The sequence below is a fragment of the Streptomyces sp. NPDC001002 genome (assembly GCF_053599215.1).
Window position 1 is genome coordinate 1 of record NZ_JBSFLV010000083.1, and the last position, 42,676, is coordinate 42,676.

32 protein-coding genes and 1 pseudogene are annotated in these 42,676 nt (G+C 69.3%); 12 read left to right on the plus strand and 21 right to left on the minus strand.

Features of this window, described 5'->3' with window-relative positions; genetic code table 11:
* From ACWDR3_RS30920 to ACWDR3_RS30935, 4 genes and pseudogenes are all read right to left on the minus strand, one after another.
* Positions 1-1,169: pseudogene (locus tag ACWDR3_RS30920) on the minus strand (hypothetical protein); the annotation flags it as partial.
* A gap of 155 nt (positions 1,170-1,324) precedes the next feature.
* Positions 1,325-1,735: a DUF6113 family protein gene (locus ACWDR3_RS30925; protein ID WP_450355870.1), complete on the minus strand. Its 411-nt coding sequence runs from the start codon at positions 1,733-1,735 to the stop codon at positions 1,325-1,327.
* Positions 1,732-2,646 carry an N-acetyl-1-D-myo-inositol-2-amino-2-deoxy-alpha-D-glucopyranoside deacetylase gene (gene mshB / locus ACWDR3_RS30930; RefSeq protein ID WP_450355871.1) on the minus strand — a complete coding sequence of 305 codons (915 nt, stop codon included), beginning with the start codon at positions 2,644-2,646 and terminating at the stop codon, positions 1,732-1,734. Before mshB ends, ACWDR3_RS30925 begins: the two co-directional genes overlap by 4 nt.
* Before the next feature lie 46 nt (positions 2,647-2,692).
* Entirely contained in the window at positions 2,693-2,887 is a 195-nt protein-coding gene (locus tag ACWDR3_RS30935) for a hypothetical protein (protein ID WP_123997939.1), read from the minus strand.
* Positions 2,888-3,083: 196 nt separating this feature from the next.
* Here ACWDR3_RS30935 and ACWDR3_RS30940 point away from each other — a divergent pair, with 196 nt between their 5' ends.
* The gene (locus ACWDR3_RS30940; protein ID WP_450355872.1) at positions 3,084-5,198 is read left to right on the plus strand and encodes a prolyl oligopeptidase family serine peptidase; all 2,115 of its coding nucleotides are present in this window, start codon (positions 3,084-3,086) and stop codon (positions 5,196-5,198) included.
* Between the two features lie 128 nt (positions 5,199-5,326).
* Here the strand turns inward: ACWDR3_RS30940 and ACWDR3_RS30945 are convergent, their stop codons facing one another.
* The 5 genes from ACWDR3_RS30945 to ACWDR3_RS30965 are packed head-to-tail and all read right to left on the minus strand — an operon-like array spanning position 5,327 to position 10,923.
* Positions 5,327-6,412 (minus strand): ABC transporter ATP-binding protein, encoded by a 1,086-nt coding sequence (locus ACWDR3_RS30945; RefSeq protein ID WP_450355873.1) that lies wholly within the window; start codon positions 6,410-6,412, stop codon positions 5,327-5,329.
* Entirely contained in the window at positions 6,405-7,379 is a 975-nt protein-coding gene (locus ACWDR3_RS30950; RefSeq protein ID WP_450355874.1) for an ABC transporter ATP-binding protein, read from the minus strand. Before ACWDR3_RS30950 ends, ACWDR3_RS30945 begins: the two co-directional genes overlap by 8 nt.
* 9 nt (positions 7,380-7,388) lie before the next feature.
* Positions 7,389-8,366, minus strand: coding sequence for an ABC transporter permease (locus ACWDR3_RS30955; protein WP_450355875.1), 978 nt, complete (start codon positions 8,364-8,366; stop codon positions 7,389-7,391).
* The gene (locus ACWDR3_RS30960; protein WP_450355876.1) at positions 8,359-9,282 is read right to left on the minus strand and encodes an ABC transporter permease; all 924 of its coding nucleotides are present in this window, start codon (positions 9,280-9,282) and stop codon (positions 8,359-8,361) included. Before ACWDR3_RS30960 ends, ACWDR3_RS30955 begins: the two co-directional genes overlap by 8 nt.
* 6 nt (positions 9,283-9,288) lie before the next feature.
* The gene (locus tag ACWDR3_RS30965; protein WP_450355877.1) at positions 9,289-10,923 is read right to left on the minus strand and encodes a peptide ABC transporter substrate-binding protein; all 1,635 of its coding nucleotides are present in this window, start codon (positions 10,921-10,923) and stop codon (positions 9,289-9,291) included.
* Between the two features lie 395 nt (positions 10,924-11,318).
* On the opposite strand from ACWDR3_RS30965, the gene ACWDR3_RS30970 reads away from it, so the two are divergent.
* From ACWDR3_RS30970 to ACWDR3_RS30990, 5 genes are all read left to right on the plus strand, one after another.
* Positions 11,319-12,344, plus strand: a complete 1,026-nt coding sequence (locus ACWDR3_RS30970; protein WP_450355878.1) for an ABC transporter permease — start codon at positions 11,319-11,321, stop codon at positions 12,342-12,344.
* Positions 12,345-12,438: 94 nt separating this feature from the next.
* On the plus strand, positions 12,439-14,169 hold the full coding sequence (locus tag ACWDR3_RS30975) for an ABC transporter substrate-binding protein (protein ID WP_450355879.1): 1,731 nt from the start codon (positions 12,439-12,441) through the stop codon (positions 14,167-14,169).
* A gap of 102 nt (positions 14,170-14,271) precedes the next feature.
* A complete protein-coding gene (locus ACWDR3_RS30980; RefSeq protein ID WP_450355880.1) occupies positions 14,272-15,252 on the plus strand; it encodes an ABC transporter permease in 981 nt (326 codons plus the stop codon).
* A gap of 49 nt (positions 15,253-15,301) precedes the next feature.
* Entirely contained in the window at positions 15,302-16,342 is a 1,041-nt protein-coding gene (locus ACWDR3_RS30985) for an ABC transporter ATP-binding protein (RefSeq protein ID WP_450355881.1), read from the plus strand.
* A gap of 25 nt (positions 16,343-16,367) precedes the next feature.
* On the plus strand, positions 16,368-17,417 hold the full coding sequence (locus ACWDR3_RS30990; protein WP_450355882.1) for an ABC transporter ATP-binding protein: 1,050 nt from the start codon (positions 16,368-16,370) through the stop codon (positions 17,415-17,417).
* Positions 17,418-17,593: 176 nt separating this feature from the next.
* On the opposite strand, the gene ACWDR3_RS30995 is transcribed toward ACWDR3_RS30990, so the two are convergent.
* The 3 genes from ACWDR3_RS30995 to ACWDR3_RS31005 form a co-directional block, all read right to left on the minus strand.
* Entirely contained in the window at positions 17,594-18,205 is a 612-nt protein-coding gene (locus ACWDR3_RS30995) for a TetR/AcrR family transcriptional regulator (protein WP_450355883.1), read from the minus strand.
* Positions 18,198-19,031, minus strand: a complete 834-nt coding sequence (locus ACWDR3_RS31000; protein ID WP_450355884.1) for an alpha/beta fold hydrolase — start codon at positions 19,029-19,031, stop codon at positions 18,198-18,200. Before ACWDR3_RS31000 ends, ACWDR3_RS30995 begins: the two co-directional genes overlap by 8 nt.
* Positions 19,032-19,583: 552 nt before the next feature.
* Complete coding sequence (locus ACWDR3_RS31005) at positions 19,584-20,987, minus strand: MFS transporter (protein WP_450355885.1); 1,404 nt, start codon at positions 20,985-20,987, stop codon at positions 19,584-19,586.
* Positions 20,988-21,125: 138 nt separating this feature from the next.
* On the opposite strand from ACWDR3_RS31005, the gene ACWDR3_RS31010 reads away from it, so the two are divergent.
* Positions 21,126-21,869 carry a class I SAM-dependent methyltransferase gene (locus ACWDR3_RS31010; protein WP_450355886.1) on the plus strand — a complete coding sequence of 248 codons (744 nt, stop codon included), beginning with the start codon at positions 21,126-21,128 and terminating at the stop codon, positions 21,867-21,869.
* Here ACWDR3_RS31010 and ACWDR3_RS31015 read toward each other — a convergent pair.
* The 7 genes from ACWDR3_RS31015 to ACWDR3_RS31045 form a co-directional block, all read right to left on the minus strand.
* Complete coding sequence (locus ACWDR3_RS31015; RefSeq protein WP_450355887.1) at positions 21,863-22,990, minus strand: ABC transporter ATP-binding protein; 1,128 nt, start codon at positions 22,988-22,990, stop codon at positions 21,863-21,865. The two genes, ACWDR3_RS31010 and ACWDR3_RS31015, sit on opposite strands and share 7 nt — an antisense overlap.
* 11 nt (positions 22,991-23,001) lie before the next feature.
* Entirely contained in the window at positions 23,002-24,063 is a 1,062-nt protein-coding gene (locus ACWDR3_RS31020) for an ABC transporter ATP-binding protein (RefSeq protein ID WP_450355888.1), read from the minus strand.
* A 22-nt stretch (positions 24,064-24,085) separates the two neighbouring features.
* Positions 24,086-25,066, minus strand: a complete 981-nt coding sequence (locus ACWDR3_RS31025) for an ABC transporter permease (RefSeq protein ID WP_450355889.1) — start codon at positions 25,064-25,066, stop codon at positions 24,086-24,088.
* A gap of 90 nt (positions 25,067-25,156) precedes the next feature.
* Positions 25,157-26,965 (minus strand): ABC transporter substrate-binding protein, encoded by a 1,809-nt coding sequence (locus tag ACWDR3_RS31030; RefSeq protein WP_450355890.1) that lies wholly within the window; start codon positions 26,963-26,965, stop codon positions 25,157-25,159.
* A gap of 87 nt (positions 26,966-27,052) precedes the next feature.
* Positions 27,053-28,087: an ABC transporter permease gene (locus ACWDR3_RS31035; RefSeq protein WP_450355891.1), complete on the minus strand. Its 1,035-nt coding sequence runs from the start codon at positions 28,085-28,087 to the stop codon at positions 27,053-27,055.
* A gap of 655 nt (positions 28,088-28,742) precedes the next feature.
* Positions 28,743-30,650: a translational GTPase TypA gene (typA, locus tag ACWDR3_RS31040; RefSeq protein ID WP_450355892.1), complete on the minus strand. Its 1,908-nt coding sequence runs from the start codon at positions 30,648-30,650 to the stop codon at positions 28,743-28,745.
* A 272-nt stretch (positions 30,651-30,922) separates the two neighbouring features.
* Positions 30,923-33,124, minus strand: coding sequence for an ABC transporter family substrate-binding protein (locus ACWDR3_RS31045; RefSeq protein ID WP_450355893.1), 2,202 nt, complete (start codon positions 33,122-33,124; stop codon positions 30,923-30,925).
* Positions 33,125-33,565: 441 nt separating this feature from the next.
* Here ACWDR3_RS31045 and ACWDR3_RS31050 point away from each other — a divergent pair, with 441 nt between their 5' ends.
* The 4 genes from ACWDR3_RS31050 to ACWDR3_RS31065 are packed head-to-tail and all read left to right on the plus strand — an operon-like array spanning position 33,566 to position 37,413.
* Complete coding sequence (locus tag ACWDR3_RS31050) at positions 33,566-33,856, plus strand: hypothetical protein (RefSeq protein ID WP_123997959.1); 291 nt, start codon at positions 33,566-33,568, stop codon at positions 33,854-33,856.
* 19 nt (positions 33,857-33,875) lie between these two features.
* Positions 33,876-34,697 (plus strand): hypothetical protein, encoded by an 822-nt coding sequence (locus ACWDR3_RS31055; RefSeq protein ID WP_450355894.1) that lies wholly within the window; start codon positions 33,876-33,878, stop codon positions 34,695-34,697.
* Entirely contained in the window at positions 34,697-36,640 is a 1,944-nt protein-coding gene (locus ACWDR3_RS31060; protein WP_450355895.1) for a fumarate reductase/succinate dehydrogenase flavoprotein subunit, read from the plus strand. Before ACWDR3_RS31055 ends, ACWDR3_RS31060 begins: the two co-directional genes overlap by 1 nt.
* Positions 36,637-37,413 carry a succinate dehydrogenase/fumarate reductase iron-sulfur subunit gene (locus tag ACWDR3_RS31065; protein ID WP_123997962.1) on the plus strand — a complete coding sequence of 259 codons (777 nt, stop codon included), beginning with the start codon at positions 36,637-36,639 and terminating at the stop codon, positions 37,411-37,413. The genes ACWDR3_RS31060 and ACWDR3_RS31065 overlap by 4 nt, the downstream gene beginning before the upstream one ends.
* Before the next feature lie 20 nt (positions 37,414-37,433).
* On the opposite strand, the gene ACWDR3_RS31070 is transcribed toward ACWDR3_RS31065, so the two are convergent.
* The gene (locus ACWDR3_RS31070; RefSeq protein ID WP_450355896.1) at positions 37,434-38,594 is read right to left on the minus strand and encodes a hypothetical protein; all 1,161 of its coding nucleotides are present in this window, start codon (positions 38,592-38,594) and stop codon (positions 37,434-37,436) included.
* A 12-nt stretch (positions 38,595-38,606) separates the two neighbouring features.
* Here ACWDR3_RS31070 and ACWDR3_RS31075 point away from each other — a divergent pair, with 12 nt between their 5' ends.
* Entirely contained in the window at positions 38,607-40,211 is a 1,605-nt protein-coding gene (locus tag ACWDR3_RS31075) for a hypothetical protein (protein WP_450355897.1), read from the plus strand.
* Between the two features lie 33 nt (positions 40,212-40,244).
* On the opposite strand, the gene ACWDR3_RS31080 is transcribed toward ACWDR3_RS31075, so the two are convergent.
* The coding region (locus ACWDR3_RS31080; RefSeq protein WP_450355898.1) for a SpoIIE family protein phosphatase at positions 40,245-42,676 on the minus strand (2,432 nt) is incomplete at its 5' end.

Here is a 42,676-nt window from a genome sequence, read left to right on the forward strand (position 1 = left end):
ACCGCCAGGAAGAGAGCGGTGTGCCGCTCGTCCCCGTCGCCGGTGTCGAGGGCGTGGTGCAGGGTCTCGTACGCGTGTGCGCCGGGGCCGACGCCGGGGGCGCCCATGCCGCCGGGGCCACCCGGGCCGCCCATGCCGCCGGGCGCCGAGAAGTCGTGCGGGTTGCCGGGGGCGCCAGGACCGCCGTAGCCACCCTGGCCGTTGGGTCCACCGGGGCCGCCGCCCATCGGCGGGGCCATCGGCCCGTCGCCGGTGACCGGACCGCCGGTCGGTCCCGCGGGGCCGTGCGGGCCGCCGCCCTGGCCGCCGGGGCCGCCCGGTCCGTTGAAGCCGCTCGCGCCGCCGGGGCCGCCGTAGCCGCCCTGGGTGCCCGGGCCGCCCTGCTGGTCGCCCTCGGAGAAGTACGGCAGCTCGGCACGGCGCGGTTCGCCGCCGCCGGGACGCGAGCCGGGGCCCAGCGGTCCCGCGGCCAGCGCCTCGGTGACGTCGAAGGAACCGGTGCCGCCGCCGTGTCCGGGGGCCACCGGGCCGCCGGTCGCGCCGGTGAGCCCCGAACCGTTGGTCCCGCCCGGCCGGGCACCGCCCGCGCCACCGGGACGGGAGCCGCCCGGCACGCTCATGGAGCCGACGACACCGCCGGGGCGGCCCGCGCCGGGACGCGCACCGGGGGTCGGGGTGCCCGCGGGGGGCGTGGCGGGGGCGGCCGAACCGCCGGGGATTCCGGCGCCATTGGTGGCACCGCCGCCCGAATCGGGCTTGCCCGACGAGGACTTGCGGGGCGCGAACCAGTCGCTCGTCTTCTCCCCGCCGGGGCCGCCCGGTCCACCGGGTCCGCCCTGTCCGGTGGGCGGCTCGCCGGAGCCCATGGACGGCAGGGCGGGCGGTGCCGGAGCCTCGGCCTCCGCAGCACTGCCGTCGGGGGCGTCCGCGTCGGCGACGGGGGTCCGTACGACGACCGGCGGAATGGGCCGCGACCCGGGGATGTTGATCCGGATCCGGGTCGTCAGCGTGGTCTCGGTCTTGCGTTCCTCCGGCTGCGCGGCCGAACGACCCGCGTCCGTACCGGCGTCGGGAACCGCGGGGGTCCCGTACGGCGGCGTACCCGACGGGTAGGCGGCCCCGCCGCGCCCGTTGGGCCCGGAGGACGGAGTGTCAGTTTCACGACTCAAGGCAGGTTCTCCCGGTTGGCTCCGCCGCCCGACACAACCTCAGCGGGCGGCTCGGCGGCGCGCACCACCATACTGGCCACGTCTGGCGCGTATCCCGCGACCGCCGAGTAAACCCACACGGCACTTGCACGCGCCCTTAACGGCGAAGTGGTACGTCACTTGCCAAGTCGGACGTCACGGGCGCCTGGTTGCCGCCCTTGTCCAAGGGTGGCGCAGATCACAGCGACGGCCATCCCTCCGAGGAGGAAGAGATAAGAGCCACCTCCTGCGGCGAACAGGAAGTCGCCCTCGGGTCTGCTGGCGGTCAGCAGGATGACGGAGATCATCCAGCCGGCGGCGGGCGCGATCGCCCCTCCTCGGCCACCGATCGCCCAGCCGCCGCCGAGACAGAGCCCGGCCTCGCCGACGAGCGCGAGCAGCAGCCCGCCCGGGAACCAGCCGGACTGCACCAGCGCCCCGGCGCCCCCGACGACCGCACCGAGGACGAAGAGCCCCAAGTAGAGGAGCGCCCGCCCGAGCGAGGGCCGCTGCAAGGGCTGCGCCAGCATGGAACCCCGGTCGCTCATGACGTCTCCTCGGTGCCGATGCCGGCGAACAGATCGGTCTCGCGCCCGCCGGAAGCACCTTCCGCGTCTGAAGCACCTTCCGGGCCGGAATCCCGCTGAGCTTCTCCGGCGCCCTCCACGAGTTGGTAGTACTCGGTGGTGAAGAGCGGCTGCGCCAGCTCGTTGGAGAGCGCGAAGTACGGTTCCGCGACGGCGATCTGGGTCGCGTGCGCGCGCATCGCGGCGGCCTTCGCGGTCGCGTACGCCGTGCCGTCGATCTCCGTGGTGACGAGGTCGTCGGCCACCACGCCCGGCACGTCGTCGACGGCGGCGGACTTGGCGAAGGGCAGGCCGAGCAGGGCGCCGGAGAGGCGGGCGAACGCGGCCTCGGCGACCGGGCGCGGCACGCGGTTCCAGTAGATCTTGGGGATCCGCCACCCGGCGTCGGCGGCCAGCTCGGCGGCGCGCATGGCGACGCGGTGGGCCTGGATGTGGTCGGGGTGGCCGTACCCGCCGTGCTCGTCGTAGGTGACGAGGACCTGGGGGCGTACCTCCAGGATCACCTGGGCGAGGTGGCCTGCGGCTTCGTCGAGGTCGGCCTGCCAGAAGGCGGCGGGGTCGTCGTTGTCGGCGAGGCCCATCATTCCGGAGTCCCGGTAGCGTCCGGGGCCGCCGAGTTGACGGAAGTCCTCGACGCCGAGCGCGCGCAGGGCCGCCGCCAGCTCGCCCCGGCGGTACTCGCCCAGGGCGGTGCCGGTCAGGTGTCGCAGCTGCGGCGGGATGACCTCGCCGAGCTCGCCGAGGGTGCAGGTGACCAGGGTCACGTGGGCACCCTCGGCCGCGTACCGGGCCATGGTCGCGCCGTTGTTGATCGACTCGTCGTCCGGGTGCGCGTGCACCAGGAGCAGACGCCGAGCGGGCAGTTCCGTCATGGAGCCACCCTACGAGGCGCCACCGACAAGCCCGGCGCGGCCCGGGTCAGAACTTGAGGCTGCCGATCATCCCCGCGATGTTCGTCGTCAGCTCACTGATGGTGGGAGCGACGGTCGAGGAGGCGAGGTAGAAGCCGAGTAGGACGCACACCACGGCGTGCCCGCCCTTCAGACCTGACTTCTTGACCAACAGGAAGACGACGATCGCCAGCAGCACCACCGCCGAAATCGAAAGTGCCACGGCGGCTCACCTCCAAAGATCCCAAGTACGCGGGGTCGGACCAGTCGGACCAAGGGGCAGATGAATCCAGCAGATAAATCCATACGTCAGCCAGCGGATTCATACCCACCATGCGTCAGTGATCATAACTATCCACACGCGCGCATCGATCGGCGCACGGCCGCACAAGGGGGCGCATGGCCAATATGGTCGGAGCATGACGACGACGTCCGACTCTTTCCCCCGCCGACACGCCCGCACCCAGCGCTTCACGCTCGGTGCGCCACGCGCGTTCTCGGTGGCGCCCGACGGTTCGCGGGTCGTGTTCCTGCGCTCCACCTCCGGTACGGACAGGGCGAATTCACTCTGGGTGCTGGATCCGGACGACGGCGGGGAGCGCGTGGCGGCGGACCCGCGCGCCCTGCTGGACGGGGCCGCCGAGGACCTCTCCCCGCAGGAGCGCGCCCGTCGCGAACGTGCCCGCGAGGGCGGCGCCGGCATCGTCGGCTACGCCACCGACGCGACCGTCGAGCTGGCCTCTTTCGCCTTGTCGGGGCGGCTGTTCACGGCCGAGCTGCGGGCCGGCACGGCACGTGAACTCCCCGTCCCCGGACCGGTGATCGACCCGCGCCCGGCCCCCGACGGACGGCATGTCGCCTACGTCGCCCAGGGCGCCCTGCGGATCGTCGGCGCCGAGGGCGAGGGTGAACGGGCCCTCGCCGAGCCGGAGTCGGCGAACATCACCTATGGACTGGCCGAGTTCATCGCGGCCGAGGAGATGCAGCGTCAGCGCGGCTTCTGGTGGTCGCCCGAGTCCGACCGGCTGCTGGTCGCGCGCGTGGACGAGACGCCCGTGCAGCGCTGGTGGATCTCCGACCCGGCGCATCCCGAACGTGATCCACAGCACGTCCCGTATCCGGCGGCGGGCACCGACAACGCGGAGGTGCGGCTGTTCGTGATCGGCCTGACCGGGGCCCGCACGGAGGTCGTCTGGGACCGGGCGCGCTATCCGTATCTGGCGCATGTGCACTGGTCAGAGGCGGGTGCGCCACTGCTCCTGGTACAGGCGCGCGACCAGCGCAGTCAGCTGTACCTGGCGGTGGATCCGGACACGGGAGCGACCCGTCTGGTGCACGCGGACGAAGATCCAATTTGGCTTGATCTTTTCCCCGGAGTGCCCTGCTGGAGCCCCTCGGGACGGCTCGTGCGGATCGCCGACGAGGGTGGCGCGCGGGTGCTCGCGGTCGGTGAACGGCCCCTGACCGGACCGCAGTTGCACGTGCGCGCGGTGCTGGCGGTCGGGGACGACGACGTGCTGGTCTCGGCGTCGGCGGGCGCGGAGGCGGAGGCGTCCGAGATCGGCGAGGTGCACGTCTATCGCGTCAGCGAACTCGGTGTGGAGCGGTTGTCGCAGGAACCCGGCGTGCACACGGCGGTGCGCGCCGGGGGCGTGACCGTGCTGGTGTCCGCCTCGCTCGACCACCCGGGCGCCCAGGTGCGGCTGCTGCGGGACGCCAAGCAGATCGGGACTGTGACCTCGTACGCCGAAGATCCTGGTTTGTCCCCGCGTGTGACGCTTGTCGAGGGGGGCGCACGGCGAATCCCGTGCGCCGTGCTCTTGCCGCGTGACTACGCCGGTGACACCTCCCTGCCGGTCCTGCTCGACCCCTACGGTGGTCCGCACGGTCAGCGGGTGGTCGCCGCGCGCAATCCGTATCTGACCTCGCAGTGGTTCGCCGACCAGGGGTTCGCGGTGGTCGTGGCGGACGGGCGGGGCACGCCGGGCCGCTCCCCCGCCTGGGAGAAGGCGGTGCGGGACGACCTCGCGGCGGTCGTCCTGCAGGACCAGGTCGACGCGCTCCAGGCGCTCGCCGCCGACTTCCCGCTCGACCTCGACCGGGTCGCGATCCGCGGCTGGTCCTTCGGCGGCTATCTGGCGGCGCTCGCGGCACTGCGCCGTCCGGACGTCTTCCACGCGGCGGTGGTGGGCGCCCCGGTCACCGATCTGCGGCTGTACGACACCCACTACCAGGAGCGGTACCTCGGCCACCCCGGCGAACAGCCGGACGTCTACCGCCGCAACTCGGTCCTCGACGACGAGGGATTGGTCGACGCGACCGAGCCGCACCGCCCGATGATGATCATCCACGGCCTGGTGGACGACAACGTCGTGGTCGCCCACTCGCTGCGCCTGTCCTCCGCGCTGCTGGCCGCCGGCCGCCCGCACGAGGTACTGCCGCTGTCCGGGGTGACCCACATGACCCCGCAGGAAGAGGTCGCCGAGAACCTGCTCCTGCTTCAGCTGGACTTCCTCAAACGATCATTGAAATAACCGCACAAATGCCCGCGAATCGCGTTTACACGCAGGCAACTTGGCGGAAGCGGTTCCGATATACGGACGGGCCAGGCTGAACAGCGTACGGCCGTGCGGGTGCCGTAAACGGGCCGGGATGCGCCATGTCATCCCGGCCCGTTGCCGTTCTCACCGGGTGTGTCCTCCACCGGTACGACCTGCCCCGGCGCGGAGCGCCTCATCGATACAGCCTCCGCGAAGTGGCACGCCGAGTCGTGCGCCGCGGGACCGGTCGCGAGCCGGAACTCCGCGGGCACCGCGAGCAGCGGCACCTCCAACTCGCAGCGTTCCTGGGCCTTCCAGCACCGGGTGCGGAAGCGGCAGCCCGAGGGGACGTTGGTCGGCGACGGCACGTCACCCACCAAAATGATCCGCTCCCGGTGCTCACGGGCCTCCGGGTCGGGCACGGGGACGGCGGACAGCAGCGCCTGGGTGTAGGGGTGCGTGGGATGGTCGTAGATCTCGGCGTCCTTGCCGATCTCCACGATCCGGCCGAGGTACATCACGCCGACCCGGTCCGAGATGTGCCGGACGATCGACAGGTCGTGGGCGATGAAGAGGTACGACAGCTCGAACTCGGTCTGCAGCCGGTCGAGCAGGTTGATCACCTGGGCCTGCACGGAGACGTCGAGGGCGGAGACCGGTTCGTCGGCCACGATGATCTCGGGGCGCAGCGCCAACCCCCGGGCGATGCCGATGCGTTGGCGCTGGCCGCCGGAGAACTGGTGCGGGTAGCGGTTGATGTACTCGGGGTTGAGGCCCACCACGTCCAGCAGGTCCTGGACCTTCTTGCGCCGGTCGCCCTTGGGGGCCACCTCGGGGTGGATCTCGTAGGGCTCCCCGATGATGTCGCCCACCGTCATACGGGGGTTGAGGGAGGTGTACGGGTCCTGGAAGACCATCTGGATGTTGCGTCGTACGGTCCTGAGGGCGCGGCCGGACAGGGTGGTGATGTCCTCGCCCTTGTACTTGATCGAACCGGCCGTCGGCTTCTCCAGGTTGACCAGCATCTTGGCGACCGTCGACTTGCCGCAGCCGGACTCGCCGACGATGCCGAGGGTCTCGCCCTTGCCGAGCGCGAAGTCGACGCCGTCGACGGCCTTGACGGCACCGATCTGCTTCTTGAACACGATGCCCTGGGTCAACGGATAGTGCTTGACCAGGCCGCTGACTTCCAGGATCGACTCAGCCATTGAGGCACTCCCTCCAGAAGTGACAGGCGCTCACTCGCTGTTCGTCCACCTCGTGCAGGGGCGGTACGTCCGTGCGGCACACGTCCTGGGCCATCGGGCAGCGGGGGTTGAAGGCGCAGCCGGGCGGGATGTTCATGAGGTTGGGCGGCAGTCCCTTGATGGCGTAGAGCTCCTGGCCCTTCTGGTCGAGCCGCGGGATCGACTCCAACAGGCCCTTGGTGTACGGGTGTGCGGGCGCCTTGTAGATGTCGTGCACCGGCGCCTGCTCGACGATCCGGCCCGCGTACATCACCGCGATCCGGTCGGCGACGTCGGCGACCACGCCGAGGTCGTGGGTGATGAGGATGAGCCCCATCCGCAGTTCGCGCTGCAACTCGGCCAGCAGGTCCATGACTTGGGCCTGGACGGTGACGTCCAGCGCGGTCGTCGGTTCGTCGGCGATGATGAGCGCCGGCTCCAGGGCGAGCGCCATGGCGATCATGATGCGCTGGCGCATACCGCCGGAGAACTGGTGGGGGTAGTCGCGGACGCGCTCCTTGGCGGCCGGGATGCGCACGCGGTCCATCAGCTCGATCGCCTTGGCGCGCGCGTCCTTCCTCGACATCCCGCGGTGCACGGTGAACATCTCGCCGAGCTGGTCGCCCACGGAGAGCACGGGGTTGAGGGAGGAGAGCGCGTCCTGGAAGATCATCGCCATCTCGGCGCCGCGGACCTTCCTGCGCTCCTCCTCCTTCAGCTTCAGCAGGTCCTTGCCCTGGAAGAGGATCTCGCCGCCGGTAATCTTCCCGGGCGGCATGTCGAGGATCCCCATCACGGCCTGCGCGGTGACGGACTTGCCGGACCCGGACTCCCCCAGCACGGCAAGGGTCTCCCCCGCGTCCACCCCGTAGTTGACCCCGTTGACGGCCTTGGCGACCCCGTCCCGAGTCCTGAACTCCACATGCAGATCCCGCACTTCGAGCAGCATGACGCCGCCTCACCTCAACTTCGGATCGAGGGCGTCGCGGACCGCGTCGCCGAGCATGATGAAGGCGAGCACCGTGATCGCCAGGGCGCCGGAGGGCCACAGGAGGGCGTGCGGGGCGTTGCGGACGTAGGTGGAGGCGGCGGAGATGTCGATGCCCCAGGAGACGGTGGGCGGTTTGAGGCCGACGCCCAGGTAGGACAGGGTCGCCTCCAGGGAGATGTACGTGCCCAGCGCGATGGTCGCCACGACGATCACCGGGGCGATCGCGTTGGGGGCGATGTGCCGCAGCAGGATCCGGGAGTTGGAGGCGCCCAGCGCGCGGGCGGCCTGCACGTAGTCGTTCTGTTTGGCGGTGATGACCGAGCCCCGGGCGATCCGGGAGATCTGCGGCCAGCCCAGCAGCACCATGAAGCCGATCACCGGCCAGACCGTGTTGCTGGTGACGACCGAGAGCAGGACCAGGCCGCCCAGGACCACCGGGATCGCGAAGAAGATGTCCGTGATGCGGGACAGGACCGAGTCCCACGCTCCGCTGAAGAAGCCTGCCAGGCCGCCGAGGACCGAGCCGAGGACGGCTACCCCGAGCGTGGCGAGGACGCCGACCGTGACGGACGTACGGGCGCCGTAGACCGTGCGCGTGTAGACGTCGCAGCCCTGGCCGTCGTAGCCGAAGGGGTGGCCCGGCTGGGAGCCCTCCTGGGCCTTGGAGAGGTTGCACTTGAGGGGGTTGCCCGACGCGATCAGGGAGGGCCAGAGGGAGATGACGACGAGGAAGAGGATGACCAGCGCCGAGATGATGAAGACGGGGTTGCGGCGCAGGTCGCGCCAGGCGTCGGACCACAGGGAGCGGGGCTTGTCCTGCGGGCCGCCGCTGTCGGGACCCGGGGTCCTGTCCAGCGTCTCCGCCTCGCTCGTCGCGAGGTCCATCGGACCGCCCATGCCGGTGCCGGCGATCGCGAGTTCGGGATCGTGCGGCTGCTCAGGCATAGCGGATCCTCGGGTCGAGTACGGCGTAGAGGAGGTCGACGAGCAGGTTGGCCACCAGGAAGACGAGGACGAGGACGGTCACGAAGCCGACGACGGTCTGCGTGTTCTGGCGCAGGATGCCCTGGTAGAGCTGGAAGCCGACGCCGTGGATGTTGAAGATCCGCTCGGTGACGATGGCTCCGCCCATCAGGGCGCCGATGTCGGTGCCGATGAACGTGACGACCGGGATGAGTGAGTTGCGCAGGAGGTGGCGGATGATCACCCGGCGCCTGGGCAGGCCCTTGGCCACCGCCGTACGGACGTAGTCCGAGCGCCGGTTCTCCGCGATGGACGTGCGGGTCAGCCTGGTCACGTAGGCCAGGGAGACGGAGGCCAGCACAAGCCCCGGCACGATCAGTTCGCCGAAGGTCGCCTCCGTGGAGACGGACGGTTTGATCCATCCCCACTCGACGCCGAGCAGCAGCTGGAGCAGCAGGCCGGTGACGAAGGTGGGGACGGAGATCACGACGAGGGTCAGGAGAAGGACCGTGGTGTCGACCGGCCGGCCCCGCTTGAGGCCGGTGACGACCCCGAGCGAGATGCCGATGACGATCTCGAAGAGGATCGCCACGATCGTCAGCCGGATGGTGACCGGGAACGCCGTCGACATCAGGTCGGTGACCTTCTGGCCGTTGAACGCCGTACCGAAGTCACCGGTGAAGACGTTCCCCATGTAGGTCAGGTACTGCTGCCAGACCGGCTTGTCGAGGCCGAACTCCTTCTTGAGCTGGGCCGCCGTCGCCGGGTCGCACTGCTTGTCGCCGCACAGGCCCGCGATGGGGTCGCCCATCACGTTCACCATCAGGAAGATCAGCAGCGTGGCCCCGATGAACACCGGGATCATCTGGAGCAGCCGCCTCACGACGTAGCGCCCCACGGCGGGTCAGCTGACCTTGATCTCGTTGTAGACGGGGACGCTGAACGGGTTGAGCGCGACGTTGGAGAGCCGGTCCGACCAGCCCGCGCTGCCGTTCTGGTACCAGAGCGGGATCGCCGCCATGTTGTCCCGGACCACCTTCTCGGCGTCCTGGAACAGCGAGATCGCCTTGCCGGTGTCCGTCTCGGTGTTGGCCTGGTTGACGAGCTTGTCGAAGTCCTTGTTGGACCACTTGCCGTCGTTGGAGGAGGCGTTGGTGTAGTAGAGCGGCTGGAGGAAGTTCTGGATCAGCGGGTAGTCCATCTGCCAGCCGGCCCTAAACGGCCCCGACATCTTCTTCTGGGTGATCTGGCTGCGGAAGTCGGCGAAGGTGCCGACCGGGTTGCCCACGCACGCCTTGTCGTTGCCGAGCGCGTTGTTGATGGAGTTGCACACGGCGTCCACCCACTCCTTGTGCGAGCCCGTGTCCGCGTTGTAGCTGATCTTGACCTGGCCGTTGGGCAGTCCGCCGCCCTCCTGGATCAGCTTCTTGGCCTCGGTCGGGTCGTAGTCGCAGCCGTCCCCGCACAGCCCGTCCTGGAAGCCGCCCTCCTTGCCGAGGACCGGTGAGGTCCAGTCGGTGGCCGGGGTGCGGGTCTTCTGGAAGATCGTGTCGGTGATCTGCTTGCGGTTGATCGCCATGGACAGGCCCTTGCGGACCTTGTCCGAGTCGCTCTTGTTCCAGTCCTTGTCGTAGAACGGGAACGCGAGGGTCTGGATGATGCCGGCGGGGGTGTTCAGATAGCGGTCGCCGAGGTCGTTCTTGACGTTCTTGAGCTGGGCGGCCGGCACGTCGTCGACCAGGTCGAGGTTGCCGGCCATCAGGTCGGTGTAGGCGGTGTTGTTGTCGGTGTAGACCTTGAGGTCGACGCCGCCGTTCTCCGCCTTGTCCGTGCCCGGGTAGTCGGCCCAGGTCCGCAGCGACATCTGCGATCCCTTGGTGTACGACTTCACCGTGTAAGGACCGTTGCCGATCGGCTTCTTCACCCAGGCCGCGTGGTCGTCGTAGAACGCCTTGGGCAGCGGCGCGAAGGCCGGGTAGCCGAGGGTGTCCGGGAACGTCGAGAACTTCTGCGTCAGCTGGACGGTGAAGGTCCGGGCGCCGGTGACCTTGAGGCCGCTGAGGGTGTCCGCGGTCTGCTTGGAGCCGTCGTCGGGGTGGGTCTTGTCGTAGCCCACGATGTACTGGAAGAAGTACGCGTTCTTCTGGTTGTTCTTCAGGCTCGCGCCGTAGTTCCAGGCGTCGACGAAGGACTTGGCGGTGACCGCCTCGCCGTTGCTGAAGGTCCAGCCGTCCTTGACCGTGACCGTGAAGTTCTGCGAGTCCGTGGTGTCGATCTTGTCGGCGAGCATGTCCTCGGCGGCGCCCGTCTTCGGGTTGTACCGCTTCAGCCCGCGGAAGATCATGTCGAGCACCTTGCCGCCCTGCACCTCATTGGTGTTGGCCGGCTCCAGCGGGTTCTGCGGGTCTCCCCACGAGGAGCTGAGCACCGCGCTGCCGTCACCGCCGCCGCTGTCACTGCCCCCGCCCCCGCAGCCCGTCACGGCGAGTGCGACCGCCGCCGCGCCTGCGGCCCATTTGGCGTGCGTGGCTCCACGCATGGAGTGCCTCCTCAAGACTGCCAATCCGTTACCGGCCAATATCGGCAGAAAAAGGACGCACCGCACACCGGTCGAGACCGTTCGGGGGACGCGCCATCCGGATGGCCGCCCCGGCGACAGATGTTCACCCGTGTACACATTTCGATACACGCACGTCCGCATATCGAACTCGTTGCCCGTTTGGCGTAGTTAGTCGGAAATCAGGCACGGATCCATCACGGAGTGCTACGCGCGTAGTATCGACTTGGCCAAGCGGGCGCAAATAATGCAAAGAGAAACCCAACTCGACCGAGAATTTATTGACCTTGCATGAATTGCGTTGAAAAAGTCCGGCGTAGCCCGTAGGGGAGCGCCCTGCGGAGTCTCATCAGACCCTCCCTTGGGCCAGGAGCACCATGACCCCCCCAACTCCATCCACGGCCCCGCTCGAGGTGACCGACGAGAGCGTCGAGAAGTCGATCACTTCTCCCGACTCGAAGGCCAACGAGAGCAGGTCCCCGGGACAGCTCGCGTGGCGCCGCTTCAAACGGGACCGTACGGGTGTCATATCCGCGATCATCGTGATCTTCTTCTTCGCGATCGCGCTGGCCGCCCCCCTGATCTCCAAGCTGTACGGGAAGAACCCGTACACGACGTACGCCAGCCAGGACCCGAGCCTGCTCGACGCCTTCTCGTACCCGGCGGGCGCCAACGGCGGCATGAGCTCGCAGTTCTGGTTCGGCATCGAGCCGCAGCTGGGCCGCGACGTCTTCACCTTCCTGATCTACGGCATCCGGACCTCGCTGGGCATCGCCCTGGCGGCCACCCTGATCACGACCGCACTCGGCGTCGTCATCGGCGTGACCGCGGGCTACCTGGGCGGCCGGACGGACTACATCGTCGGCCGGATCGTCGACATCGTGCTGTCGATCCCCTCGACGCTGTTCATCATCGCGTTCATGCCGGTGGTGTTCGGCCTGTTCGTCGCCGCCGACGACAACATCCCGACCTGGCTGCGGGCCACCGCGCTCATCATCATGCTCTCGTTCTTCGGCTGGGCGTCCATCGCCCGGCTGCTGCGCGGCCAGGTACTCGGCCTGCGCGAGCGGGAGTTCGTCGAGGCCGCCAAGGTGACCGGGGCGTCGCCCGCGCGCATCGTCTTCAAGGAACTGCTGCCGAACCTGTGGACCCCGATCCTCATCCAGTCCACGCTCATGCTCCCGGCCTACGTGACCGCTGAGGCGGGCTTCGCCTTTCTGGGTGTCGGCATGATCGACCCGACCCCTGACTGGGGCGTCATGATCCAGCGGGGCGCCCAGTTCTACACCCAGGACTTCACCTTCATGCTCTTCCCGGGCCTCTCCATGGTGATCTTCGTCCTGGCGTTCAACCTGCTCGGCGACTCGGCGCGCGACGCGCTCGACCCGAAGTCCAAGCGCTGACCCAACTCTCATCCCCGGTCCGGTCAATGTCGTCCGGCTGGTCCCGTCCCACCCATAAGGCAGGGTTGCTGTGTCTTTTTCCCGTAGAAACTTCATGATCGCCACCGGTGTGGTGGCCGCGTCGAGCTCGGTGCTGACCGCCTGTGGCGGCGGCAGCTCGTCCTCGGGCAACAAGGTCCCCTCGGTCAGCAAGGCCAAGGCCACCAAGATCACGGTCGGTACGAAGGCCGACTCCACCGGCCCGGCCCCCGAGGTCGCGGGCGCGGTCAAGGGCGGGACCATCTACGGGCTCGACCAGTTCGACATGGACCACCTGGACCCGGCGCAGATCTACGTCTCCACCGAGGGCGCCATCACGGTCCCGATCATGCGCGGCCTCACCGGCTACAAGCTGGACTCCAAGGGTGGCGTCACCCTGGTCGGCGACGCGGCCACCGACACCGGCACCATGAAGGACGGCGGCAAGACCTGGTCCTTCACGCTGAAGGACGGCATCAAGTGGGAGGACGGCTCCGACCTCTCCATGGACGACGTCCGCCACACCTTCGAGCGCCTCTTCGCCTCCTTCATCACCGAGGGCCCGCGCTACGTCCAGCAGTTCCTCGAGGGCGGCGACAAGTACACCGGTCCTTACGAGGGCAAGAGCCTCGACTCCATCGAGATCGACGGCAAGACCGTCACCTTCCGCCTCAACGAGGCCCGCGGTGACTTCAACTTCACGCTCGCCATGCGTGGTTACTCCATGGTGAAGAAGTCGAAGGACACCAAGGAGAAGTACGACAAGCAGCCGTTCTCCTGCGGTCCGTACCGGATCGAGGCGCGCAGCATAGGCAAGTCCCTGACGTACGCGCGCAACACGCACTGGGACCCGGCGACGGACCCGATCCGCAACGCCTACCCGGACAAGTTCGTCTTCCAGTTCGGCTTCGAGACGCTGACGTCGACCGACCGCTACATCGCGGACAAGGGCAACGACCAGTACACGATGTCGATCTTCAACGAGGTCGCCGCCGAGCGGACCGCCCAGGTCCTCACCAACGCGAAGCTCAAGGCCCAGGTCCTCACCGCGGTCGACGCGGTGACCTACTACTGGCCGATCAACACCACCCGGATCACGGACGTCAAGGTCCGCCAGGCCATCAACTACGCCTGGCCGCTGCAGCAGCTCCAGACCATCCGCGGCGGTGCCTCCACCAGCGAGATCGCGACCACGATCTTCAGCCCGGTGACGCCCGGCTACACGGACTTCGACCTGTACGGCAAGACCAAGAAGCCCGGTGGCGACCCGGCCAAGGCCAAGGCCCTGCTGAAGGAGGCCGGCAAGCTCGGCCAGAAGCTGGTCATCGCGTACCAGACGTCGGACAACGCGGTGAAGCAGGCCGTCGCGATCAAGAACGCCCTGGAGGCCGCCGGCTTCACGGTGGTCAACAAGCAGATCGACAAGTCGACCTTCTACACTCAGATCGGCAAGATCGACAACGAGTACGACCTGTTCGCGGCGGGCTGGAGCCCGGACTGGCCGGGCGGCTACTCGGTCTTCTACCCCTGCTGGGACGGCGAGAACATCGGCGACGGCCGCAGCAACTACGCCCAGCTGAAGAACGCGAGCGTCGACAAGGCGATCGCCGCCGCGTCCGTGATCACCGACGCGGACGCCGCCAACAAGGCCTGGGGCGCGATCGACAAGCAGATCATGGAGCTCGCGGCCTGCGTCCCGGACTACCACTCGATCCGCAACTGGATGCACGGCACCAAGGTCGGCAACGTCGTCTACGACGCCGCCAACACCTGCATCGCCCTCACGAAGCTCTACGCGAAGGCGTAGGCGCCTCCGGCACCAGGGGGCGGTCCCGCACCGGGCCGCCCCCACCGGCTCCACACCCCTCACGCCCCGGCAACGGCGCCTCGCCCGGAAAGTCCTGACCCCATGTTCCGCTTCCTTGTCCGCCGTACGATCGGCGCGCTGGTCATTCTCCTGATCATCAGCGCCATCACCTTCTGGCTCTTCTACGCCGTCCCGCGTGACCCGGCCATGATGTCCTGCGGCAAGAACTGCACGCCGGCCTCGCTGGCGCAGATCCGGCACAACCTGGGCATCGACCATCCGATCCCGGTCCAGTACTGGTACTGGCTGAAGGGGATCTTCGTCGGGCGGGACTACAGCGGCTTCGGACAGTGCAACGCGCCGTGCCTCGGCTACTCCTTCGCCAACAACGAGCCCGTCTTCGGCACGATCATGGACCGGCTGCCGCTGACCCTCTCGCTCGCCTTCGGCTCGGCCGCCATCTTCCTGGTCTTCGGCGTCGGCACGGGCATGATCGCCGCGCTCAAGCAGGGCAAGTTCCTGGACAAGTTCGCCACCTCGGCCTCGCTGCTCGGCTCCTCGCTGCAGATCTACTTCGTCGGCTACCTCGCGCTGTACTTCCTGGTCTTCAAGGCCGGCATCCTCGACCAGCCCTCGTACACGCCGCTGACCGACAACCCCATCTCGTGGTTCTCCGGTCTGCTGCTGCCGTGGATCGTGCTGTCGATCATCTTCACCGCCAACTACACCCGCATGGCCCGCTCCCAGCTCGTCGAGCAGCTCAGCGAGGACTACGTCCGCACCGCCCGCGCCAAGGGTCTCTCGCGTGCGAACGTCTTCCTGCGCTTCGCCTGGCGCGGCGCCATGGGCCCGATCGTCACGGTGTTCGGCATCGACCTCGGCACGCTCATCGGCGGCGCGATCATCACCGAGCAGGTCTTCAGCCTCCAGGGCATCGGCCGGCTCGCGGTGACCTCCGTCAACCAGAGCGACCTGCCGATGCTGCTCGGCGTCACCGTGCTGGCCGCCGCCGCGATCGTGTTCTTCAACATCATCGTCGACGCCGCCTACGCCTTCATCGACCCGCGGATCCGGCTCGCCTGACCCTCCGCCCGTACCCCCTACCCCCCGCATCGCCCCCAGGAGCCTCTCCGTGACGAGCACCGATCAGCAGCCCTTCCTCTCCGTCAGGGATCTGAAGGTCCACTTCTCCACCGAGGACGGCATCGTCAAGGCCGTCGACGGGCTCTCCTTCGACCTCGCCAAGGGCAAGACCCTCGGCATCGTCGGCGAGTCGGGCTCCGGCAAGTCCGTCACCAACCTGACGATCCTGGGCCTCCACGACCGCGACCGCACCGCGATCGAGGGCGAGATCCTGCTCGACGGCAAGGAGCTCCTCACCGCGAGCGAGCGGGAGCTGGAGCGGCTGCGCGGCAACAAGATGTCCATGATCTTCCAGGACGCGCTCGCCTCGCTGTCGCCGTACCACACGGTCGGCAGACAGATCGCCGAGACGTACCGCAAACACACCGGCGCCTCCAAGAAGGAGGCCCGGGAGCGGGCGATCGAGATGCTGAAGCGGGTCGGGATCCCCCAGCCCGAGATCCGGGTCGACGACTACCCTCACCTGTTCTCCGGCGGTATGCGCCAGCGCGCGATGATCGCCATGGCCCTGGTCTGCGACCCGGAACTGCTGATCGCCGACGAGCCGACCACGGCCCTCGACGTGACGGTCCAGGCCCAGATCATGGACCTGCTCAAGGACCTCCAGCAGGAGTTCGGCACCGCCATCGTGTTCATCACCCACGACCTCGGCGTCATCGCCGACATCGCGGACGACGTGCTGGTGATGTACGGCGGCCGGTGTGTGGAGCGCGGCACGAAGAAGGAGGTGCTGAGGGACCCGCAGCACCCCTACACGCTCGGTCTGCTCAGCTCCATGCCGAGCCTCGAAGGACCGGTCGACGTACCGCTGATGCCGATCCCGGGCTCGCCGCCCTCGCTGCTCAATCCGCCGTCCGGCTGCCGCTTCCACCCGCGCTGCACCTTCGCCGAGCAGGTCCCGGGCGGACGGTGCGCCGGCGAGCGGCCCGTGCTGGAGGTGGTCGACGGCCGGGGCTCCGCCTGCCACCTCACCACCGCGCAGCGCCAGGAACTCTTCGCCGATCTCACCGCCGTAGCCCAGCACAACTGACGTACTAGAAACGGGACTTCCCATCATGAGCGACACAACCCCTCTCCTGGACGTCAGCGGGCTGACCAAACACTTCCCGATCAAGGGCGGTTTCCCGATCCGGCGTACGGTCGGTGCCGTGCAGGCCGTCGACGGCCTCGACTTCCAGGTCGCCGAGGGCGAGAGCCTGGGCCTGGTCGGCGAGTCGGGCTGCGGCAAGTCGACGACCGGCCGGCTGATCACCCGGCTCCTTGAGCCGACCGGCGGCAAGGTCACCTACCGCGGCCAGGACATCACCCACGCGGGCCGCAAGCAGCTGGCGCCGATCCGCTCCGAGATCCAGATGATCTTCCAGGACCCGTACGCGTCCCTGAACCCGCGCCAGACGGTCGGCAAGATCGTGTCCGGCCCGATGGAGATCAACGACATCAACCCGGCGGGCGGCCGGGAGGCCCGCGTCCGTGAGCTGTTGGAGATCGTGGGTCTCAACCCCGAGCACTACAACCGCTTCCCGCACGAGTTCTCCGGCGGTCAGCGTCAACGCATCGGTGTGGCAAGGGCGTTGGCCCTGGAGCCGAAGCTGATCGTGGCGGACGAGCCGGTCTCGGCCCTGGACGTCTCGATCCAGGCGCAGGTGGTGAACCTGCTCCAGAAGGTCCAGCAGGAACTGGGCATCGCGTTCGTGTTCATCGCCCACGACCTGGCGATCGTCCGGCACTTCTCCCAGCGGGTCGCGGTCATGTACCTCGGCAAGATCGTGGAGATAGCCGACCGCGACGACCTCTACGGCAACCCGCGCCACCCGTACACGCGGGCGCTGCTGTCCGCCGTACCGGAGGCGACGGTGGACGACGACGGCCCGGCCCGCGAGCGCATCCGTCTCGTGGGCGACGTCCCCTCCCCCATCTCCCCGCCCTCCGGCTGCCGGTTCCGCACCCGGTGCTGGAAGGCGACGGACAAGTGCGCGAGCGAGGCCCCGCCGCTGGTCCAGGTCGAGGGCAACAAGCCCGGCCACCTCACCGCCTGCCACTACCCGGAGACCCAGGCCCTCGTCCCGGCCCCGCGTCTCTCCAAGAACCCCGAGGCGGCGGCCTGACAACACCCCAAACCCGTCAGCCGCCACCCTTCGTGGAACGGACTTTCCAGGCCCATTGACCCGAGCCCACGAACGTCCGCTCCCCGGGGAGAAGAAGGCCCGCGTCTCACGTCCGCGTGAGACACGGGCCTTCGCTCTGTACGGGGGTTGTTGCCGGCGGGCGCTGTCACCGTGGTCTACCGGTGTTGTTCGGCGGGGTCCGCGACGGCGGCGGGGTCTGTGCTCGCGGCGGCGCGGAGGCCGCGGTCGACGAGGTCGATGAGGTACTCGAAGCTCTCGTCTACGTCGGCGGACCACTGGAAACCGCCGGATGCCTGCAGGTGGGCGAAGCCGTGGAAGACGCTGCGCACCGACCGCAGCGCGTGGGTCATCTGCTGCGGGGCGATGTCGTATCCCCGCAGTACGGCTTCGAAGGGTCCGATCCCTCGTCTGGAGGCGAGCATGATCGGGTCGTCGGGACCGGTCGGCGTGAGGGCGAGGGTGGCCGCGTACCGGCCGGGGTGGGTGAGCATGAAGTCGCGGAGCGCGCCGGCCGCGGCGGCCAGGGCGTCGCGACCGGCGCGGCCCTGGATGGCCGCGCCGATCACGTCGGCGGCCTCGTCGAAGGCGAGGGCCGCGATGCGCCGGTGCAGGTCGTCCTGGCCGGCGATGTGCTTGTAGAGCGACGGGGCGCGCACCCCCACCCGCTCGGCCAGCCGGTTCATGGTCAGCTCGGTGAAGCCGATCTCGTCCGCGAGTTCGGCGGCGGCGACGGTGATCGTGGCCGCGTCCAGGCCTGCCCTAGGCATCGACACCTGCCAGGAAGGTCAGGACCGCGGCGAGGGTCTGCTGGGGGAATTGGACGTGCGGGTAGTGGCCGGCCCCCTCGATCATCTCCAGCCGGCCCAGACCGGTCGGCAGGTCGGCGACGATCGCCTCCCCCTCGGCCTGCGGCGAGGCCCAGTCGGGGTCGAGGGTGCCCTGCAGGACGAGCACCGGGCAGGTGACGTTGGCCAGTTGCTCACCGGCGTCGGCGGGGGAGATCTTGCCCATCGCCTGCAGGACCTTCATCCGGCCGGGCTCCTCCAGCATCGCGGTGATCTGCGCCATGCGCGTGTCCCAGTCCGCGGGCTTGGTGCCGGGGTAGGCGACGTCGAGGTACTTGGCCCACTGCCGGGTGCTGCCGAGGAGGGCGGTGCCCATGAGGTGGGTCGCGCCGCGGCGGTAGGCGGCCACCCGCAGGTCACCGAGCCGGATCTGCTGCTTGCGGGTGAAGGGCGCGAGCTCGACCAGTGCGGTGACGAGTTCCGGGGCCTTGGCCGCGGCGATGGTGACCGCGCCGCCGGCGATGGAGTGGCCGACGAGTATCGCGGGTTCGCCGAGGTGCTTCAGCAGGGCGATCAGGTCACCCGCGAGGTCCGTACGGCTGTAGGACGCCCACCCGACACTGGACTCGCCGTGGCCGCGCAGGTCCACCGCGACGACTCGGTACCCGGCGTCCACCAGGGCGGGGGTGAGGAACCGATAGGCCTCACGGCTGTCACCCATCCCATGGGCAACCACCACCAGCGGCCCGGCCGCGCCACTCACCTCGTACGCGATCGTCCCACCGTCGACGCTCAGGAACTCGGTCACGACTGCCTCCATTGACTCTGCCACTGGATTGGCTAACTGCATTAGCTAAAAGCTATCATCATTAGCTAAGAAGTCAATGCCGGGTCGCGCTGCGAGTTTGGCGGTGCGGTTAGGTGCGGTTAGGTGCGGTTCGGTTCGGTGCCGTGGGGCGTCGCACACCGGACCAGTGAGCTGTGCCGCACACGGAGTCCGTCGGCTGCGCCCCCAACAGGCGCGAGGAAAATCCGCAGGCAAGGCCTCGCTGGAAGACACCCCGCCGGAACGTGCCTTGCCGGGCCGCGCCTCCCGGACTGGCCTTGGCTATGGAGGCTCGGTCGCGTTGCGTCCCCTCCGCACTGCCCGCGTGCTTGCGGCGCGAGCCTTCGCCCGGCGCACAGCCCTTCGACTCCGAAGCCCACTCCGCGAGCGGCGCCCAGCCGAGTGCCTCACCCTGAGGACCTTGCCTGCGGACGCCTTACGTCTGGTCGAGCTGCATCTCACCCACACACCCCGCACGCCCTCACCCCGAGCACGCCCGCGTCCCCCCTGCCCGCAGCGGCCTCCGCCTCCGCTCTACGGGCGGCCGCTCGACTCCGAAGCCTGCTCGCCGGGTGGTGTCTCGCCAGTGGACGTCTCGCCGGGTCGGGCCTCGGCGGGGCGGGGCTCGCCGGGGCGGGTCTCGGCGGGGCGGGTCTCGGCGGGGCGGGTCTCGGCGGGGGACGCCTGCTCCGGAAGGGCCCCGGCCGTGTCTGTCTCGTCCCCGTTGCCCAGCCCTCGTACCTGTGGTGACAGCAGTGCCCCCGTCGTCGCTGCGACGATCAGTGCCGCGCAGCCCGCCAGGGCTCTGTCCGTGCCTACCCGCGCCGCGATGGGGCCCGCGATCAGGAGGCCCAGCGGGGCGAAGGTCAGGGAGCCGAACCAGTCGTAGGAGCTGACTCGGGAGAGGGCCCGTTCGGGGATCCGGCGTTGGATCGTGGTGGTCCACAGGACGCCGAAGACGTCGCTCGCGATGCCGGCGCCGAACATCGCCGTGGCGATCAGCCAGACCGGGGCCCGGAGGCTGAGCAGGGTGATGGGTACGGCGCCCGAGAACGTGCAGAGCACCGCCACCAGGACAGGGCGGCTCACCCGTACCCGCGCTGCCAGGCCGGCCCCCGCGATCGTGCCCAAGGCCTGTGCGGCCACGATGACCGACCACGCCCGTGCGCCGCCGAGATGCTCTTCGGCCGTCAACGGGCCCAGCACCCCGACGTTGGCGTTGAGCGCGGCGACGACTACCGCGTACTGGGCCACGACCACCCACAGCCACTGCCGGGAGGCGAACTCGTGCCAGCCCTCCCGGAGATCGGCCCAGCCGGATGCCTTCGCGCGGGCGGGTGCCGTCACCCGAAGCCGGGACGTCAGCGCCGCGCTGACCACGAACGACCCCGCGTTCAGCGCCAGCGCCCAGCCCGCGCCGACCAGAGCCACCGTCACCCCGGACAGCGCCAGGCCCAGCAGCATCGAGCCGTTGATGCCCATCCGCAGCAGGCCGTTGGCCCGCTGGAGGCGGCTCGCGGGGACCAGCAACGGCAGGACACCGTCCAGCGCGGGCGCGAACAGGGCCGTGGCCGTGCCGGCCGCCACCGCGAACAGGCACATGGCCGGCAGGGGCGCGTGCCCGGTCAGCACCATGGCCGCAAGGCCCGCGTACGCCCCGGCACCCAGCACATCCGCCGACGCCATCAGCCGCGACCGCGACACCCGGTCCGCGATGACCCCACCGACCAGGACGAACACCAGCTGCGGCACCGCCTGACAGGCCAGCACCAGCGACAACGTGCCCGCACCCGCACCCGGCAGGGAGAGCACCGCGAACGCCAGTGCCACCCGCGCGAAGCCGTTGCCCAGCACGGAGATCACCCGCGCCCCGGCCAGCACCACGAACTGCCGATCACGCCACAGCGGCGCCCCGCCGGAAGAGTCTGTCACCGTCACGATCAGGCACCCTACGACTCCGACCTGAGTCCGGCGCGCGCCTCGCCGAGAGGTGTCGCGCCAACTCCGTTCCCGTTCCCGCGAGTTGAATCCGCGATCTTGTCATGTCCCACCCTGCCGGTGTGCCACACTTCCCCGGTGGTCGACCGCGCCTTCGCCGATCCATCGCTCGCCGCGCTCTATGACGTCCTCAATCCCTGGGGCCCGGGCGACGACTTCTATCTGAAACTGGTGATGTCCGCGTCCTCCGTGCTCGACGTCGGCTGCGGCACCGGACGCCTGCTGGCACGGGCGAGATCGGACGGGCACCGGGGCCGGCTCACGGGCCTCGATCCGGCGGCAGCCATGCTGGTACGCGCCCGCGCCGCCGAACGGGACGTCGAGTGGGTGCTCGGGGACCTGCGCAGCCGGGCGTGGGACGGGGAGTTCGACCTCGTGGTGATGACCGGGCACGCGTTCCAGGAGATCGTCACCGACGAGGAGATCCGCGCGGCACTGCGGTCGGTACGCGCGGCCCTAGGGGCAGGTGGACGGTTCGTGTTCGAGACCCGCAACCCCTCGGCGCGCGCCTGGGAGCGATGGACCCCACAGCGCCGGTACGAGATCAGCGACGCGGACGGCACCGCCGTACAGGTGTGGCACGAGGTCGAACTGCCCGTCCGCGGCGACCGGGTGACCTTCACCGAGACCTACGAAGGTGCCCGGTGGGAGGGACCCCAGGTCTGCCGGTCCACCCTGCGCTTCCTCACCCCTGACGGCCTCGCCCGCTTCCTCGCGGAGGCGGGCCTCACCGTAGTCGAGCAGTACGGCGACTGGGGGCGAGGACAACTCGCCCCCGCCAGCCCCGAGATCGTCACCGTGGCACAGGCCGCCGCCTACTGACCCTCGGCCCCCTCCTCCAGCGCCGCCAGCGCCGGGTCGAGCACGATGTCCTGGTCGCGACCCTCGATCGTCGGCTCCTCCGGGAAGTGGCAGGCCGTCAGATGGCCCTCGCGGTTGCCGGAGATCTGGATCAGCGGCGGCTCCTCGGCCGCGCACTTGTCCTGCGCCTTCCAGCAGCGGGTGCGGAACCGGCAGCCGGACGGCGGGGAGATCGGGGACGGCACGTCACCGGCCAGGCGGATGCGCTCGCGCTGGGCGCCCTCCGTCTCGTCGGAGAGGTTCACCTCGGGCACCGCGGAGAGCAGGGCGTGGGTGTAGGGGTGCCGGGGGCGGGTGTAGATGGACTCGCGGTCGCCCACCTCGATGATCTTGCCGAGGTACATCACGGCCACGCGCTGCGAGAAGTGCCGTACCACCGCCAGGTCGTGGGCGATGAACAGGAACGCGATGCCCAGTTCCGCCTGGACCTTCTGGAGCAGGTTGACCACCTGCGCCTGGATCGAGACGTCGAGCGCCGATACCGGTTCGTCCGCCACGATCAGCTTCGGCTCCAGGGCCAACGCCCTTGCCACACCGATGCGTTGACGCTGGCCGCCGGAGAACTCGTGCGGGAAGCGGTTGTAGTGCTCGGGGTTGAGGCCGACGATCTCCAGGAGTTCGCGGACCCGCTTCTCCCGGCCGCCCTCCGGCTCGATGTCGTTGATCTCCATCGGACCCGAGATGATCTTGCCGACCGTCTGCCGCGGGTTGAGCGACGAGTACGGGTCCTGGAAGATCATCTGGATCTCGGAGCGGATGGGCGCCAGTTGTTTGCGACTGGCGTGGGTGATGTCCTTGCCCCGATACGAGATCGTGCCGGCCGTCGGCTCCATGAGCCGCGTGATCAGCCGCCCGGTCGTCGACTTGCCGCAGCCCGACTCACCGACCAGACCGAAGCTCTCGCCGACGTGCACGGTCAGGTCGATGCCGTCGACCGCCTGCACGGCACCGACCGTGCGACGGATCGGGAAGCCGCCCTTGACCGGGAAGTGCTTGGTGAGACCTGCCACTTGGAGCAGGGGTTCGCCGGCCGAGTCGGCGGCGGCTTCCCGCGGGGCGGGAAGGACGAGGTCCTCTTTCATGACGTCTCCTCCTAGCCCAGTCGGGGCTTGATCTCTTCGATGAAGATGGTGCGTTTCTGCTCCGCCGTGAGATGGCACGCGGACGCCCGGTCCGGGGCGAGCAGCGGCCGTTCGGTCACGCAGCGGGTGCCGCCGACCCGGTCCTGGAAGGTGCAGCGCGGGTGGAAACGGCAGCCGGACGGCGGGGTCAGCAGCGAGGGCGGGGCGCCGGGGATCGGGTTGAGCGGCTCGTCCAGGGCCGAGTCCAGCCGCGGCATGGAGTTCAACAGGCCCCAGGTGTACGGGTGTTGCGGCGAACGCAGCACCTCGTTCACCGTGCCCCGCTCCACCGCGCCGCCCGCGTACATCACCATGATGTCGTCGGCCATGTCGGCGATCACGCCGAGGTCGTGGGTGATGAAGACGATCGCGGTGCCGAACTCCTGCTGGAGGTCCCGCAGCAGGTCGAGGATCTGCGCCTGGACGGTGACGTCGAGGGCCGTGGTCGGCTCGTCGGCGATCAGCAGGTCGGGGTCGCAGACCAGGGCCATGGCGATCATCGCGCGCTGGCGCATACCGCCGGAGAACTGGTGCGGGTAGTCCTTCGCCCGCTCCTTGGGGTTGGGGATGCCGACCTTGCCGAGCATCTCCACCGCGCGCTCCCAGGCCACCTTCTTGGAGGCCCCGGTGTGCTTCATGAAGGGTTCCGCGATCTGCCGGCCCACCGTGTAGTACGGGGAGAGCGCGGTCAGCGGGTCCTGGAAGATCATCGCGGCCTTGTTGCCGCGCACCTTCTCCAGCTCCGACTCGCGGGCGGTCGTCAACTCCTGGCCGTCCAGGAGGATCTCGCCCTCGACGGTGGTGAACTTCGGGTCGTGCAGGCCGAGGATCGTCAGGTTGGTGACGGACTTGCCGGAGCCCGACTCGCCGACGATGCCCAGCGTCCTGCCGCGCTGCACCTCGAAGGACAGCCCGTCGACGGCCTTCACGATGCCGTCCTCGGTCTTGAAGCTGACGTGCAGGTCCCGCACCGAGAGGAAGGCGCCCGCGTCGGCCGGTACGGGTGCGCCGGCTTCCTTGGTCAGAGTGGTCACGACAGTGCTCCTATTACCCGGCCTAGGACAGCCGCACGCGCGGGTCGATGAACGCGTAGCAGGCATCGACGATGATGTTGAACAGCAGGATCATGGTGGCGGAGAACAGCATCACGCCCAGCAGCAGCGGCAGGTCGCTGAAGGACACGGCGTCCACGGCGAGATGTCCCAGGCCCGGCAGACCGAAGGTGTACTCCGTGATGATGGCACCGCCGAGCAGCGAGCCGAGGTCGATGCCGAAGATGGTGACGATCGGGATCAGCGAGCCGCGCCAGGCGTAGCGGAAGAAGACGTACTTGCGGGACATGCCCTTGGCGCGGGCGGTGCGTACGTGTTCCTCCTGGAGTTGCTCGATCATCGACGAGCGCGCCATACGGGTGTACTGCGAGGCGAAGATCGTGGACAGCACCACCCACGGGATGATCAGCCCGTCGAACCAGGCGATCGGATCGGAGGTGAAGTCGACGTAGGCGGGCTTGCTGAAGAGGTGCGTCTGGTAGACGAGGATCGCCAGCGCCAGCGGGCCCAGGAAGTAGATCTGCATCGAACTGAGCACCATCGAGGAGGCAGTCACGATCTTGTCGACCAGACTGCCGCGCTTCCAGGCGGCGATCATGCCGGTGCCCAGACCCACGACGAGGAAGACCACCGCGCCACCGATGGTGAGCGAGACGGTGGTGGGCAGCCGGTCGAGCAGGGTCGACCAGACCTGGTCGTTGGTGTGGTACGAGTACCCGAAGCAAGGGGCGGGGCAAGGGCCCTGGGCGAACTCGTTGCTGCCGAAGACGAGGTTGTGCAGGAAGATCCCGTACTGCTCGGGGATCGACTTGTCGAGGCCCAGCACATGGTGGATGTTGGCCAGGCTGGTGGGGTTGCACGTCTTGCCGCACATCAGCAGCGCCGGGTCACGGGGCATTCCGAAGAACAGCAGGAACGTCACGATGCTCAACAGAAAGAGAATGACGACGGCACCGAGGAACCGGCGGAAGAGGAAGCGCAGCATGACAGGGGCAGCTCTCTGACGTCGACGGGTGGGGCGGTACCCGGTGCGCCGCCCTGTGGGGCCGCGCACCGGGTACCGGTCCGACGGTGGTTACTTGATGAAGAGACGACGGGGGTCGACGCCGCCGATCACGTCGTCGTAGACGAAGCCGCCGACCTTGGAACCGGCGATCTGGGTCTGCTTGTAGTACGCGGTCGGGACCGCGTTGACGACCTTGGTGAGCAGGTACTGGTCGACGCTCTCCCACGCGGCAGCGGCCTTGACCGGGTCGGTGATCTTGTTGATCCGGTCGATCTCGCTGTTCACGTGCGCGTCGTTGACCTGCGAGTAGTTCTGCGCGCCCTCGGCGATCCCGCGGCCGTCGTACAGCGGCGGGATGACGGTCGAGGCGGACGGCCAGTCGGCGCCCCACGCGGTGTGGAAGATGTCGAACTGGTTGTCCAGCTTGCTGACCTGGTCGTAGTAGGTCTCGGCCGGGATCTCCTGGCGCTGGACGTCGAAGCCGGCCTTCTTCAGGCCCGCCGCCATGGCGGTGGAGTACTGCTGGCCCTCGGGGGTGTTGGTGTAGCCGAAGGTCAGCTTCATGTTGAGCTTGCCGGCCTCTTCGAGCAGCTTCTTGGCCTTGGCCGGGTCACCCGCGGGCTTCTTCTTCTTGCCGAACGGGTCGAACTTCGCGTCGTAGCCGCTGACGGTCGGGCTGAGGAAGCCGCCGGCGACCTCCATGGCGTCGGTGCCGCCGAAGGCCCGGATGAACGGCGTGATCGGCAGCGCGTACGCGATGGCCTGACGGACCTTGATGTCCTTGAGCTCCGGCTTGCTCATGTTGATGTTCATCTGGCCCACGTAGGGCTGGTAGCCGGAGATCGTGCGGGACTTCATCTTCGGGTCCTTGAGCACGCTGGACAGGTTGCCCGCGTCGACCTGGTTGCTCAGGCTTATGCCGGTCTGGTCGGCGCCGCTGTCGGCCAGCAGGGCCTTGGTGGACTGCTCGAACTGCTGGTTGAACGTGAAGTCCCACTGGTTCACGTACTGGTTGCGGATCGGGTCCGTCTTCGGGTCCCAGTTGGTGTTCTTCACGAGCACCATCGACTTGCCGGACTTGAACGACTGGATCTTGTAAGGACCGGTCGTCACCGGGGCCTTGTCGTACTTCTCCTTGGTGTCGCCCTTGGCGGAGACCACGGAGTAGCCCGCCATGGCGAGCGCGTACGGCAGGTCCGGGTGCGGCGACTTGAACTTGAAGACGACGGTCTTCTCGTCCGGCGTGTCCAGGACGGTGGCGGGCAGGTGCTTGCCCTTGTAGGGGCCGTCCGGCAGCAGCTTGCGGTAGTCGGCGCCGGAGGCGTCGGCCAGCCACTGCTGGATGTAGCTCGGGCCCTGGTTGATGAAGGGCGCGAACAGCCGCTCGAAGGTCTGCCGGACGTCGGTGGAGGTGATCGGCGTGCCGTTGGCGAACTTGAGTCCGTCCTTCAGCGTGTACTTCCAGGTCTTGCCGCCGTCCGTGGTGGTACCGGAGTCGGTGGCGAGGTCGCCGACGACCTCGTGGCCCTTGCCGTCGGTGCCGGTCGCCTTGTAACCGGTCAGGCCTCTGTGGATGAGCTGCGAGAGCGCCATCTCGTCGGAGACGTAGATCTGCCCGGGGTCGAGGTGGGCGAAGCTGTCGCGCTGCAGCACCTCCATCGTGCCGCCGCTCTTGGCGCCCGCCACCGCGGCCGCGGGTCCGGTCGAGTCCGCCGCGTCGCCGAACTTGATCGACGACTGCTGGTTCTTGGCGTTCTCCTGGTCCTTCTTGTCGTTGTCGCTCGCGTCGCTGCCGCCCTTGCTGCAACCGGTGAGCACGAGTGCCCCGGCCGCGAACACTGACAAAGCGGCGTATGCGTGGCGTCCGCCCCTACTCATCACTGAAGTTTCCACCCATCTGTGTGTCACCAGTGCAATCAGGAATTACCGTGCGGTATCCGGGCGAGGACGCCCACAAACTGCCGTTCAGCGCGACGACTTGGGGTCGAAGGCGTCCCGGACAGAGTCCCCGAGCAGGTTGAACGCGACGACGAAGATGATCATCGAGACGCCGGGGAAGAACATGTAGGTGATGTCGTTCTGCTGTACGAGCTCGGTCGACGCCTTGGAGAACATCTGGCCCCAGTCGGGCGTCGGTTCGACGATCCCGACACCGAGGAACGACAGACCGGCCTCGATCGTCACGAAGTTCGGCAGCATGTAGGTGGACTGCACCAGCAGCGGAGTCACCACATTGGGCAGGATCTCCCGGCGGATGATCCGCCACGGGGAGGCCCCGCTCACCTTGGCCGCCTCGATGAACTCCCGTTCCCGCAGGGCGAGTGTGGTGCCGCGCAGGATGCGCGCGAGGCTCATCCAGCCGAGCACCCACTGCACCACGATCAGCGCGACCACCCGGACATAGGTCGGGGTCTCGTCCGTAGGACTCACGAACAACGAGACCACGACGGGCATGCTGGCGATGAAGAACAGCTGGGAGGGGAAGGCGAGCAGGAAGTCGATCACGCGGCCGATGGAGTAGTCGGTCTTGCCGCCGACGTAGCCCGCCGTCACACCGAGCAGGATGCCGGTGATGATCACGGCGAGGGTGACGGTGATCGAGATCATCAGCGAGGTGCGGATGCCGTAGATCAACTTGGTGAACACGTCGTAGCCGTTGCCGGGTTCGAGACCGAACCAGAACTCGCTGCTGATACCGCCGTTGGGCTGCACCGGCACACCCGCGCTGTCGAACAGCTCGGGGCGTTCGTCCGCGTAGACGGTGTACGGGTCCTTGCCGTACAGCTTCGCGATCAGGGGCGCGGCGAGCGCGATCACGAAGAAGAACAGCACTACACAGGCCGAGATGACGCCGGTGCGGTCCCGCTTGAAGCGGATCCACATCAGCTGGCCGGGAGAGCGGCCCACGAGTTTCTCGGCCTCGGGCTGCGCCGGAGGCTGTGGGGCGCCGTCGACGACGACCGACGTACCGCCGCCTTCAACGTCGAGAGGACTTGTCACAGTTGGCCCATTTCACAGGTGTGGGTGTGCCGAGCCGGCGACCGGCGCAGGGTGTGCGCGATCGCGGAACGGATCATGAAGAAGCGTGGGGGGAACCCCGAGGAGGCCGGAAAACCCGCAGCCGGACGCGCGTAGGCGTTGGCCCGCGTTAAACGGCCGGCAAAATCCTCAGACTGAACCGCCGTATGCGCGAGGGCAATTGGCGACGACGGACGGCGTGGCCCACCTGGTGTTCGTGACACCGCGCATGGGGCTCCTCCTCATGACTCCACGTATTCACCGAACGGGAGGGGGCACACGTCTGTCCTCCGACACCCCTGACGGAGGGTCAGACACCCCCATGGTGCTCGCGAGCCGGTGCTGTCCCCACAGCACGAGACCCATTGACCCGAGCGCTACGCGGCTAACTATCTGCCATGAGCCATGCACCGACCACTGTCTTCAAATCTCAATTCGGTCACAGCTGACGCGTACATCTTCCAAAATCTGGACAAACTGTTCGGGAGGAGAAGGCCGCGAAACGGACGTGTTACATGGGTATCGGGCGGGGATCTCCGCAATACGGACACCGGTCGCCGAAAAATCGGTTGCAAAAAGCCCGGGCGCCCCCAAGATGGAGACGCCCGGGCCCTGTTTGGCCGATAGTCGACCTTCGTCAGCCGTGCTTGGCCCGGCTCGCGGAGCGGGCACGCTCGCGGCCGTCCAGCACCACCTTGCGAATGCGAACGGACTCCGGGGTCACCTCGACGCACTCGTCGTCGCGGCAGAACTCCAGCGACTGCTCCAGCGAGAGCTTGCGCGGCGGGACGATCGCCTCGAACGAATCGGCCGAGGACGACCGCATGTTGGTGAGCTTCTTCTCCTTGGTGATGTTCACGTCCATGTCGTCGGAGCGCGAGTTCTCGCCGACGATCATGCCCTCGTACACCTCGGTGCCGGGGTCGGTGAACAGCACACCGCGCTCCTGGAGATTCGTCATCGCGAACGCGGTGACGGCACCGGCGCGGTCGGCGACCAGCGAGCCGTTGTTACGGGTGGTCAGCGTGCCGAACCACGGCTCGTGGCCCTCGTGGATGGAGTGCGCGATGCCCGTGCCGCGCGTGCCGGTCAGGAACTCGGTACGGAAGCCGATGAGCCCGCGGGAGGGCACGACGAACTCCATGCGGACCCAGCCCGAGCCGTGGTTGGACATGTTGTCCATCCGGCCCTTGCGGACGCCCATGAGCTGCGTGACCGCGCCCATGTGCTCCTCGGGCACGTCGATCGTCATGCGCTCGACCGGCTCGTAGACCTTGCCCTCGACGTCCTTGGTGACGACCTGGGGCTTGCCGACGGTCAGTTCGTAGCCCTCGCGGCGCATCTGCTCCACCAGGATGGCCAGCGCCAGCTCACCGCGGCCCTGCACCTCCCAGGCGTCGGGGCGCTCGGTGTCGAACACGCGGAGCGAGACGTTGCCGATCAGCTCGCGGTCCAGGCGGTCCTTGACCTGACGGGCGGTGACCTTGCGGTCCTTGACCGCGGCCTTCGCGGAGGCGCCCTTGCCGGTGCCGCCGCGGCCGACCAGCGGCGAGGTGTTGGTGCCGATGGTCATCGAGATCGCCGGCTCGTCGACCGTGATCAGCGGCAGCGGGATCGGGTTCTCGGGGTCGGCGAGCGTCTCGCCGATCATGATGTCCGGGATACCGGCCACGGCGCAGATGTCACCGGGGCCCGCCATCTCGGCCGGCTTGCGGGTGAGCGCCTCGGTCATCAGCAGCTCGGTGATGCGCACGCTGGACATCGTGCCGTCGCGCTTGATCCACGTGACGGTCTGGCCCTTGCGCAGCTCGCCCTGCTCGACCCGGAGCAGCGCGATACGGCCGAGGAAGTTGTCGGCGTCCAGGTTGGTGACGTGCGCCTGGAGCGGGGCCGCCTCGTCGAACTGGGGGGCCGGGACGTGCGCCAGGATCGTGGAGAAGAAGGGCTCCAGGCTGTCGCTGTCCTGCGGGACCGTGCCGTCCTCGGGCTTGGTCAGCGAGGCCACGCCGTCACGCGCACACGCGTAGACGATGGGGAACTCGATCTGCTCCTCGTCCGCGTCCAGGTCCAGGAAGAGGTCGTAGGTCTCGTTGACGACCTCGTCGATCCGGGAGTCGGGGCGGTCGGTCTTGTTGATGCACAGGATGACCGGCAGCCGCTGCTGGAGCGCCTTGCGCAGCACGAAACGGGTCTGCGGCAGCGGGCCCTCGGAGGCGTCGACGAGCAGCACCACCGCGTCCACCATCGACAGACCGCGCTCGACCTCGCCGCCGAAGTCGGCGTGGCCCGGGGTGTCGATGATGTTGATGGTGATGACATCGCTGCCATCCTTCGGGTGGTACTTGACGGCCGTGTTCTTGGCCAGGATCGTGATGCCCTTCTCACGCTCCAGGTCGTTCGAGTCCATCATGCGGTCGTCGAGCGACTCGGCGGCATGCGCGGCGAAGGCACCGGCCTGCTTGAGCATGGCGTCGACCAGGGTGGTCTTGCCATGGTCGACGTGGGCGACGATGGCTACGTTGCGGATGTCGTGGCGCGTGGCCATGGTGTGGCGTTCTCCCGGAGTGTGAGGAAGGCCTACGCGTACATCTGTGTTACGCGGACCCTGCCGGGCTGGACACGCCACGGCCTCACCCCATCCTACGGGCCCCAGCCAGGCGCGGCCTCCGCGGGCCGCTGCGCGGACCGCTCCGCGGGTTCGGCGGCCCCTGTTCCCCGCCCTCCGTACGCAGGCCGCCGCCCCGCTGGAACGCGGGGCGGCGGCCTTGGTCACATTCGTCGGACGCGTACAGGCTCCAGTCCTTGTCCGGGGTGGCCCTAGTCCTTGTCCGGGCTCGCCGAGGGGCGCTTCGCGCCCTTCCTCAGGAAGCCCATGTCCTCGTAGACCGGGGTCTGGAAGCCGAAGGCGCCGGCGTTGACCAGGTCCTTCCTGCTCGCCGTGAGCTGGGGGCGCTGGTAGAGCGGGATCGAGCCGGCGGCGGCCCAGATGCGGGAGTCGGCCTTGCGCAGCAGGTCGGCGCTCTCACCGCCGTCCAGCGTGCCGACGGCCTGGTCGAAGAGCTGGTCGACCTGGTCGGTGCCGACCCGGGTGTAGTTCTGCTCGACGTTGAGCGACCCGTCGGCGGCCGGCACCGGCTTGGCGTACACGGGCCGGGCGTCGGTGGCGGGGAAGGCGGAGGCGGGCCAGGAGTACAGCGCGAGGTCGTACTGACCGGACGCGATGTGGTCCTTGAAGTAGCTGTCGTCGGAGACCTTGATGATCTCGGTCCGGATGCCGACCCGGTCCAGCATCGCGCTGATCCGGTCCGCGACCGTGCGCAGGGTCGCCGAGCCCTCCCCTGACGGGAGCACGAAGCGGAGCGCGAGCGGCTTGCCGTTCTTGGCCAGCGGCGCCGCCGCGGCACCCGGCGCGGGGGTGCCCTTGGGGGCGTACGCCCCGGGTGCGCCGCCCTGCTTCACCTGCTTCTCGGCGTACTGCTTGCCGTCGGCGAGGTGCGTGCCGCCCTTGTCCCCGCCGCTCTTCTTCTCGTGCGCGCCCTGATGGTCCTTGGGGTCGGCCCTGCGCTCCCACTCGGGTTCCTGGGGCGCCTTGTCGTCCTCGCCGACGATGTACGTGCCCTCGTCGCCGCCCGCGGACTCGTCGTCGGCCTTCTTGCCCTCGGGCCCGGCGCCCTTCTCCCCCTTCTTCTTCTCTTCCTTCAGAGGCCCGCCGGACACCCACCCGGCATCCGCGAGCAGCGCCTGCGCCTCGCCCGTGTCCTGCCCGCCGAGCGCGCCACTGTTGTCGGCGTAGGCGGCCTGCCCGGACAGCGCGAGGTGACTGCCGACCGGAACCGCGGGCAGCCCCAACGGCCCGAGAACGGCCTTGGCGAGCGCCTTCCGGTCCAGGGCCCGGGCCACGGCCCGGCGCACCCGCTCATCGGCGAGCGGCCCTTCGGAACCGTTGAGGGCGAGCTGGGTGAAGGCGGGCTCCAGCGACTTGCGGACCTCGAAGCCGCGCAACGCCTCCTGCTGCTTCTCGTACTTGGCGCCCTTCTTGCCCTGCTTCTTCAGCTGCTTCAGGGACTTCGCGGCGGCCCGCCCGGAGCCGGGCTCCGCCATCGGCGAGGCCCCCTGCAACGGCGTGTTCGTGCCCCCGGTCCGCCCCGCCAGGTTGATCCGGTCGGCCGCCGAGGGGTCGATCTCGGCCAGGTCGATCTTCCCGTCGGCCAGCGCGGCGGCCCGCTCGTCCCGCGGTACGGCCTTCAGGACGATCTCGGAGAGCTTGGCGGGGTGGCCCCACCAGCGCGGATTACGGGCGAGGGTGACCTGGTCGTCCTTGCGGTCGACCTTCTTGACGACGAAGGGCCCGGCCGTGACCTTGAGCTTCCTGCGCGCCCCGTCGTTGAACGAGTCCGGGGTACCCATGACGCCCTTGGGGTACAGCGGCGAGAACAGCGACTTCCAGTCGGCGTACGCCCGCCCGAAGGTGACCCTGACCTCCAGGTCGTTGGCCCCGCGCTCGATCTTCTCGATGCGCTCGTACCCGGCGTTGCGGGCTGTCCAGTACGCACTGTCCTTCCCTGCCAGGGCGCGCCACTGCGCGGCGAAGTCGGCGGCCCCGATCTCCCGGCCGTCGCTCCACACCGCCTGCTGGTTCAGCTTGTACAGCACGACCTGCTTGGGCTCGGTCTCGACGACCTTGGCGGACTCCAGGTAGTCGCCGTCCACCTGCGGACGCCCGTCCGCGTCCAGCCGGTACATGCTCGGCAGCGTCGCCTGCGCGATCCGCCCGGTGACCGGGTCGGCGTCCGACTGGAACGTGTTCAGCGTCTCCGGTACGTCGTCCACGGCCCACCGCAGCGTGCCGCCGTCGGCGACCAGCTCGCGGCCCGCCGGCGCGATCTCCTGCCCGGCGAGCGGCTTGCCCGCCGAGTCCTCGGAACTGCACCCGGCGACCGCCGGCACCGCGAGCACGCCCGCGGTAAGGAAGGCGACCGAGCGCATGACCGCGCGCAGTCCGACGCCGTCGTGGGCCATCTCGTCTACCTCCGGGAGTGGGCCGCCGCAAACGATCACATTTGGCGGTATATGGAGCTGATCAGATCTATGCCGCCACTGAAGAGGAAAGGGTTCGGCAGACCGGGCCGACACGGCGAGAAGCCCCCGGAACCCCACCCATGCGGCGCAACGGCTCTGATCCTGGGGGTCTGTTCCTGCGGCCCTGTGCCGACGGCTCTGTGGGTCGCCGGTCCATGCAACTTCCAGCCCGTCCGGCGTTTGAGGACGAGGCCCCTGGGCCGACGGGGGTCTGGGGGCGCAGCCCCCAGGGACGCACGCCCCCACCGCACCCGCACAAGACAACGCACCGAACCCAATACGTGCACACCGCTTCCCACCGAGAGGTGTGACGCGCAACACTCGCAGGCGCATGAACGTTTACGTCCAGGGCACAGCCGCCCGCGGAAGTGAGGAAACGTCATGTCCGTGCACGACGAACTGACGCATGTCCAGCGCAGTCTCGACGAGCTGTTCCGGTCGGTAGGCCGACTGGAGAAGCAGCTCGGCACAGCAGGCCTGGAGATGCGGCGCGTCCGCGCCGACGCCAACCACCTGCGCGAGAGCGTCGCCCTGCTGCGCGACGCCGCCTCCGCCCCGACCGCACCCAAGCGCCCCGATCTCCTCCCCATGTCCGACGCCCCGTACGACAACAGCCTGTGGACGGACTCGGACGACGAGGGACTCGGCGCCCGCGACCGCCGAGCCCCCTGAACCCGACCGGAGTCATGAGTTGGCCACTGGTACGGAACCCCATCCGAACAGCGGCGGCGTACGCACCGGTACGCGCGCCGCGATCGACGCGAACCACCTGCGCACCGACCGGTGGTGGCTGGCCCCCGCCGTCACCGCCGCGGGACTGCTGGCGTTCATCGTGTACTCGACGTGGCGGGCCTTCGCCGACACGAACTACTACTCGGCGCCGTACGTCTCGCCGTTCTACTCGCCCTGTCTGGCCGACCGCTGCGCGACCATGCACAACGGCCCCAACGCGGATCTCTTCGGCAGCTGGTGGGGCATCTCGCCCGCGATCATCATCCTGATCTTCCCGCTGGGCTTCCGACTGACCTGCTACTACTACCGCAAGGCCTACTACCGGGGCTTCTGGGCGTCCCCGCCGGCCTGCGCGGTGGCCGAGCCGCACAAGAAGTACTCGGGCGAGACGCGCTTCCCGCTGATCCTGCAGAACGTCCACCGGTACTTCTTCTACGCGGCCCTGCTGGTCGCGGGCACGCTCACCTACGACACCGTGCTGACCTTCCGGGACGAGCACTACAACTGGGGCCACATGGGCCTGGGCACCGTCGTCTTCCTGGCCAACATCGTGCTGATCTGGGCGTACACGCTGTCCTGCCACTCCTGCCGGCACATCGTCGGCGGCAAGCTCAAGCACTTCTCCAAGCATCCCGTGCGCTACAAGGCGTGGAAGTTCGTGGGGAAGCTGAACAACCGTCATATGCAGCTCGCCTGGGCGTCGTTGATCAGCGTGGCAGCTGCCGATTTCTACGTGTACCTGGTCGCCTCCGGCGCTTTCGATGATCCGAGGTTCTTCTGATGTCCGTGGTCGACCGACAGGAGTGGGACGTCGTCGTGGTCGGCGCCGGTGGCGCTGGCCTGCGGGCCGCCATCGAGGCGCGCGAGCGCGGCGCCCGTACGGCCGTGATCTGCAAGTCGCTGTTCGGCAAGGCGCACACGGTGATGGCCGAGGGCGGCATCGCGGCGGCGATGGGCAACGTCAACTCCGGTGACAACTGGGAGGTCCACTTCCGCGACACCATGCGCGGCGGCAAGTTCCTCAACCAGTGGCGGATGGCGGAGCTGCACGCGGGCGAAGCCCCGGACCGCGTATGGGAGTTGGAGACCTGGGGCGCGCTCTTCGACCGCACGAAGGACGGCCGCATCTCGCAGCGCAACTTCGGCGGCCACGAGTACCCGCGTCTCGCGCACGTCGGCGACCGCACCGGCCTGGAGCTGATCCGCACCCTCCAGCAGAAGATCGTCTCCCTCCAGCAGGAGGACTTCCGCGAGACCGGCGACTACGAGTCCCGCCTGAAGGTCTTTCAGGAGTGCACGATCACAAGAGTGTTGAAAGAAGGCAACCGCGTCTCCGGAGTCTTCGGCTACGAGCGCGAGTCCGGCCGCTTCTTCGTCATCGAGGCGCCCTCCGTGGTGATCGCGACCGGCGGCATCGGCAAGTCGTTCAAGGTGACGTCGAACTCGTGGGAGTACACGGGCGACGGCCACGCCCTGGCGCTGCTCGCCGGAGCGCCCCTGCTCAACATGGAGTTCGTGCAGTTCCACCCCACGGGCATGGTCTGGCCGCCGTCGGTGAAGGGCATCCTGGTCACCGAGTCGGTCCGCGGCGACGGCGGGGTGCTGCGCAACTCCGACGGAAAACGCTTCATGTTCGACTACATCCCCGACGTCTTCAAGGAGAAATACGCCCAGTCCGAGGAGGAGGGCGACCGCTGGTACGAGGACCCGGACCACAACCGGCGCCCACCGGAACTGCTCCCCCGTGACGAGGTCGCCCGCGCGATCAACTCCGAGGTGAAGGCGGGCCGCGGCTCCCCGCACGGCGGTGTCTTCCTGGACGTCTCCACCCGCATGCCGGCCGAGGTCATCCGGCGCCGACTGCCGTCCATGTACCACCAGTTCAAGGAGCTGGCGGACGTCGACATCACGGCGGAGGCGATGGAGGTCGGGCCCACCTGTCACTACGTGATGGGCGGCATCGCGGTCGAGTCCGACACGGCCGCCGCGCGCGGGGTGCCGGGGCTGTTCGCGGCCGGCGAGGTGGCCGGCGGCATGCACGGCTCCAACCGGCTGGGCGGCAACTCCCTCTCCGACCTGCTGGTGTTCGGCCGTCGCGCCGGCTGGCACGCGGCCGAGTACGCGGCGGGCCTGACGGACGCGCGCCCACCGGTGGACGAGGAGCAGATCGACAACGCGGCCGCGGAGGCCCTGCGCCCCTTCTCCGCCGAGGGCCCCGCGCCCGGCGCGGACGACGGACGCCCGCCGGAGAACCCGTACACCCTGCACCAGGAGCTCCAGCAGGCCATGAACGACCTGGTCGGCATCATCCGCCGCGAGGCCGAGATGGAGCAGGCGCTGGAGAAACTGGCGGATCTCCGGGTACGGGCCCGGCGGGCCGGCGTCGAGGGGCACCGGCAGTTCAACCCCGGCTGGCACCTCTCCCTGGACCTGCGCAACATGCTGCTGGTCAGCGAGTGCGTGGCCCGCGCCGCGCTGGAGCGCACGGAGTCGCGCGGCGGCCACACCCGCGAGGACCACCCCGCGATGGACCGCAAGTGGCGCAACATCAACCTCCTGTGCGCGCTCACCGACCCCACGGGCGGCCTGGTCGAGACGGACCCCGTCAGCGGCCAGATCACCCTCACCCGCGAGACCACCGAACCCATCCGCGCCGACCTGCTCGCCCTCTTCGAGAAAGAGGAGCTGGTCAAGTACCTCGCCGAAGAGGAGTTCTACGAGTGAGCAGCTATGAGGCCGCCTTCAAGGTGTGGCGCGGTGACGTCAAGGGCGGGGGCCTGGAGGACTTCAAGATCGAGGTCAACGACGGTGAGGTGGTGCTCGACATCATCCACCGGCTCCAGGCCACTCAGACCCCCGACCTCGCCGTGCGCTGGAACTGCAAGGCGGGCAAGTGCGGTTCGTGCTCCGCGGAGATCAACGGGCGTCCGCGGCTGATGTGCATGACCCGGATGTCGGTCTTCACGCGGGACGAGACGATCACGGTGACGCCCCTGCGCGCCTTCCCGGTCATCCGCGACCTGGTCACGGACGTCGGCTTCAACTACCAGAAGGCCAGGGAGGTTCCGTCCTTCGTACCGCCCGCCGAGCTCGGTCCCGGTGAGTACCGCATGTTCCAGGAGGACGTGGACCGCTCGCAGGAGTTCCGCAAGTGCATCGAGTGCTTCCTGTGCCAGGACACCTGCCATGTGGTCCGCGACCACGAGGAGAACAAGACGGCGTTCGCGGGACCCCGATTCCTCATGCGGGTCGCGGAGTTGGACATGCACCCGCTGGACGCGGCCGAGTCCACCGGTCTGGACCGCAAGGCCACCGCCCAGGAGGAACACGGCCTCGGCTACTGCAACATCACCAAGTGCTGCTCCGAGGTCTGCCCCGAGGGCATCCACATCACGGACAACGCCCTGATCCCCTTGAAGGAAAGGGCGGTCGACCGCAAGTACGACCCTCTGGTGTGGCTGGGCTCGAAGATCAGGAGGCGCCCGGCAGAGGGCTGAGCACTACGGGTACACACGGCTCAGGACGTGTGTACCCAGTCCTTCCGGTAGGCCGTCCAGTCGTCTTCCGTGGCGGCGAAGTCGACGTACAGGGCCACGCCGAAGCGGGCGCGGTCGGCGTCCGTGCGGGTCAGGCCGAGGCGGACGCCCCGAACGGCGGCGGGGACCGTCTCGGCGGCGGCGCGGTGGCCGAACTTGTTCTCGTGGAAGAACGGCAGGCCCATCAGCAGGTCGGTGGAGTCCGGGGTCACTTCGAGGGCGAGCGAGGTCTGCTGGGCGACGTAACCGCCGTACAGGCTCTCCAACGGCTGCGAGGTGTCGTACGACATCACCGCGATCTGGTCGACGCGGCGCGCGACCTGTCCGAAGTACGCCTGCGACCACCACTTGGGGTGTCCGGTGAGCGTGCCGGCGACGCTGTGCAGTGCGGGGAGCGGGTCGATCTGGTGGGCGGCGACGGAGAGCGGGACGCCGGCGGCCGTGGTGACCCGGTGCAGTTCGTCGAGGAGGGCGAGGTAGTCGCGGTCGCCGGAGTGCAGGGGTTCCAGGTCGAAGTGGGCGCCGTCGAAGCCTGCGGCCAGGATCTGCCGGGTGGAGGCGACGACGGCCGCCCTGGTCGCCGCGCGGCCCAGGCGCAGCCCGTCGGGTGACTCGGTGGCGAGTTCGTCGCCGAGCCAGGCCTGTACGCGGATGCCGGGTGCGGCGGCATGCACGGCCTTGATCAGCCAACGCGCCTTGGGATAAAGGGATTTGGGGAGCGTGCCGTCGTGCTCCAGCGGCCCGGCATGGACGTACAGGTCTCGGATGCCGGTGCCTCCCAGGCGGCGGGCGAGGGCGGCGACGTCCGCGTCCGTCTTCCGGCCGTCGACCCAGGCGTGGCCGAGCCAGATCGCGTCACGGTACCGGGTGTACGTGCCGCTCGCCGGGTCGCCGGCGTAGTTGAGACGGAGGGCGGTCCCGGCGGCGAGGACGGGGAGGAGGAGGGCCAGGAGCAGGGCGAGGGCGAGAAGGCGAAGGCGGCGGTGCCGTGGCCTGCGCGGCCTCTCGGGCGCGGCAGACCCCTCGTCCTCGCCGGCGCCCTCGACGGACTCGTCCTTCTCTTCCTGTTCCTGCACGCGTCCCCCTCGGTCCTCGGCCCCACCCTTGCCCCACCCCGGTCGCGCGCCCGCATTCCTGCTCATACGCTCCGAAATGTGACGTCATCCTTGATTCGGGGTCGGCCGCGGCGGGCCGGGCGGGCCCACATATCCGTGCGGGTGGTGCACACCCTGGTGGGCGGTCTCGCCGGCGTGGTGTGGCTGGTGCTGCCGGGGATGACGATCAACGCGGCCGCTCCGGTTCCGGCGGCCCGCACGACCCAGGACACGGCGACGGCGAGCAAGACCGCGACCGCCGCGCAGGAGGAGGACGAGAAGTCCACCGTGGACCTGGTGCTGCCGCTCGTCGCCGTGGGAGCCGCGATCGTGCTCGCCGGGTACGGATACGTACGGCGCACCCGCCGGGCGAAGACCCGGACCACCCCCGCACGAATATCCGCCCTCCCCTCCCCCACCGAACCCCCGCTCCCCGAACTCGACGAGCGCGCAAGGGTGTTGCTCACCGAGGCCGACGACTGGGTGCGCACCAGCCGGGAGGAACTCGGCTTCGCGACGGCACGGTTCGGAGAGGCGGCTACCGAACCCTTCACGAAGGTGCTGCGGGACGCCGAGGCGGAACTCTCGGCCGCGTTCCGCATGCGCGGGCAGTACGACGACGGCGTACCGGAGGACGGGACGGCCCGGCGCCACGCGCTCGCGGGCATCGTCGGGCGATGCCAGGAGGCGGGGCGGGTGCTGGACGCCGAGACCCCTGCCTTCGACCGGTTGCGGGGCCTGGAGCGGGGCGTGGGCGAGAGCCTGGCGATCGCGGAGACCCGGTTCCGGGAACTGGCAGGCCGCACCGGCACCACGGAGACGACACTCACGGAACTCGCCGACCGGTACGGCCCGGCCGCGGTCGACCGTGTCACGGGCTATGTCGAACACGCCAAGGACCGCCTCGTCTTCACCACCTCCCGCCTCAACGAGTCCCGCCAGTCGGCCGACCGGGGCGAGAGCCGGCGCGCGATCCGCCACCTGCGCGAGGCCGAGGGCGCGGTGACGCAGGCGGCCGAGTTCATCGACACCGTCGACCACCTGGCCACCGACCTGACGAGAGCCGACGGCTTGCTCCCGACGACCCTGACGGGCGCGGAGGCGGAACTGACGGAGGCACGGGGCGCTGCACAGGAAGCGACGGTCAAAGAAGGTCGGGCAGCGCGAGTGCTCCCCTCCGAGCTCCACGCCCGTCTCTCCCGGGCCGACCTCGTCCTGGCCGCCGTACGGGAAGAGGTGACCGGTGGGCCGTACGACCCGCTCGACGCGCTGCGGAGGGTCGTGGGGGCGGTGGTGCCGGTCGTCGGTGGGCGGGGCGGGGTGCTGGGGGTGGCCGCGTCGCTCGTGGCGGGGGCGAGTGTGCGCGGTGCGGACGGTTTCGTCTCGACGCATCGAGGTGTCGTCGGCGTCGACGCCCGGACGCGGCTCGCGGCGGCGGTACGGCTCCTCGGCGCGGACCCGCTCGCCGCCGACGCCCTGGCCCGCGAGGCCCGTGCGCTCGCGGAGCGGGACGTACGGGCGCACGGCAATCCGGTCGCGGGCGCGGCCGAACACGCGAGCGGCCTCGCGGGGGCGGTCCTCGGCGAGGTGCTGCTGGCCGGGGGCACGCCCCCGAGCTTCGGCGGGCCGCGCACCAGGGCCCGGCACACCGACGGCGACTCCTGAGCCCGCCCCTCTTGCCGCCCTGCTGCCCGTCCCTCAGAACAGGCTCAGCAACGCCTCCGCCGGATCCGTCAGGCCCGTCTCCCCGTCCGGCAGCGGGAGTTCGAACCACACCGTCTTGCCGCGAGGCGTCCGGCGCGAACCCCAGGCCGCGCTCAGCAGACCGACCAGTTGGAGGCCCCGGCCGCCCTCGTCCGTGTCGCGGGCGCGGCGGCGGCGGGGCTGGACCAGGCCGGAGTCCCAGACCTCGCAGACGAGGGTGCGGTCGAGGAGGAGCCGGAGTCTGATGTCACCCTCGCCGTAGCGGAGGGCGTTGGTGACCAGTTCACTGACCAGGAGTTCCGTGGTGTCGACCAGGGGTTCCAGGTCCCAGGTCAGGAGCTGGCCGCGGGCGTACTCGCGGGCCTTGCCGACGCTGCGGGGCTCGCGCGGGAGGGTCCAGTCGCCGACCGAGTCGGCGGGCAGGCCTTGGACGCGGGCCATGAGGAGGGCGATGTCGTCCTCGCCGTGGTGGCTGTCGAGGGTGTTGAGGACGTGGTCGCAGACGTCCTCCAGCGGGAGGGTGGGGTCGGTGAGCGCGCCGACGAACGCCTGGAGGCCCTCGTCGAGAGGGTGGTCGCGGGACTCGACCAGTCCATCCGTGTAGAGCGCGAGCAGCGCGCCCTCGGGCAGTTCGACCTCCACCTCCTCGAACGGCTCCCCGCCCACCCCGAGCGGCATCCCCGGCGGCACGTCGAGCATCAGCGCGTCCTCGCCGGGCTCGACCAGGACGGGCGGCAGATGGCCCGCGTTGGCGAAGGTGCAGCGGCGGGTGACGGAGTCGTAGACGGCGTAGACACAGGTCGCGAGGTACACCTCGGAGAGGTCGGCCTCGCGGGGGCGGCGCGCGGCGCGCGTGGCCTGCTGGACACCGCCGGGGGCGCCGAGGCCGCGGGCGATCTCGTCCAACGCGCTGAGGACTTCCGCCGGTTCGAGGTCGAGCAGGGCCAGCGTGCGGACGGCGGACCGGAGTTCACCCATCGCCACCGCAGCGCGCAGCCCGCGGCCCATGACGTCACCGACCACCAACGCCGTGCGGTGCCCGGGCAGTTCGATGACGTCGAACCAGTCGCCGCCGACCTCGCTGGGCCGGTCGGCGGAGGAGTTGCCGGGCAGATAGCGACAGGCGATGTCGAGGCCGGAGGCGACCGGGTCGCCGGGCGGCAGCAGAGACCGTTGCAGTATCAACGCCCGCTCGTGCTCCCGCCGGTACAGCCGCGCGTTGTCGATACAGACCGCGGCCCGCGCGGCCAGTTCCACGGCGAGATCCCGGTCCCGGTCCCCGAACGGCTCGCTCCCCTTGGTCCGCGCGAACTGCGCGAGTCCTACGACGGTGTCGTGGGCGACCATCGGCACGGCCAGCGTGGACTGGACGAGGCCGCCCTCCTCGGGCGGGATGCTCTGCGTGCGGGCGGTGCGCAGGGCGTCCGCGCACAGCGAGTTGAACGAGAAGTGGTGCACGGCGCCGACCGCGACGGGGTCGCCCGAGCCGGGCAACGGCGCGTCCGAGACGGCGCTGGCGAAGGCGACCCGGCGCAGCTCCGCGCTGCCGTCGGCGAGGCCCGGCGGGGTCTCGTCGCCGGCCAGCAGCCCCTGGTAGAGGTCGACGGTGGCGAGGTCGCAGAAGCCGGGGACGACGACGTCGAGGAGTTCGCGGGCCGTGGTCTCCAGGTCGAGGGAGTTGCCGATGCGGGCGCCGGCCTCGTTCAGAAGGGCGAGATTGCGCCGTGCTGCGGCCGCTTCCCGGGCCGCCGCACGGCGGGCGGTGATGTCGGTTCCGAGCCAGGCGATGCCGATGGGGCGGCCGCTGCCGCTGTGCACGCGGTAGAGGTTGATGGACCAGTGCCGGCGCTCGTCGGAGCCCGGCAGAAAGCCGGTGACGTGCATGTCCGTGATGGAGTCGCCGGTCTCCAGGACCCGGCGCAGGGTCGCGGTGACCCGCTCGGCCTCGGGGCGCGGCAGATAGTCGGACACGCCCATGCCGCGGTGGTCGTCGGGCGTACCGCCGAAGAGGCTGGCGAACCGCATGTTGGCGCGGCGGACCCGCAGGTCCGGGTCGATGAGCAGAAACCCGAAAGGAGATTGGCCGAAAATCGCCTGCGAGGCGGCGAGGTCGGTCTCGATGCTGCGCAGAGTACGCACGTCCACGACGATGCAGACGGCGGCCTTCTCGCCCTCCTCGGTCCGCGTCGGCATGACGTAGACCTCGGCGAGGCCCTCCCGTCCGCCCTCGCCGTCGGCCGTCTCCGGCACCCGGAAGGGGACCACTCCGGTCCACTCGCGCCCGTCGAGGATCTCGGCCATCTTCCGCTGGCCCTGCTCGCGCAGGTCGGAGTCGATGAACGCCTCGATGGGGTCCATGCCGACGGCGTGCTCGGCGGGGATCCCGAAGAGCTGCTCGGCGCGCAGGCTCCACTGGTCGACCAGCC

What these genes read in the sequence shown, in the direction of transcription:
- ACWDR3_RS30925 (WP_450355870.1), bottom strand. Translation starts at nt 1,735, where the DNA reads ATGAGCGACCGGGGTTCCATGCTGGCGCAGCCCTTGCAGCGGCCCTCG.
- mshB (WP_450355871.1), bottom strand. Translation starts at nt 2,646, where the DNA reads ATGACGGAACTGCCCGCTCGGCGTCTGCTCCTGGTGCACGCGCACCCG.
- ACWDR3_RS30940 (WP_450355872.1), top strand. Translation starts at nt 3,084, where the DNA reads ATGACGACGACGTCCGACTCTTTCCCCCGCCGACACGCCCGCACCCAG.
- ACWDR3_RS30945 (WP_450355873.1), bottom strand. Translation starts at nt 6,412, where the DNA reads ATGGCTGAGTCGATCCTGGAAGTCAGCGGCCTGGTCAAGCACTATCCG.
- ACWDR3_RS30950 (WP_450355874.1), bottom strand. Translation starts at nt 7,379, where the DNA reads ATGCTGCTCGAAGTGCGGGATCTGCATGTGGAGTTCAGGACTCGGGAC.
- ACWDR3_RS30955 (WP_450355875.1), bottom strand. Translation starts at nt 8,366, where the DNA reads ATGCCTGAGCAGCCGCACGATCCCGAACTCGCGATCGCCGGCACCGGC.
- ACWDR3_RS30965 (WP_450355877.1), bottom strand. Translation starts at nt 10,923, where the DNA reads ATGCGTGGAGCCACGCACGCCAAATGGGCCGCAGGCGCGGCGGCGGTC.
- ACWDR3_RS30970 (WP_450355878.1), top strand. Translation starts at nt 11,319, where the DNA reads ATGACCCCCCCAACTCCATCCACGGCCCCGCTCGAGGTGACCGACGAG.
- ACWDR3_RS30975 (WP_450355879.1), top strand. Translation starts at nt 12,439, where the DNA reads ATGATCGCCACCGGTGTGGTGGCCGCGTCGAGCTCGGTGCTGACCGCC.
- ACWDR3_RS30980 (WP_450355880.1), top strand. Translation starts at nt 14,272, where the DNA reads ATGTTCCGCTTCCTTGTCCGCCGTACGATCGGCGCGCTGGTCATTCTC.
- ACWDR3_RS30990 (WP_450355882.1), top strand. Translation starts at nt 16,368, where the DNA reads ATGAGCGACACAACCCCTCTCCTGGACGTCAGCGGGCTGACCAAACAC.
- ACWDR3_RS30995 (WP_450355883.1), bottom strand. Translation starts at nt 18,205, where the DNA reads ATGCCTAGGGCAGGCCTGGACGCGGCCACGATCACCGTCGCCGCCGCC.
- ACWDR3_RS31015 (WP_450355887.1), bottom strand. Translation starts at nt 22,990, where the DNA reads ATGAAAGAGGACCTCGTCCTTCCCGCCCCGCGGGAAGCCGCCGCCGAC.
- ACWDR3_RS31025 (WP_450355889.1), bottom strand. Translation starts at nt 25,066, where the DNA reads ATGCTGCGCTTCCTCTTCCGCCGGTTCCTCGGTGCCGTCGTCATTCTC.
- ACWDR3_RS31030 (WP_450355890.1), bottom strand. Translation starts at nt 26,965, where the DNA reads ATGAGTAGGGGCGGACGCCACGCATACGCCGCTTTGTCAGTGTTCGCG.
- typA (WP_450355892.1), bottom strand. Translation starts at nt 30,650, where the DNA reads ATGGCCACGCGCCACGACATCCGCAACGTAGCCATCGTCGCCCACGTC.
- ACWDR3_RS31045 (WP_450355893.1), bottom strand. Translation starts at nt 33,124, where the DNA reads ATGGCCCACGACGGCGTCGGACTGCGCGCGGTCATGCGCTCGGTCGCC.
- ACWDR3_RS31050 (WP_123997959.1), top strand. Translation starts at nt 33,566, where the DNA reads ATGTCCGTGCACGACGAACTGACGCATGTCCAGCGCAGTCTCGACGAG.
- ACWDR3_RS31060 (WP_450355895.1), top strand. Translation starts at nt 34,697, where the DNA reads ATGTCCGTGGTCGACCGACAGGAGTGGGACGTCGTCGTGGTCGGCGCC.
- ACWDR3_RS31070 (WP_450355896.1), bottom strand. Translation starts at nt 38,594, where the DNA reads ATGAGCAGGAATGCGGGCGCGCGACCGGGGTGGGGCAAGGGTGGGGCC.